The organism is Egibacteraceae bacterium, assembly GCA_035540635.1.
Classification (GTDB): Bacteria; Actinomycetota; Nitriliruptoria; order Euzebyales; family Egibacteraceae; genus DATLGH01.
In genome coordinates, this window is the sequence record DATLGH010000068.1 from 1 (window position 1) to 54391 (window position 54391).

Here is a 54391-nt window from a genome sequence, read left to right on the forward strand (position 1 = left end):
CCACGACATCCGCGGCCTGCTCGGCCTCGACACACCCCTGTTCAGCCGATGACCGCGTCCATCACACACCGTCACCACCCACGCCCTCCCAACGACACCGAACCTGACCACACCAAGGTCAACGAGCGTGGCTGACAACACCAGCGGAGCTGCGCAAGGTCGAGCATGCCCGTGGCCGCGGCGACGGAGTGGTCGACGACGCCGCTGCGCAGCATCCGCAGCAGGACGTACTCCTTGATCGACACCCAGCGCGCGGCGTCCCGCCACACCTGCGGTTCGTGCGCGCGGAACCACCGGAGCTTCGCCAGAGGAGCCATCGGCTGGACCGGTGTGCCCGTGCGCCGGTAGACCTCGGCGCCGACGCCGGCCCGCAGGGCTCGCGCCTCCTCGGCCGCCCGGTTGTCGGCGTACGTCACGACGGGGGTGAGCGGGGTCGTCGCCGCGTCGAGGGCGAGCAGGGTGTGCATGGCCGAGCTGAGCGCGACGCCGGCGACGGCGGCGCCGCCGGAACGGGCCGCGGCGACGACCTCGCCGAGCACCGCGGTCACGGCCGCGAGGACGCCGTCGGGGTCGAGCTCGGCCCGCCCGGGGGCCGGCGCGTGCAGCGGATACTCGCGGCCGGCCGCCGCGAGAAGGTTGCCGTCCCGGTCGTAAGCGGCGGCCTTCGCGGTCGTCGTGCCGATGTCGACCCCGATGACCGCCTCGCTGCCCGCCCGGGCGGTCACCGGCTCGCCCCCATTCGGGGCTCATCCCCGGCTCCGCCCGGCGACGCCGGTGTCACGCTGGTGCCTCCGAGGTGTTGGCCGGCTAGCCGGCACCTTAGGCCACCGAGGCCTGCCTGGGAAGCCACCCGGCCGCGTGCGGCCCCGGAAAGCCGCACCGACCCGGCCTCGAGGGAGGGCCGGGCCGGCGGGCGCCGTCGCGTGCCAGCCGGGGGCCCTCACCCCGTCGCCTTGACGCAACAATCCCGCGTACGGGCGAAGCCGTCGCGCCCGGCGAAGGACCCATGTTGACCGAATCCGCGCATACGCGTTACGCTCGGCCCGGCGGCGTGGAGGCGGGCTGGTTCTTGCCTGTGGGGTGGGTCATGGTCGAGGAGTCAGAGAGGTCGGCGGGCGGCGAGGGTCCCGACGTGCGCTTCGAGGCGACCGTCCTTGCGCCTGACGCCGGCGTGAGCGCGTTTGCGGTGGCCGAGCGGGTCGCGGAACTCGACCTCGACCGCATCCCCGATCCGGAGGGCGGCGTGCGCCTGCTGATCGACGTCGACGAGTGCGTCGCGCTGCTCGATCGGGGCTTCGAGGTTCGGCTGCGCCGGGCCGTCCCCGTGCGGCCGCTCGACCCGCAGCTGATCGCCGGCGACGACGAGGTCCAGGCGTGGTTCGACGAGCGTGTGGCCGGCACCGAGGAGGGGCAGGCGACCTGATGTACCGCACCGTCGCCCAGCTGAACAATCTCATGGGTCAGCTCGCCGGGTTCTTTCCGCAGATCGTCACGCGCCTGCGGATGCCCGAGCCGTCGGTGGAGGGCCGGACGGTCTACGCGTTGCGCCTGCGTGCGGGCGGCGGTGGCGCCCGGCGGGGAGTCCTCCTCGTCGGCGGCACCCACTCCCGCGAGCTGATGAACCCCGACCTCCTCGTCGAGCTGGCCGTCGACCTCGTCGTCAGCTGCGTGACAGGCAACGACGTGACGCTTGGCCGGCGTACGTGGCCGGCGGGGGACATCAAGGTCATCCTCGAGACCCTGGACCTCTACCTGCTGCCGTGCAGCAACCCCGACGGACGCATCTACGTCATGAACGTCGACGACATGTGGCGCAAGAGCAGACGCGACAACCCCGGCACGCCGTGCGACGGCGTCGACCTCAACCGCAACCTCGACTTCATGTGGGGCGTCACGCAGGGGCAGACTTCCTGCTCTCCATGCAGCGACGTCTACGCCGGACCGTCCGCCTTCTCCGAGCCGGAGACCCGCAACGTCAGGCATCTCCTCGACACGTACCGCATCGACTGCTTCGCGGACGTGCACTCCTACTCCGAGCTCATCCTCTACCCGTGGGGTCACGCGCCGACGCAGACGACCGATCCCTCGCAGCGGTTCACCTCACTGCCGACCGGCACCTGCCAGCCGATCGGCCGCCCCCATCAGGAATACATGCCCCCTCAGGACCTCCAGCGCTTCCAGACGGTCGCGCAGCGCATCGTCGACGCGATCGCCGCCGTGCGCGGTCGGGCCTACACGCCGCAGTCGAGCCTCGGGCTGTACGCCACCACGGGCACGCACAGCGACTACGCCTACAGCCGCCACATCGCGAACCCGGCGCTGCGCAAGGTGTACGGCTACACCTTCGAGACCGGCCCGTGGATGGGCAATGTCCCGGACTCCTTCCATCCCCCCGACCCGGCGCCGATCAAGGAGGAGGCCGAGTCGGGCCTCATCGCGCTCATCCAGCAGTGCATCTGTGCGATCGAGCTGATCGGAGCACGATTCCTCGGCCGCGAGGACGAGGTCGGGGTGCTGCGCCGGGTGCGCGACCAGGTGTTCGCGACGACACCCGCCGGCCGTGACTGGATCGCGCTGTACGAACGCGTCCAGACTCCGCTGACCGCCGTCGTCCTCGAGGATGAGGGATTGGCTCGCCGGGCGGCGGACGTGCTCGCACGCGCGGGCGACGTGTTCGCCGACGAGGAGGCTGCCGTCCCCCCCGACGTCGTCGACGAGGCCCTGACGATCCTGCGCCAGCTCGAGGACCGGGCGCCCACCGACGAGGTCCGCGCCGACCTCCGCTCCCTGCGCCCGGTGCTCGAGCAGGCCGCGGACCGGTCGACCTCGGACATCGTGGAAAGGCTCATGGCTCGCGGTCCGCAAACCGGCGGGCAGACAGCCGAGTAGCCGCACGACGAAGCCGACGCTCCGCGCGCTCGTCAGCATCTGCGCTCGGCTGAACCGCGACCTGGTCGAGCCGCGCCGGCCACCCGACCTCCCGCTCCCGCGGTTCGAGCGACCCTGTCGTGTCACCCGTGCGGTCGGGCTCAGGGGTGCGTCATGACCCGGCGAAGTTGCGCGATATAGCACTCGGCGAAGCAGCGTGCGGCGTCGGGGCCGAACTGCGGGTGGCGGTAGCGGAACGCGAGATGGAGCCGGTCGTTGAGCGTGACCGCCCCGATGGACAGACCCGCGGGCATCCTGGCCGGGGCGGAGAACCAGCACTCGACCGTCTCGCCGCCGTCGCCGAACGAGGGGGACTCCGTGATACGCCCGAGGTTGGAAAGGACGACCGTGTCGGTGAACCGCTGGTCGAGGCGGTCTATCAGGGCCTGCTTGACCCGTAGGGGCATGAGCCACGACCAGCTCAGGAGCTCCAGGAGGGACGTGCCCAGGCCACTGCGCTTCTTCCTTGTGGTCTGGGCGGTCACCGCGGCGAGGGTCGCCGCCGCGCTCGTCCGCCGGCGGGGGGTCGTGGTCACCCTCGCAGGCAGAGCGAAGTTGCCCACCATCTCGTTGCGCAGATCCTTCGGGCGCAGGTTTGACGGCACCAGCACGGTGATGCGGCGGCAGGCACGCCGGTGGCGGCTGTTCCAGGCCGCGACCGCGAGATGCAGGGCGGCCACCAGCCGGTCGTTGACGGTGCCGGCATGCTTGCAATCGGCGAGGCGCCGGGTCTCCTCCGCGCTCAGACCGACGTGATGGAAGCCGTACCCGGGGATCTCGCGACCCTGATGGCGGGCGAGACGGGCGGGAGGCGCGACCAGCTCGCGCAGCCTCTCCACCAGCGCCAGGTAGCGGTGCACTTTCATGGACGCATCGGCTGCGGCGTGGCCTCCCATGAGGTCGCGGGCCGCCAGCAGGTCCACCCTGGGAAGGGGGTCGGGGTCACCGGCGTAGGCGCGGGCGATCGACTGCAGCAGGCGCAGGGCGCCGAATCCGTCGGTGGCCGCGTGGTGCAGCGTCAGCATGAGGATGTCTCCCTCACGCTGCCGCAGCAGCAGAACGCGCAGGGGAGGCGACGTCGCAAGGGAGATCGGCGTGCTGTGCAGCCGCGCCCTGGCCGAGGCTGCGTCGTCGTCGTCCTGACTACCCTGAAGCGGATCGACGTCGACGCCGAGCGGGATTTCCCAGTAGTGGCGGTTCCATGCTCGCTGCGACGCCGCCTCGCGGGCTCGGGCCATGGGGTGGCGCCGTAGCGCCTCGTCCACGGCCTTCCGCAACCGGGGCTCGTCGAGGTGGCCGGTTACCCGCACCTCCAGCTGGACGCTCCACGGCTCCTCGGGGGTGTCGAGCAGGTGGACGACCTCGTCCACCAGGTTGAACGACAGGCGCTGGACGCCTTCCTCGGTGTCGGGCAGCAGCCTGGCGCGGAGGCGGTCGAGAGCCACGTCGGCCGCATCCGCCCCTTCGGGAAGTGCGTTGAGGAACTCATCGAGCAGGTCGGCGTCGACCTCGATGGTCTCGCCCGCAGTCGGGCAGCGCTCGCCGCTGTGCTGGCGGTGCGGCAGGCTGAGCACGTCGGTGACCGCTCCCGCGACGTTGTGCACGGCCACGCGCCAGAAGGCGTAGCGGGCCGTCCCGTCTTTGGTGAACCTCACCGGGGAGTACCGGTCGACGTGCGCGAGGAGGCGTCCGCGCTCCCAGACGAAGTGGACGCTGTTCTCGGCTACGGCCTGCCGGTAGGAGACCGCGCCCGGGTGGAAGATCCGCCCGACCGCGTTGTCGCGTTGAAAGCGCTCGCTGGCCTCGAGCTCGCGCAGGAACGCGGCCTGGTCAGGTCCCGCCGATGGACCCGACCCCTGCAGGTGTGTGGCCGCCGCCTCAGAACTCACGGTCGCATTCTAACGAGCACCGGCGGTCAGCCTGCGCGCTGCTCGAGGACCGCGGTGGTCAGGGTGATGGTTCGCCCGCAGGAGGAGGCGAAACGAGCCGGACGTCGGCGATCGGCCCCCCAGCCCGGGCGTCACCTTCATGGGGAATGCCGCTGGGCCGTCCTGCGCGAGGAGGTCAGCGGAGGCGGACGGGAATCGAACCCGCCAGAGCGACCGAGTCACTCTCATCGGTTTTGAAGACCGTGGGGCCCACCAGGAACCCAGACACCTCCGCGCACCACGATAGCGGGCTCAGCAACGGCCCCCGGGCTTGGGCCGGTTGGGGATCGAGGGGTCGACGACCTCGATGTGGACGTGGGGCCAGCTCGGCTCGGCGGTGTGGTCGTCGACCTGCGACGGCAACGGCAGCGGCGTCGGCCCCCCGGCGATGACGGTGACGCCCGCCTCCACCCGCTCGCCGGCGGTGACCCGCACGCCGTTGATGTGGAGCACCTTGACCTCCCAGCCGGGATGCGCGTCGGGCTCGATGACGGCGTAGTCGTCGCTGTACTTGCAGTACAGCACGTAGGTCCCCGCGCGGCGGACCGTGCCGGTGACCGGGGCGCGGATCTCGACGTGGGGGTCCGACACGATGTCGGCCGCCGTCTGCGCGCCCGTGCCGCGGTCGCGGGTCTCGAGCACGACCGGGTTGACCGCGCTCGCGGTGATGTCCATGTGCCGGGCGCCGTCGTGGTTGGACTCGTGGAAGCCCACCCGCTCGACGCGCGCCGAAGGGTGCCGCAGCACCACGCCGCCGACGGTGGCGAACGGCGACCAGGCCGTCTCCACCACGACCCGCGGCCTCGGGGGCGGGGGCGGCGGCGGAGGCGGTGGCGGCGGGTCCGTCGCAGGCGGGGCCGGTGGCGGCGGTAGCGGGTCCGTCGCAGGCGGGGCCGGGACCTCGGGTGGAAGGGTCGCGGGCGGTGACTCCACGGACGGGACCTGAGCCGGCACCTCCGGGACCTCCGCCACAACGGCGGGCCCGGGCGCCGCCGCGCCGGCCGACGCGGCGAGCTCGCCAAGGTCGTCGCCGGAGTCCGTGCCGGCCGCCGGCACGCAGGTGCCGAGCAGCAACAGCAGGCTCACCGTTGCTGCGGCGCGAAAGACCGCAGTGCGCGTCACAGCGGCCAGGGTAGGGGCTCGCTTCGCCGGCGCCTACCCCCCGCCCGGCTCACGCTGTCGGGACTGCGTAATCCCAGCGGTGACGCAGTCCCGACACCCGCGCGGCCGCGGACCCCGATGAGGTGTACCCGCCTCGCGACACGAGCGCGTGACCGTGTGCCAAGATGGCCTCGGTCGCCGTGCACCTCGCGTTTGTGGGAGCGAGCCGCGGGCAGGAGGTGGGATATGGAGTACTGGCAGGGCCCGGCGCGTTGGATCAACACCTTGCTGCTCGTCATCGTCGGGTTCGTGGGTTTCGCGACCCTCTTCGACCTCCTCGGGGCGCGCGAGGAGAACATGATCGTGCGGTTCGTCGGCACCGTGGCGGGCTTCTTCCTCGCACCCTTCGAGGGCATGTTCGAAGACCAGGAGTTCCTCCTCACCGCGATCATCGCCGTGCTCGGTTACAGCCTGCTTGCCGGCATCGCCCTCGCGCTCACCAGGAGCGTGCAGGCGACCCGCCGTGAGAAGGTCGCGCGCCGGGGGCGCGATGTCTACCCACCGGCCGACCTTCCCGGCGAGATCTACCGCGAGGACGACATCACCCGTCGCCTGTAGTCACCGGGGCGGGGCCGCTAGCCTGGCGGTATGGGACCTCTCGTGCACTGGGTCGCCGACCCGCCCGCGTTGCGCAGGCCGGTGCTCATCGTGTCCATGGAGGGATTCGTGGACGCCGGAGCGGTGGCTGCCGCGGCGTCGCTGTTCCTGCGCCATCGCTGGCAGTCCACGCTCGTCGCGCGCTTCGACCGCGACGCGCTGCTCGACTACCGCGCGCGCCGGCCGACCGCGGTCGTCGACAGCGGGGAGGTTCGCCGCGTCGAGTGGCCCGAGCTCGAGCTCTACGCCGCCACGGTCGACGGTGCGCGCGACGCCCTGCTCCTCGTCGGCCCCGAGCCCGACATGGCCTGGCAGGCCTTCTTCGACGCCGTCGCCGACGCGTGCGCGCGCCTCGGCGTGGAGCTCGTCGTCGGCCTGGGCGCCTATCCGGCGGCGGTACCGCACACCCGCCCCGTGCGGATCCTGCAGGCAGGCAACAGCGTGGCCGGCGCGACGCTGCCCGACATCGGCAAGATCACGAGCTACACCGGACCGGTCGGAGCCGGCACCGCGCTGCAGGCGCGGCTGGGCGAGCGCGGGATCGCCGCCGCCGGTCTCTGGGCCGAGGTCCCCCACTACGTCGCCGGGTCCCCGAACCCGACGGTGGTTCTCGCGCTCGTCCGGGCGGTCCTCGGCGTCCTCGGCACGGCGGTCGACACCACCGAGCTCGAGGCGGCGACCAAGCTCCACCGAGAGCAGATCGACGAGGCGGTCACCGCCCACCCCGAGGCCGCGGGGATGGTGGCGGCACTCGAGCGCCACGTGGACGCCGGCGAGGAGGAGGCCGAGCTAGCGAGCGGCGAGGACATCGCCGCGGAGATCGAGCGCTTCCTGCGCCAGCAGGACTAGCCGGCGCGTCACGCGGCCTCGACGGGCAGGTTGGCGAGCTTCACCGTCCCGTGCGCGACGAGGCGCTCGTCGGCGTCGGTCACGAGGACCTGCCACAGCTGCAGGCGCCGGCCCCGCTGCAGCGGGGTCGCGACCGCGGTGAGCTCACCGGCCCGCACGGCGTGGAGGAAGTCGGTGTGGTTGGCGACCCCCACCGCGACGGCGCGCCCGTCGAGCCACAGGTTCGCCCCGATGCTCGCGGTGTGCTCGACCAGCGTGGCGTACACCCCGCCGTGCACGACCCCTCCGGGCTGGAAGAGGTGCTCCCCGACGGTCAGGCGCGATGCCGCCCGGTCGGCGGACCCCTCCGCCATCTCGATGCCGATGAGCTTGTCGAAGGGGCTGTCGAACCGCGCCCGTTGCTCGGCGGTCATCTCCACTGATGGGGTCCTTTTGTTCGGGCCGGGTGCAGCCTATGCGCCGGGGAACGTAGCCTGGCGGGCATGAGCGACACCACTGTGACGCGTGACGTGACCGAGGCCGGCTTCGCCGCCGAGGTGCTCGAGACGAGCCGCTCGCGCGGCGTCGTCGTGGACTTCTGGGCGCCCTGGTGCGGGCCGTGCCACCAGTTGGCCCCGGTCCTCGAGCGGGTGGCCGCGCGCTATACGGGTGACGTCGACCTCGTGAAGGTGAACGTCGACGAGGCCCCCGACCTCGCCCGCCGCTACCGCGTCCAGGGCATCCCGTCGGTGAAGGCGTTCCGGGACGGAGGGGTCGTCGCCGAGCTCACGGGTGTGCAGCCGGAGGCGGTCATCGAGCGCCTATTCGCGGGTGTGGCGCCGACGGCGGCGGACCGGCTCGTCGCCCAGGCCGGGCGCGCGTCCGGCGAGGAGCGGGAGCGGCTGCTGCGCGCGGCCCTCGACGAGGATCCCGGGCACGTCGCCGCGGTCACCGCGCTTGCCCGCCTGCTCGCCGACCGGGGCGAGCGGGAGAAGGCGCACGCGTTGCTCGACCGGGTCCCGGAGACCAGCGACGTCGCGCGCCTACGCGCCGAGCTGAGCGTCGCGGGTGCTGCCCGCGACACCGACACGCTCGACCGGCTGCGCGCGGCCGCGCAGAGCGGAGACGCCGGGGCAACGCTCGAGCTCGGGCGTGCGCTCGCGGCCGCCGGGGCGTACGAGGAAGCCATCGATGCGCTGCTCGCCGCGGTTCGCGCGCACGCCACGCGGGACGCGGCACGGGTCGCCCTCCTCGAGGTTTTCAACCTGCTCGGCGAGGACCACGAGCTCGTCGGGCGGTCGCGGCCGAAGCTCGCGTCCGCGTTGTTCTGAGTGGCCCGAGAGGGATGCCGCGGGTAGGGCGGGCTAGCATGCGTTGCGGCATCCGCGCCATGGGTAGGGAGTGAGTCATGAGCGAGATCAACGACACGGAAGCCCCCCTTGTGTCGGAGGACGTCGAGGTGGTGACCGAGGACTCCGAACCCCAGCGGGTGGTCAACGAACCGGGCAAGCTCATGCGCATCGGCCTCATGCTCCGGGAGATGCAGGAGGAGGTTCGGCGCGCCGATCCCGACGAGGCGGGGCGTGACCGGTTGCGCATCGTGCACAGCCGTGCCGTCCAGGAGCTCTGCCAGACGCTGAGCCCCGAGCTGCAGGAGGAGCTCTCGCAGCTGACCCTGCCGTTCACCGAGGAGGAGCCCCCGACCGGCTCGGAGATCCGCATCGCGCAGGCCCAGCTCATCGGGTGGCTGGAGGGGCTCTTCCAGGGCATCCAGGCGGCGATCTTCAGCCAGCAGATGGAGGCGCGGCAGCAGCTCGAGCAGATGCGCCAGCGTGGGCTGCCGCCCGGCATGCGCCCCCCCGACGGGCGGCCGGGGCCGTCCGAGCCGGGGCAGCGCGGGATGGGACAGTACCTCTGAGGGACTGAGGGCACGCGGCGGCGGGGACGGCCCGCGCCCGCGCGGTCGCGGGCTCGTGCGCCCCCCGCGCGGGCCCGGTTCCCACTTTCGTCGCGAGCGGCCGGAACGCTATCGTTTGCCGGCAGGTCGGTGGCGACGGAGGTGTCATGGGGCGGGCACGGGAGTTCTGGGAACAGCTCGGCGCGGCGCTCGAGAAGCAGGACACAGACGCGCTGGGTGAGCTGTACGCTCCGGAGTCGGTCTACCTCGAGCCGCAGAACCCCCCGCACGAGGGCAACCTGCTCATCCAGGCGTACCTCAACTCCTGGCTGCAGGCGCGCTCGGACGTGAGCGCGGCGACGAAGCGCCTCCTCGAGTCGGCCGACGGCCTGACCGTCGCGGTCGAGTGGACGCTCAGCTACTCGGCGGGGGGGCGGCGGTGGAACGACCTGCCCCGAGCGAGCTGGATCGAGGTGGACGACGAGGGGATACGCTACCACCGCGATTATTACTAATGGGGCAGAACGGAACTGGGGAACTTGAGGAACACCAGCCTCAGGGGTTGCCTGACGCAACGCTAACTTACTAGGCTGCTGTTCCGCCACGCCAGCCATCGCCGTGAGGCGCCGGCTGGCGCCTTCCCCGGAGGTCTCCCCATGGCACCTTCCCCCTGGCATGCCCGTGTGCGGGCGGCCACGCCACTCGCCGTGGTGCTCGCCATCCTCGTTGCCGGCTCGGCCGGCTACGTCATCCGCCCGGGCGACACCTTGACCGGCATATCGCGGCAGACGGGAGTCGCGGTCGCCGACCTGCGCTCCGCCAACGGCATCACCAACCCCGACCGCATCTACGCCGGCCGCACCCTGCTGCTCGCGGGCGGAGCCGCCAAGCCCGCAGGCGAAGGCGTCGTGCACCGGGTGGCCAAAGGCGAGACCCTGATCGGCTTGGCGGTGCGCTACCGCACCAACGCCGACGCGATCGTGCGCGCGAACGGCCTGTCGAACCCCCACGTCATCCGCACCGGTCAGCGTCTCGTGATCCCCGGCGGCGCATCCGCTGTGCCTGCGGCCGCCGCAGGGTCGCGCGACGAGGTCGGTGCCCTGCTCGACGCCACCGCGCGCCGCTACGGGATGAGCCCCCGGTTCGTGAAGGCGGTCGCGTGGCAGGAGTCCGGCTGGAACCCCCACGTCGTCTCGACGGCCAACGCCGTCGGGGTCATGCAGGTGCTGCCGTCGACCGGCCGGTTCGTGTCGGAGAACCTCGTCGGGCGGAACCTCGACCTGCACAAACCGGCCGACAACGTCGAGGCCGGCGTCGCGTTCCTGCGCCATGTCTACCGGCTCGCCGGCGGCGACGTGGACCTCACGCTCGCCGGCTACTACCAGGGCTTGCGCTCCGTCCGGGAGAACGGCATGTACGCCGACACGAAGCGCTACATCGCCAACGTCAAGGCCCTGCGCGGGCGCTTCTGACCCGCTCCACGACGCCCGAGGGCCGGCCCCGGGGCGGACCGACGTCCAACAGGGCGCCGGTCGCCGGGCGACGCCGGTTGATCCAGTCGCCCGGCCGGGCGCGGTGCAGCGTCGAGCCCGGGCGTGTCGGCGGTGGGCGCCGGGCAACCGCGCGGGCGGCCTCACCGACGCGGGCGCCCAGGCCGCTCGCGCCGCGCCGCTGGTAGACGACCCACCCGGCGAGTGCGATCGCCGAGAGCGCACCGGCCCCCGCGACCACCTCCGCGGGCGGCCGCGGCACGTGGGACAGCCGGCTGCGCAGCGCCACCGGTCGCGCGAAGTCGACGATCTGCCAGCCGCGCTCGGCGGCGACGGCACGCAGCTCCCGGTCGGCGTTGACCGCCACGGGGTGGCCGACGGCGGACAGCATCGGCACGTCGGTGACCGAATCGGAGTACGCGTAGCTCGCGGCGAGGTCGATGCCCCGGGCGGCGGCCTCCTCGCGCAGCGCCGTCGCCTTGTGCTCACCGAAGCAGTAGAACTCGAGCGTGCCGTCGTAGCGGCCTTCCGCGTCGATTCCCGCCGTCGTCGCAAGGACGTGGGGCACCCCGAGGTACTCCGCGAGCGGGCGCACGACCTCGATGCCGGACGACGACACGAGGTAGAGGTCCCGGCCGGCCCGGCGGTGCTCCTCGAACAGCTCGAGCGCCTCCTCGTAGATGAGCGGGTCGATGACCTCCTGGAGGGTCTCGCGCACGAGCCGCTGCAACCGCTCGGCCTCCCACCCCTTCGTGAGCTCGAGCAGCGCGATCCGCGCGCGCTCCATGCGCTCGTCGTTGGCGCCGAGCAGCGAGTACGCGAGCTGCGCGTACGCACCCTTGATCACGACCGCCGGGGTGATCATCCGCTCCCGATAGAGCTCCCGGCCGAACGCGAGCGTGGAGGAGCGCGCGACGACGGTCTTGTCGAGGTCGAAGAAGGCGGCCTGACGCCCAGGGCGGGCGGCCGCGGACGCACCTGACGCAGCGTCCCTCGAGTCGCCCATCCATCGCAGCCTAGTCGGGGGCGCTACCGCTTCGCTACATGAGCGCCTTGTCGGGGGCGCTACCACTTCGCTACATGAGCGCCTTGTCGGGGGCGCTACCGCTTCGCTACATGAGCGGGGCTTCGGCTGTCCACAGCCGTGCCGGGCGGCCCGCGCGCACCGCCCCTAGCGTGCGCGGGACTCCAGGAAGGAGGGACCGACATGCGCCCGCTGCAGGACCTTCCGGTCAGCGTGGACCTCCGCGGGGCTCTCGCCGAGGAGGTGACCGCCTACGTCGAGGGGGAGGCCGGCTGGCAGGTGGTGGCCGACGGCGGCCCGCCGCGGCCCGTGCTGACGCTCACCAGCCGGGCGCGGCCCGGCGAGCCGTGCGTCGTCGTCGTCGCGGGCACCCCCGGCCACGACGAGACCCGCGCGGCCCTGCTCGCCGGCGCGCTCGACGTCGTCGGCTGGCCGGCTGACCGCGCGCGGCTCCTCGACGCGCCGCTGCGCACGAGCGAGCTGCGGCCCACCGGCCGGCGTGCGCGGATCCTCCGGGTGGGCGGCGCGTCCGGCGGCTCGGGGACGTCGACGGTCGCCCTGGCGCTCGCCGGCCTGCTGGCCTGGAGCGGTCGGCGGGTCGTGGTCGTCGGCGAGGATGACCTGCTCCGCCTCGCAGGACTCGCGCCGTGGGGCGGGCCGGGCGCGGCCGACGTGGCCGTCCTGCACCCCGACGAGGCGGGGGAGGAGGTGGCCGTCCTGGCCCGGCCCGTCCCCGGAGTGCCGGGGCTGGCCGCCCTCGGTGGGCCCGGGGCCGCGGTCGCCGACGCCGCCGGTTGGCCCGCTGAGGCCGTCGTCGTCGACCTGCGCGCGCACGGGCGGGACGGCGCCGACCTGCTCGTCGCCCGTCCCGACGCGGGATTGCGGGCAGCCGCCGGTGCCCGCGCCGTCGTCGTTGTCGGCGACGGCCCGCTGGACGGGCGCGCGGTCCGCCGCGTCTTGTCCGCCCCTCCCGTGGCCTGGCTTCCGGCGTCGGCACGGGTTGCCCGCGCGGGCGTGGCAGGGCGGATCCCCTCCGCCCTGCCGGGCCGCTGGCTCGCGGGCCTGCGTGATGCGCTCGTGCGGCTGTAGTCCACAGCCGCACGACAAACCCTCCGACTGACGGCAACGCGTGTGCGATGGTCGTCACGGCAGGACAAGAACTGGCGAGGAGCGACACGATATGGAGAGGACGGTCACGGCGGCGGCGCCGCTCGAGCTGCTCCGCCGTCGCGTCGCCGACGACCCGGTCCTCGCCGCAGTCCCCGAGGGCCCGGCGCGCCGGGGGGCGGTGCGCTCCGCGGTCGCGCGGGCCGTGCGGGACGAGGGACTGCTCCTGCCGCCCGGCGCCCTGGCCACGCTCGTGCGGGAGCTCAGTGACGCCCTCGCAGGACTCGGTCCGGTCGAGTCGCTGCTCCGCGACCCGGCGGTCACCGACGTCATGATCAACGGCCCCGACGAGGTGTGGGTCGAGCGCGCCGGCCGGCTCGCGCGCACGGCACTCACCTATCCCGACGCGCAGGCGCTGCACGCCGCGGTCCTGCGGGTGGTCGGACCGCTCGGGCTGCGCCTCGACCGGGCCCGCCCCTACGTCGACGCCCGCCTGGCCGACGGCAGCCGGCTGCACGCGCTGCTCCCGCCGCTCGCGCCGGGAGGCCCGATCGTGACCATCCGGAGGTTCGCCGCCGTCCGCCACGGCTGGGAGGACCTCGCCGCCTCCGGGGCGGTGCCCGCGCCGGCCGGCGTGCTGCTGCGCGACTGCGTCGCGCGGCGCCGCGCCGTCGTGTGCTGCGGGCGCACCGGCACCGGCAAGACGACGCTGCTCAACCTCCTGCTCGCCGAGGTCGGCGACGACGAGCGGGTCGTCGTCATCGAGGACGCCCCGGAGCTGCGGCCCGGGTGCCCCCACGTCGTGCGTCTCGAGACCCGCCCGCCCAACGCCGAGGCGGCAGGAGAGGTCACCATCCGCGACCTCGTGCGGCAGGCGCTGCGCATGCGCCCCGACCGCATCGTGGTCGGCGAGGTCCGCGGCGTCGAGCTCGTCGACGTGCTCGCGGCGCTGGCGACGGGCCACGAGGGGTGCATGACGACCGTGCACGCCCGCGCCGCCGACGAGGCGCTCGTGCGCCTGGAGGGCATGGCCCTGCTGGCCGGCCTGCCGCTGCCCGCGGCGCGTGCGCAGCTGGGTGTCGGCCTGGACGTGTTCGCGGTGCTGTCACGCGGTCCCGGCGGGCAGCGGGGGCTCGTCGAGATCGCCGAGGTGAGGCGGCGCGGCGCGACCCTCGGGGTGCGCGAGCTCTGGCGACGGGAGACGTGGTCGTGACCGCTGCGGCGGCGGACCCCGCTACCCGCACCCGGCCCCGCGGCCGGCGGGGCGCCGCGTCCGCGGGACGCGAGGAAGGCGGGGTGGTCGACGCGGTCGCGCTCGCCGAGGTGCGCGCGGCGCTCGCCGCCGGCGCGTCCCCGGCGGCCGCCCTCACCGCGGCCCTCAGCCGCGGGGAGCGCGGCGCCGCCGGCGGGCTCCCGGCCCGGCTGCGCGCCGGCCATTCGCTGGCTGACCTCGCCGAGCGCGTCGAGACCGGTGACCCCGCCGCTGACCTCCTCGTGCGCGCGCTGGGCGTCGCCGAGCGCACCGGCACGGGCGGCGCCGCCGCGGTCGAGCAGGCCCTCGCGGCCGCCCGCGACGAGGCTGACCTCGCCCGGCTGCTGCGCAGCCGCACCGTGCAGGCGCGGGGCACGGCCGTGGTCCTCTCCGCCGTCCCGGTCCTCGCCTGGGTCGCGCTCGTGGCCGCCGACGGGGCCGCGCTCGCCTTCTACGCCACTCCCCTCGGCGCGCTCACCGGCGGGTTGGCGCTCACCCTCGCCGGCCTCGGACAGTGGTGCTCGCGACGCCTGGTCGCCGCCGCCGGGCGTGCGGGGGCCGTCGCCGACCCGCTCACGCCCCGCCCGGTTCCGCGCGACGCCAACCGGATGGCCGTCCTCGGCCTGCCTGCGTTCGTCATCGCCGGCGTCGCCTGGGGGCTGACCACGGGCCTCGTCGTCGCCGCCGTCGCCGTCGCGGTCGGCGCCCGCCGCCCGCAATCGGGCACGGGGGCGTCCGGCGGCGGCGGCGCGGCCGAGACCGTGGAGCTCGTCGCCGTCGCGCTCACCGCCGGGTTGCCCGCCCCGGCGGCGGTGTCCGCCGTCGTGCCGCTCGCGCCGCCGGCGGCGCGCGGGCCGCTCGGCGACGCCGCCCGGCGGCTGCGCAGCGGCTGGGACCCCGAGGCGGCGTTCGCCGACACCGGCCTCGGGGCGCTCGGGGCGACCCTCGGGGTCACAGAGCGCTGGGGCGCCCCGGCCGCTCCGGCGCTCCGCCGCCTGGCCGAGGACCTGCGCGCCGATCGCCGCGCGGCGGTCGAGGAGGCCGCCGAGCGCACCCAGCTCACCCTGATCTTCCCCACCACCCTGCTGACGCTGCCCGCCTTCGTGCTCGGCGTCGTCCCACCGCTGTTGTGGACGGCGTTCGCCGGATGAGGACCGCGTCGGCCCGATCCTCCAAGGAGGAACCATGCACCGCATGAGCAACGCCGTCACCGCCACCGCCGTCCGCACGCGCATGACCGCGTCCGCGCTCGGCGACCGCCTCGCCGCGGGCGCCCAACGCCGGCTCGACCGCCTGCGAGGGGAACCGGAGGCCGGGGCCCAGGCCGCCGAGTACGCCATGCTCGGCGGCGTCGGCGCCGCCACCTGCGGCACCCTCGTCATCCTCATGAAGGACAAGGGCACCCTGGAGACGCTCGTCAAGGGCCTCTTCAAGGGTCTCGCCGAGCTCGTCACGAAGTGGTTCTGAGCCGCCGGGCGCGTGCGCGCAGCGGCAGGGGAGGTGCCGGGCGCTCCGGCGCCTCCCCGCACGCCGGCGCCGAGCGGGGCAGTCAGACGCTCGAGTTCGCGCTCACCATCCCCTTCGTCGTGCTTCTGCTCGTGCTCGTGCTCCACGCGGGCCTGCTCGCCGTAGACCTCGTGGCAGCCCACCACCTCGCGCGCGAGGCGGCACGCGTGGCGGCCGTCGGCGACGACGAGGCTGTGCGGGAGCGGGCACGCGCCGCCGCCGGCAGCCGTCCCGTCGAGGTCACGCTGTCCCCCCCCGCGGGCAGGCGCGAGCCCGGCGATGTCGTCACCGCGCACCTGCGCCTGCGCAGCCGCGGGTTCGCGCCGTTCGGCGTCGAGATGTGGCTGCCGGCCGAGGCGAGCATGCGCGTGGAGGACCGGTGATATCCCGCGCCGGCCGCTGCGAGCGAGGTGGCGTCGCGCTGCTGACCCTGCTCGCCGCGATGGTCTGCACCGCCGTCGCGCTCGCGCTCGTGGCGGCGGCTGTCGACGTGGCGCACACGGCGGCGCGGGGGCGCGCTGCGGCCGACGCAGCCGCCCTCGCGGCGGCCGGCGCGTCCCCGCTCGCCGGCGGCGACGGCGACGCCCTCGCCGCCGGGCGCCGCCTGGCCGTCGCGAACGGCGCCAGGCTCGTCGCCTGCTGCACGGCCACGGATGTGCCGGGCGTCGCCCGGTCCGACCCCGACCGGCGGGCGTCGCCCTGGCCGGCCGGCCGGCGACCCACCGGCGGGCCCCCGGGGCGCGACCGCGCCTGGCAACCGTCCCCCGTCAGCGTGGTGGAGGTCGCCGTGACGCCGCGGCTGCGGGCGCTGCGGGGACTCGAGCTGCGGGCTCGCGCCGCTGCGGGCCTTCGCCCCGCGGACGGCCCGGCCCCGCTGCCCCCGCTGGTCTCGCGGCGCGAGGCCCTGTCGGCGCGAGTCCCGCGCCCGCCGCCGGAAGGACGCGATGGCCGGCGGGCCGCGACGATCACCCGCATCCCCTGAGGCGACGTGTGCGAAAGCCGCCCGAAAGCGCATCCGCGACCGCGTCGCAATCGTTGTTCCTCCTGTAGAGGCGGTGTCCGACTGGTCCAGTCCCCTTTTCCGGGGGGCGCGCTAGAGTTGGTCGGGGTTCCGCCACCCACGGCTCCTGCTATGGAAAGCGCTGCTCGATGAACTACGCCGCACCGCCTCCTCCCGCCGGCGGGGGGCTCAACACGTCGCCGCCGCTCGGGAACGACCGACCGTCCGAGGGCGGCCGGGTCGCCTCCGTGATCGACGCGTTGCGCACGCGCCCCGCCGCTCGCCGCGCGCTCTCGACGCTGTCGATCGTCCTGTTCCTCGCCGGCGCGGGGATGTTCGCCTTTCCGTTCGCCACCGACATCTACGCCGACCGCTGGCTGCAGCGCCCGCTGGAGGACAAGTTCGGCACCGACGAGCTGCGCGACCAGTACGCGAACCGCGCCGTGCGGACCGGCGATCCGCTCACCCGGATCATCATCCCGAGGCTCGGCGTCGACGCCATGGTCGTCGAGGGCACGTCGCAGGCGGCCCTGCGGGCCGGTGCGGGGCACTACCCGAACACGCCGCTGCCCGGCGAGGCGGGCAACGTCGCCATCGCCGGGCACCGCGTCACCTACGGCAGGCCCTTCAACCGCATGGACGAGCTGCGGGTCGGCGACGAGATCAAGCTCGAGACGCCGCTGGCGATGCACACCTACAAGGTCATCGCGCATCCTCCCGGCGCGTCCGCCCCGTGCCCGAACGGCGCGTGCTGGGTTACCCACCCACACGACTGGAGCGTCGTCGACCAGGCGCCCGGGTCGATCCTCACCCTCACCACCTGCCACCCGAAGGGCTCGGCCGAACAGCGGTTGATCCTGCGGGCCGAGCTCGTCGAAAGCGTCGACCGGGGACCGTCCGCCGCGATGGGCGGCTGACACCTCGATGACGGAGGCAACCGGCCTTCCCCGCCCGGCGCTGCGGGTCTGCTACGCCCTCCTCGCGCTCGCGCTGTCCGCCGGTTGGCTCGTCGCCGCCGCCCTGCCCGCGAGGGCGGCGGTGAGCTGGGGGGTGGAGAGTCCGGTGCCGGGCGAGAACGTGCAGGGCTCGTTCTCCGTCACCGCCTTCGTCGAGTCCTTCCAGACCGACCGCCCCCAGGCGGTGCGCGTGCGGCTCCGCCACCGGGACCAGTCCGAAGGCGACGTCCGCAACCTCCAGATGCAGGGCGAGTCCGACACCGGGCGGCCCGGTGTCCGGCGCAGCACCTGGACCGGCCCGGCGTTCAACGTCGAGTCCTACCGCAACGGCACGTACGTCGTCGAGGCGTCGGTCGTGAGCAGCCTCTACCCCGACGGGTCGCCGTGGCAGGGCCACGACGTCGTCGTCGACTCGCCGCCCACGGCGAAGATCGAGACCGTCCGGGTGTCCGACGCCGCACGCCGCAAGGTCGAGGTGCGCTGGCTGCGCTCGTCCGGTCCCGCCGAGGACCACGTGCGCTACGTGGTCCAGCGCGCCACGGGCGGCGGCGAGTTCGCCGATGTCCACAGCGCCGTGCCGGTGGGGGCGCTCTCCCACATCGACACGGTCCCCGCGTACGGCGATTTCCGCTACCGCGTGAAGTCGGTGCGCACCGCCGCGGACGGCAGCGAGCGGGAGGTCGTGTCCGAGCCGCGCGGCGTGACGGTGAAGGAGGACGCCTCGGGGCGCCCCGAGAACGAGGGCGGCACGATCGACGGTCCCCTCGGGGGCAGCGGCGAGAACCCGGAGGGGACCGCTCCGCCGCCGTCGCCGTCCGGGAACACCAGCGCGCCGCGACTGTCGCTGTCACCAGGCAGCGGCGGAGGGGCAAGCGGAGGTGGTCGCACGAGCGGTCGTGCGCAGGTGCCCACGGTGTCCCCGCCCAACGCGAACAGCACCTTCGAGGAGACCCTCGACTACGGGGTGCCCGTCCCGCAGTGGGAGGAGGAGCAGATCGCCGACGGCGGAGGATTCGACGACGAGGGGACACTCACCGTCTTCGGCGGTCGCGAGCTCTCGAGCGAGCAGGTGCTGCCGCCGATCGCCGCCGGCCTCGTGCTCACCCTCGGTGGCCTCCACATCCGCCGGTTCCTCAACGCCTGACTGTCACGTGCGGTCGTGCGGGGCATGACCGCCCCGCATGAGCGCATGGGCGTCAGCTCGCCCGCCGGTGTGCCAGGGCGCGCTCGGTGAGCACCGCCTCGAGGAGGGCCACGGCCCCGCGCTTGTCGAGTGGGGAGTTGCCGTTGCCGCACTTCGGTGACTGCACGCACGACGGGCAGCCGTCCGCGCAGGCGCAGGCGGCCACGGCGGCGAGCGTTGCGCGCAGGTGCGCGTCGTCGCTGCGAAAGCCTCGCTCGGTGATGCCCGCCCCGCCGGGATAGCCGTCGTAGATGAAGACCGTCGCCTCGTTCGTGTCGGGGTGCCAGGCCGTCGACACCCCGCCGATGTCCCAGCGGTCGCACATCGCGAACAGCGGCAGCAGCCCGATCGCGGCGTGCTCGGCGGCGTGGGCGGCGCCCGCGACCCGTTCGGCGGTGACCCCCGCGTCGGCGAGGACGCCGTCGGGGATCGTAAGCCACAGTCCCTGCGTCACGAGGTGGAGGCGGGGCAGGTCGAGGTCGACGACCCCGAGCGACGCGTTCGTGAAGATGCGCCGGCGCTCGTATGCGAGCACCTGGCTCGACACCTCGACGCGGCCGCGGTGCATGCGGCAACGCCCCCAGTCGGCGACCTCGTCGACGGCCAGGACGGCGATGTCGGTGTCGGTGCGCGGCTGGGTGTAGGTGTCGCCGTTGTCGGGTTCCGCGACGGCGACACGGGCGCGAAGGTCGAGGTCGCGGATCCGGTAGCTCTGTCCCTGGTGGAGGTACACCGCCCCGGTGTGCACGGTGCGGTAGGCGCGGGCCTCGTCGACGTCGCCGATCAGCGCGCCGGTGTCGCCGTCGACGATCGCGAACGGCGGTCCGCCGGCGCTGCGGATCGAGACGTCGGCGGCCGGTGACGCGCGCCCGGACGCGTAGAGGCGCCCGCCGCGCTCGCGCAGGCGACCGCATGCGACCTCCTCGGCGAGCAGCGCTGGAAGGTCGGCCGGCGCGAACACCGCTTCGTCGGGTGACAGCGGCAGCTCCCCTGCCGCGCAGCGCAGGTGGGGCAGGAGCACGTAGGGGTTGGTGACGTCGACGACGGCTGCCTCCAGGGGCCGCGTCCAGAGCTGGTCGGGGTTGGCGAGCAGGTAGTGGTCGAGCGGGTTGTCCTCGGCCACGAACACGACCGTCGCCTCGCGGCCGCGCCGGCCCGCGCGGCCCGCCTGCTGCCACAGCGACGCAACCGTGCCCGGCCAGCCCGCGATGACCACCGCGTCGAGGGAGCCCACGTCGACGCCGAGCTCGAGCGCGTCGGTCGCGGCCACGCCGCGGATGCTGCCGTCGAGCAGCCCCCGCTCGACCGCTCGGCGCTCCTCGGGCAGGTAGCCCGCCCGGTAGGCGAGCACCGCCTTGTCGGCGGGTGGGGGGAGCATCCTGCGGGCGGTCGCCGCCACGATCTCCGCGGCCTTGCGCGACTTCACGAAGGCCAGCGTGGCCGGCCCCTCGTCGACGAGTCCTGCGAGCAGGTCGGCGGACTCGGCGAGGGTCGAACGCCGTGCGCCCGAGGCCACGTCGGTGAGGGGCGGTTCCCACAGGCCCAACGTGACCGGGGGGCGCGGCGACCCGTCGCGCACCACCTCGGCGACCTGCAGGCCGGTGAGGTTGGCGGCGTGCTCGGCGGGGTTGCCGATGGTCGCGCTCGCGAGCACGAACACCGGCCCGCGCCCCGACCGGCCGGGACCCGACGAGTAGTGCTCGGCGAGACGGCGCAGGCGGCGCAGGATCGCCGCAACGTGGGAGCCGAAGACGCCGCGCGCGACGTGGCACTCGTCGACGATGACGAGCGCGAGCCGGCGGAGGAAGTCGGCCCAGCGCCGGTGTGCGGGCAGGATGCCGACGTGGAGCATGTCGGGGTTCGTCAGCACGACGTTGGCGGTGCGCCGCACCGCCTCGCGGTCGCCCCGCGGCGTGTCACCGTCGTAGGTAGCCGCACGGACGTGGGGAACGCGGAAGGCCCGCAACGCCCGCAGCTGGTCGTGGCCGAGGGCCTTCGTCGGCGCGAGGTAGAGCGCGGTCGCACGGTCGTCGCGCACGAGGGTTTCGAGCAGCGGGAGCTGGTAGCACAGGCTCTTGCCGCTCGCGGTGCCCGTCGCGACGATCACCGACCGCCCCGAGCGCACGTGTTCGAGCGCCTCCGCCTGATGAGTGTAGAGTGACCCCACTCCGGCCAGTGACAACCGCCCCGGCAGCGGCTCGGGCAGGTCCCCGGGCAGTGGTGCCGTACGGGCGGCACGGGCCGGCAGATGGTGCACCGAGGCCAGCCGTGGCCGGCCGTCGGCAGCTGGGGAGGCGTCAGCCAACGCCGCGTCGAGATGACGCAGCAGCGTTTCGGCGTCCACAGCCTGCAGACTAGTCCGCGCAACAGGGTTTCGCCCCCCGCGGCGCCGGGCAGGCTCGCGGCACGTGTCCGCCTTGGCGGCGCCATCCCATGGTGCCATCATGAAGTCGAGCCGAGGAGCCTCCGTGGAGCTGTCGCTTGATCATCGCAAGGAAGGGGAGCGCACCGTACTCGAGGTGGGCGGTGAGGTGGACGTCTACACGGCCCCGAAGCTGCGGGAGAAGCTCGTCGAGCTCGTCGGCGAGGGGCACCATCAGATCATCGTCGACATGACCAAGGTCGAGTTCCTCGACTCCACAGGCCTCGGCGTGCTCGTCGGCGGCCTGAAGCGGGTCCGCTCGCACGACGGAAGCCTCTCCCTCGTCTGCAACCAGGAGCGGATCCTCAAGATCTTCCGCATCACCGGGCTGACGAAGGTCTTCCCGATCCACGACTCCCTTGACGAGGCGCTCCAGGAATCGTGAAGGCGGAGCATACGGAGGTCGAGCTGCACCTGCCCCCCAACGTGCAGTACGTCGGGCTCGCCCGGCTGGTCGTCACGGTCGCCGCGCGGCAGGCGGGCATGGCGGACGAGCGCGTCGAGGATCTCAAGATCGCGGTCAGCGAGGCGACGACGAACGCCATCATGGCGCACCGTCGCAGCGCCCAGCCGCGCCAGGTCGTGCTCGCGTTCGGTCCGACCGAGAACGACACGTTCGGGGTGACGATCATCGACACCGGCCCCGGCTTCGACCCCCTGCCACCCGATGCCCACGACGGGCGGGACTGGCAGGAGGAGAGCGGTCTCGGGGTCACGCTCATCCGGGGACTGGCCGACGACGTCGAGTTCGTGCGCGGTGAGGGCATGCGGGTGAACATGCACTTCGCCGTCGGGCTTTCCGCGAACGGCCACGACGCCGGCTGAGGTGGACGGCTGGCAGGCAGAAGGCGGCCCCGCCACCGCCGACGGTGCCGGAGACGAGGAGCGGGCGCGCAGTGGACGAGCGCATCGCGAGCACCGTGGCCGCCTACGACGAGGCGGCCGAGGCCTACCAGGAGCAGATGAGCGAGCGGCGGCCGCTCGACGCGGTGCGCAAGTTCGCCGGCATGGCGGGACGGGGCGCGCGCGTGCTCGACGTCGCCTGCGGGCCCGTGCTGGACGTGCGGGCGCTGCGTGACGCCGGCCTGAAGGTCGTCGCCGGCGACCGCTCGCACGAGTCGATGCGGATCGGCAAGATCCTGTTCCCCAAGGGCGCGCTGGCCCGCTGGGACTTCCGCCGCCTGCCGTTCGCCGACGACACCTTCGGGGGCGTGTGGGCGCACGCCGCCCTCCAGCACCTGCCGCGGGCACAGATGCGCGCCGGGCTCGCGGAGCTGCGGCGCGTGCAGGCCAGCGGGCCCATCTTCGTGGGCTTCCGCGAGGGCTCCGACGACCTCGAACCCGTCGAGGATCCGCCCGCCGGGACGGTGTATGTGACGACCGTGTCCGCCGACGAGCTCCGTGCGCTGCTCCTCGACGCCGGCTACGTCGAGGTCGAGGTCGACGTCCGCCCCGACCTCAACGGCCGCCCGGCGTCGTGGCTGTACGGCTTCGGCCGCCTCCGGACCTAGCGCTCAGGCGGCGAGGCGGCAGCGCGAGGCCGGCGCTGCGGGGGCTCCAAGCGGCGAAGCGGCAGCGTGATCAGGCGACGTCGGTGTCGGGGTGCACCTCGCTGCGGTCCTTCCAGACCGCCCGGCCCACCATGTGGCTGCCGGCGGGCGTCGTGACGAGCTGGAGGCCCGCGACGAGGGTGAGCTTCATCGCCGCGTCGATGCTTCCGAGCGCGAGCGCCGCCGCGACCAGCGCACACACGACGCCGAGCATCGACGGCTTGCTCGCGGCGTGCATGCGGGTGAGGACGTCGGGGAAGCGGCGCAGGCCGACCGCGGCGGCCACGTTCATGCCGACCCCGCTCAGGAGCAGGAACGCGATGAGCGCCTCCAGCGCGCGCTGGGTCATCGGAGCGCACCGCTTCGCTGCCTGATGGCCTGGTTCGGGGCCATACCGCTTCGCTGCCTGATGGCCATCTACATCCCCCGGGTCTCGATGAACCTGGCGGCGGTGGTGGTGCCCACGAACCCGATCAGCGCGGTCACCACGGCCAGCGGCAGGAGCGTCGTGGTGCGCGTGGCGACCGCCGACAGCGCGAACCCCGTCACGATGATGGTGAGCAGCAGGTCGGTGGCGACAAGGCGGTCCGCGAACGAGCGGGCCTTGAGGATGTGCAGGACGCAGAGGACGGCGGCGACGGTGAGCCCGGCGGCTCCCAGGGCGGTGACGAAGGACATCATCGGGTTCCCTCCTCGACAGGGATGTGCGCCCCGGCGGGGAAGGCCGCCGCGGCGAGCGCGTAGAGGGCGAGCACGTCGGCGCGGACCCGGGCGGGGTCGTTGGCGTCGAGGTTGTGCACGGTGAGGGTGACGGCGTCGGGTGCGCGGGCGACGTCGAGCGTGAGCGTCCCCGGCGTGAGCGTCACCGCGTTCGCCACAACCGTCGCGACCGCGTCGCTGCAGGGCGGCAGGGCGACGTCCACGACGAGCGGGGTGATCGCCAGCCGCGGCGACATGACGCGGCGCAGGACCGACAGGTTCGCGGTGATGAGCATCCAGGCGAAGACGAGCCCCAGCCTGGCGAGCGCCAGCACGTTGACGCGGCCGGACGGGCGCGGCGCGAGCGTCGGGAACGCGAGCTGCGCACCGACGGCGACGATCCCGCCGGCGACGAACGTCGCGAGGCTCACATCGCCCCAGAGCGCCGCCCACATGAGCGCGAGGCCCGCCGTGCGCACGACCGCGCCGGCGAGGTCGGCGCGCGCCGGCAGCCGCGAGACGATGGCGCTCACCGCGCGCGCTCCGACACGGTCGTGACGGCGTCGACGTACACCGCGGGGTCGAGGAGGTCCTGCGCCGCCTCGACGCTGAACCGGTGGATGGCCTCGGCGTTGAACGCGATCGCCATGGACGCGGCGACGAGCAGCGACGTCGCGACGACCATCGGCTTCGGCACGCTGGGGCGGACGGTGCGCGTCGGGGCCGGCGCGGTGGCGACCGCGACGCCGCCGCTCTGCGGGCGCGTGCCGGGCGCGTCGGCCGGTGCGAGCGGCGACCCGTCCTCGGGCGGCTCGGGGGGCGTTCCCCAGAACGCGCCGGCCCAGATCTTCGCCATGGAGTACAGGGTGAGCACGGACACGACGAGGGCGGCGGTGACGACCGCGTAGTGGCCGCCCGCGAGCCCCGCCTCGAGCAGGGCGAGCTTTGCGACGAAGCCGGAGAACGGCGGCAACCCCGCAAGGGACAGGGCGGCCACGGCGAAGAACGCCGCGAGCAGGGGCGCCTGCCTGCCCACGCCGCCGAGCTCGTCGAGGCGGCTCGACCCCCACCCGTGCTCCACCGCCCCACCGACGCAGAACAGGGTGGTCTTCACGACGATGTGGTGGACGATGTAGATGATCGCCCCTGCGAGGCCGGCCACCGTGAACAGCCCCAGACCGAGGATCATGTAGCCGATCTGGCTCACGATGTGGAAGCTCAGGATGCGCTTGATGTCGTTCTGGGCGACGGCGCCGAGCACGCCGACGACCATCGTGGCGCCGGCGACGAACAGCAGGAGGGCGCTCGCCCGCCCGTCGGCGGGAGCGAACAGCAGCGTCTGCGTGCGGATGATGGCGTACACGCCGACCTTGGTGAGCAGGCCCGCGAACACCGCGGTGATGGGGCTCGGGGCCGTGGGGTAGGCGTCGGGCAGCCAGAAGAAGAGGGGGAACAGCCCCGCCTTGATCCCGAACGTGACGAGGAACAGCACGCCGACGCCGTTGCGGACCCCGGGCGGCAGGGTCGCGACCTTCTCGGCGAGGTCGGCGAACGCCACCGTCCCCGTCGACGCGTAGAGGAAGGCGACGCCCACGACGAACAGCGTCGAGGCGACGAGGTTGATGACGACGTAGGTCATGCCGGCGCGGATCTGGGCCTTCGTCGCGCCGAGCGTGAGCAGGACGTAGCTCGCGATGAGGAGGATCTCGAACGCGACGAACAGGTTGAACAGGTCGCCCGTGAGGAACGAGGCGGAGACCCCGGCCGCGAGGACGAGGTACACGGGGTGGAAGAACAGCCGCTCGACGTGCCCGGCGACGAGGCCGATCGAGTAGAGCAGCACGACGGCCACCATGACGGCGCTGACGGCGACCATCACCGCCGACAGGCGGTCGACGACGAAGGAGATGCCGTAGGGCGCCGGCCAGCCGCCGGCCTGCACGACGACGGTGCCCGAGACCGCGACGTGGCGCAGGACGGCGAGCGCGATCACCGCGCTCGTGGCCGTGACGCCGAGGGCCACGGCCCGCTGCACCTGCAGGCGGCCGTGGGCGAGAACCGTGACGGCCGCGCCGGCCAGCGGCAGGAGCATCGTCGCGAAGACGAGGATGCCCACGGGCGACGCCGGCACCCGCGTGGCCTCGCCGACGGCGGCGACCACGAGCGGGGTCACCTGACCGCCCTGTCGTCGACGGTGTCCCGGTCGTCGAACGCGGTCGCGTAGAGCATGCGCGCGACCCGCCGGTCCTCGACGTCGTCCTCGACCTCGTCGTCACCGGTCGTCGCGAAGCTGCGCCAGGCGAGTGCGAGCAGGAACGCCCCGACGCCGAAGGCGATGACGATGGCGGTGAGCGCGAGCGCCTGCGGCAGCGGGTCGGCGTAACGGGATAGGTCCCCGGGATCCTCGCCGACGATCGGCGGGCGACCGGCGCCCCCGCCGACCATGAGCAGCAGCAGGTTCGTGCCGTGACCGACGAGGCCCAGCCCGATGACGATGCGGGTCAGGGACCGTTGCAGCAGGAGGTAGGTCCCGAGGGCGAACAGGCCCCCGACGGCGATGGCGAGGACCCCGGTCACCGGCGCCGCCCCCCCGAGACGATCTCGCCGGAGACGGTCGGGGTCTCGTGCTCGGCGGTCGGGTCGGCGGCGCCCAGGGTGTCGAGCGCCTTGGCCACGAGCCCGATGACGATGAGCAGCACCCCGATGTCGAAGAACAGGGGAGTGGCGACCTTCACGTCGCCGAACAGCGGCGCGTGGAGGGTGACGGCGGCGGACTCGAGAACGTTGCGCCCGAGCAGCATCGGGATGACCGCGGTCGCCTGCGCGGTGAGCATGCCGACGCCGAGGAAGGTCAGCGGCCGCACGGGCAGGACGCCCCGCAGCGCCGGCGAGCCGCCGCTCGCATAGGTGAGCACGAGCGCCGCAGAGATCGTCAGCCCACCGACGAACCCCCCGCCCGGACGGTTGTGCCCGGCGGCGAGGAGCCACACCGCGAAGACCACGGCTGCGTGGAACACCGCGCGGGTGCACACGTCGAGGATGAGCGAGGGAGGGCTCTCGGTGCCCTCCCCGTCGAAGTCGCCCCGCGGGTCGCCCCACCGGTCGTCTCCCTGCGCCGTCATCGGGCGCCCGCCCGGGCCGACTCGTCGCTGCCATCCCCGCCCCGGCCGGGGCGCCCGGGTCGTCCGGGTGCGTCCCCGGCGGGAGCGCCGCGCCGGACGGCGCCGACGAGCGCGGCGATGCCGAGCCCGGCGACCGCGAGCACGGTGACCTCGCCGAGGGTGTCGAGACCGCGGAAGTCCACGAGTATCACGTTGACGACGTTGTGGCCGTTGGCCTCGGGCAGGCTCCGGGCGAGGTACTCGTGGGAGACCCCTTCCACCCGGCGCGCCGCCGCGGCAGTGAGCGCGAACACCGACACGAACGCCCCGACGGCGACGGACAGCCCGATGCGCAGAACCTGGCCCATCCGCCATCGGTAGGTGTGGAAACGCTCCGGCAGGTGCTTGAGCACGAGCACGAACACGAGCAGACCGAGGGTCTCGATCAGGAGCTGGGTGAAGGCGAGGTCGGGGGCGCCGTGGAGCGCGAACAGCGCGACGACCGCGTACCCGACGGCCCCGAGCGCGAGCACGGCGGCGAAGCGGCGGCGGGAGCGCACCGCGGCGACGCCGGCGGCCAGCGCGGCGGCGACGGCGACGACCTGCAGCGGGGAGTCGGCGAAGCGGGCGGTCGACAGCGCGGGGGGGCCTTCCATGAGGAAGGCCGTGGCCGGGGCGACGACGGCGACGAGCAGGATGACCCCGAGGTAGACCGGCAGCGAGCCCGACTGGGCGACGGCGGCGGTGCGGGCGGCGAGGATCCGCAATCCGGACAGCGTCGCGTTGTAGCCCTCGAGGGATCCCGGCGGGGACGGCAGCCGCTCCTGGAGCGCCTCGACCCGCCGGCGCGCGAGCACGAGGGCCAGGCCGCCGGCGACGGTCACCCCGGACAGCGCGAGTGGGAGGTTGAACCCGTGCCACAGCGCAAGGGGATGGGGGTGGGCGCCGGGGACGAGCGCCGCAGTCGCCGCCTCGACGAGCGGGCTGTCGAGGCGCGGCACGAGCCCGAAAGCCACGCTCAGCGCGGCGAGGACGCCGGCGGGGGCCCAGAAGGCGAGCGGCGCGGGGTGGGCCGGGGCCGGCTCACCCGCCAGGTCGGCGCGCGGCTTGTCGGCGAAGGCGCCCCAGCAGAAGCGGAAGCTGTAGGCGACGGTGAGCGCGCTGCCCGCGACGAGGCCCGCGAGCATCGCGACCGCCCCGGGGTCCCCGGCGTCGACGAGGGAGGAGAAGGCCGCCTCCTTGCCGACGAAGCCCGCAAGGGGCGGCAGCCCGGCCATCGACGCGGCAGCGACGCACCCGACGACCGCGACCGGGCGCAGCTCGCGGTGCAGACCGCTCAGGCGGCGGATGTCGCGCGTTCCCGCCTCGTGGTCGACGATGCCGGCGACGAGGAACAGGGTCGCCTTGAAAAGGGCGTGCGCCACTAGGACGGCCACCCCGGCGAACGTCGCGGTCTCGTTGCCGGTGCCGAACAGGGCGATGAGGAAGCCGAGCTGGCTGATGGTGCTGTAGGCGAGGATGAGCTTGAGGTCGTGCTGGCGCAGCGCCCGGTAGCCGCCGACGAGCATGGTCACGACCCCCACACCGATCACGACGGGCTGCCACAGCGGCGTGGCCACCGCGAACGCGGGGGCGAACCGCGCCGCGAGGTAGACCCCGGCCTTCACCATTGTGGCGGAGTGCAGGTAGGCCGAGACCGGCGTGGGCGCGGCCATGGCCCCAGGCAGCCACGAGTGGAACGGCACCTGCGCGGACTTCGTGAACACCCCGGCGAGCACGCAGAGCACCGCACCCGTGGCGAGGGCCCCCGTCGGAGGGTCCGCGAGGACCTCCGCCATCGACCACGTCCCCGCGAGCTGGGCGAGGACGATGAAGCCGCCGAGCATGGCGAGCGCGCCGGTGCTCGTGACGAGCAGCGCCTGGAGCGCGGCGGCCCGCGCGTGCTCGCTTGCGTGCTTGTGACCGATGAGGAGGTAGCTCGTGATGCTCGTGAGCTCCCAGAAGACGAACAGCGCGAGGAGGTTGTCGGAGACGACGAGCCCGAGCATCGCGCCGGCGAACGCCACGAGGGTGGCGGCGAACCGCCCGAGGCCGGCGACCGGGTCCTTCCCCGGCGCGTCTGCGGGGCCGCCGGCGAAGTAGGAGTGGGCGTAGAGGAAGACGAGGAGGCCCACGCCGGAGACGAGCAGCGCCATGAGCGCCCCGAACGCGTCGAGGCGCAGGCCCATGGTGAGCCCGAGGCTCGGCACCCACGCGACGGTCTCCTCGACGGTGCGGTGGCGGACGACGACGCCCGGCAGGACGGTGGCGAGCCACGCGAGCACGGCCGCGGGCGCCAGGGCGCACAGCAGGAGCGTCCGGCGGCCGTGACGGCGCAGGAGGAGGGCACCAGCCGCGGCGGCGAGGTGCGCGCCGAGCAGGGCTGTGAGCAAGCATGTGCTCCCGGGTCGGGGCTGGGACCTGCGGGTCCCCAGCGGCGGGTGCGGGCCGGGAACCGGCTACCGCGTCAAGGCGCCCAGTATGCCTTCGCCCGCGACGCGGCTGACTCAGCAGCCCGCCCCGCCGGCCCGGGTCAGAACAGCCCGTACTGCACGAACGCCGGGGCGAAGATGAGCGCCACGACGGTCATCACCTTGATGAGGATGTTCATAGCAGGCCCGGAGGTGTCCTTGAACGGGTCGCCGACCGTGTCGCCGACGACGGCGGCCTTGTGCGGGTCGGAGCCCTTGCCGCCGTGGTGGCCGGCCTCGATGTACTTCTTCGCGTTGTCCCACGCGCCCCCGGCGTTGGCCATGTAGATCGCGATCGCGAAGCCGGTGACGAGCACGCCGGCGAGCAGCCCCCCGAGGGCGTCGACGGACAGGAAGCCGACGGCGAGGGGCACGACGACGGCGAGCGAGCCGGGGACCACCATCTCCCTCAGCGCCGCACCGGTGGAGATGTCGACGCACTTGGCGTACTCCGGCACGACGCCCACCCTGCCCTCGCGCAGACCGGGGATGTCGCGGAACTGCCGGCGCACCTCCTCGATCATCTGGTTGGCCGCCCGGCCGACGGCGTTCATGGTGAGCGCGGCGAACAGGAACGGCAGCATCGCCCCGATGAACAGCCCGACGAAGACGTCGACGTCGCCGATCGACAGGTTGATCTCGCCGCCGGCGGCCCGCACCGACTCCTGGAACGACACGAACAGGGCGAGGGCGGTGAGCACCGCGGAGCCGATCGCGAACCCCTTCGCGACGGCCGCCGTCGTGTTGCCGAGGGCGTCGAGCTCGTCGGTGACCTCGCGGACCCTCGGGTCGAGGTGGGCCATCTCGGCGATGCCGCCGGCGTTGTCGGCGATCGGCCCGTAGGCGTCGGTGGCCACGACGACGCCGAGGGTCGCGAGCATGCCGATGCCGGAGATCGCCACCCCGTAGATGCCGCTGTTCGTGAGCTCCGGCAGGGCGAACTCCGCACCGGCGTAGGCGGCGCTGATGGCGATGACGACGAGGACCACCGAGCCCATGACCGAGATCTTGCCAGTGGAGATCCCCGCGAGGATCGTGGTCGCCGAGCCCGTCTCGCTCGAGGCGGCGATGTTCTTCACCGGGGAGAAGTGGTCGGAGGTGTAGTACTCGCAGAGCTTGCCGATCGCCAGGCCGGCGAGCAGGCCGGCGACGACCGCGAGCCCGAAGCCCCACCAGCGGGCCGTGATGTCCCCGAACAGCCAGAAGGCGAGGAGGAACGCGAGCACGACGGTCGCGGCGGCGGCGACGTTCGTCCCGCGGTGCAGGGCGCGCGACAGGTCACGTCCGCTCGCGTCGGGACCGGTGTTCACGGTGAACGCCCCGACTATGGCGGCGAGCATGCCGAAGGCGGCGATGGCGAGTGGGTAGAGCAGGGCGGCGTTCTGGAACCCCGCGGGCACGCCCGCGACCCCGTCGGCGAACGCGAACCCCGCGAGCGCGATCGGCGCGATGAGCGAGCCGGCGTAGGACTCGAACAGGTCGGCGCCCATGCCGGCAACGTCGCCGACGTTGTCACCGACGTTGTCGGCGATGGTAGCCGGGTTGCGCGGGTCGTCCTCGGGGATGCCCGCCTCGACCTTGCCGACGAGGTCGGCCCCGACGTCGGCCGCCTTCGTGTAGATCCCGCCGCCGATGCGGGCGAACAGCGCGATGGACGACGCGCCGAGCGAGTAGGTCGTCACCACCTGGATCGGGTTCTCGATGGTGAGGACGTCGACGAAGACGATGTAGGCGCCCGCCACGCCGAGCAGGGAAAGGCCCGCGACCGCGAACCCCATGACCGCTCCGCCGCGGAAGGCGAGCGGCAGGGCGAGCTGGGGGCCGGTCTTGGCCGCCTCCGCCGTCCGGGCGTTCGCCATGGTCGCCACGGTCATGCCGACGAAGCCGGCGAGCGCGCTGAACGCCGCGCCGACGAGGTAGGCCACGGCGGCGAGCGGCCCGTTGTCGAGCAGGAGCGCGATGAGGACCGCGAGGACCACCACGAAGATTGCCACGGCCCTGTACTCACGGCGCAGGAAGGCCCGGGAGCCCTCCTGGATGGCGTCCATCAGCGCGACCATGCGCTCGTCGCCGGGGCTGGCTTTCTTGACCACGCCGAAGAAGAAGAACCCCAGGCCGAGGCCGGCGAGGGCGGTGACGACGCTGATCAGCGGTATTGCGTCGAGGGCATCCATGGGCGGGTCGGTTGCTCCGAGCTCGGGGTACGGGCGTGTGGCACGCGACGGGGCCGGGCAGGCGTAACCCGGCCGCCCGACCAGCCGGGGCGCGGGCACAGGCGGCCTCGCCTCGGGGCGGGGGGTTCACCGGCGAGTGTATTCAGCGGGCGGGCGCCGCCACAAAACCCGCGGGAGGGGTGCGCTGCGGTGTCGCAGGCGGTTGCTACCGTCATTGTCATGTCCGCCTTCCTGCACCGCACCCGGGAGCTGCGCGAGGCCGCCGAGGCCGCCCTCGCCCCGGCCGCCACCCGCTCGCGCGACTCACGGGGGCGCCGCCGTCCGGAGGACCCCGACCCCCACCGCACGTGCTTCGAGCGCGACCGGGACCGGATCCTGCACTCGAAGGCCTTCCGCCGGCTCAAGCGGAAGACCCAGGTCTTCGTCGAGCCGACGGGGGACCACTACGTCACCCGGCTCACCCACACGCTGCAGGTGACGCAGATCGCCCGGGCGCTCGCCGCGGGGCTCGGCCTGAACGAGCCGCTCGCCGAGGCGATCGCCCTGGGTCACGACGTCGGCCATCCTCCGTTCGGCCACACCGGCGAGGAGGCGCTGTCGCCCTACGTCGAGGGGGGCTGGCACCACGCGGCGCAGAGCGTGCGCATCTACGAGGTGCTCGAGGACGCCAACCTCACGTGGGAGGTCCGCGACGGCATCCGCGCGCACTCGTGGAAGGTCACCCCGCCGCCGGCCACCGCCGAGGGCGCCTGCGTGCGTTTCGCCGACCGCATCGCCTACCTGTCCCACGACGCGCTCGACGCCGTGCGCGCCGGCGTGCTGGCGGAGCGTGACCTCCCCGCGGCGGCCCGCGCGCACCTCGGCCGGCCCGGCAGCGAGTGGGTCGGCACGATGGTCCGGTCGGTGATCGCCCACAGCGTGGAGGCCGGCCGGCTCGCCATGGACCCGCGCACCGCCGGAACAATGGACGAGCTGCGGGAGTTCATGTTCGTGCGCGTCTACCACGCGCCGCGCACCAGGGAGCAGCGCGAGGCCGTGAGCACGGTTGTCCGCGACCTCGTCGAGCACCATCTCGCCCGGCCGGACGCGATCCCCGCCAGCTACCGCGACGCCGCCTCCGACCCGCTCACGCAGACCGTCGACTACGTAGCCGGCATGACCGACCGCTACGCCCTCGCCCTGCACGCCCGCCTCGTCAACCGCTAGGGTCGGCGGCCAGGGCCGTCGCCGTCTCCGGCGTCCGTTGACGCCGGCCGGCGGCGCGAGCGGGTACGGTGGGCGCGGCCACCAGCCACCGTCCGGAGGGACGCAGAGCACCAATGGCCAAGAACCTCGTCATCGTCGAGTCGCCGACCAAGGCGAAGACCATTGAGAAGTACCTGGGCAGCGACTACCAGGTGCTCGCCTCCTATGGTCACGTCCGCGACCTCCCGCGCAGCGACTTCGCCGTCGAGGTCGACGACGGCGACGTCCGGCTCGTCTACGAGGTTCCCGCCGGTTCCACGAAGCACGTGAGCGCGATCAAGAAGGCCGCCCGGTCCGCCGAGCACGTCTTCCTCGCCACCGACCTCGACCGCGAGGGCGAGGCCATCGCCTGGCACGTCGCCGAGGTGGCCGGCATCAACACCGACGAGGCGAACCGGGTGGTGTTCGCCGAGATCACCCCCGACGCGATCGTCTCGTCGTTCGCGCAGCCGCGCCGCATCGACGGTCACCTCGTCGACGCGCAGCAGGCCCGGCGCGCGGTGGACCGGATCGTCGGCTACCGGCTGTCCCCGACATTGTGGCGCAACGTCGCGAGCGGCATCTCCGCGGGGCGCGTGCAGTCGGTGGCCCTGCGGATGATCTGCGATCGCGAGGACGCGATCCGCGCGTTCGTGCCGGTCGAGTACTGGTCGGTCCACGGCGACTTCAGCCGGGAGCGGCAGCGGTTCGCGACGACCCTCCACCGGGTCGACGGCCAGCGGGTCACCACGCCGAAGCACATGGCGGAGCGGGAGGAGAAGGGCACCGACGACCGCTACCTGCTCATCGGCGACGAGCAGGCGGCGGAGGGGCTGCTCGCCCGCGCCCGCGAGTCGGCCACCTGGACCGTCGCCGACACCACCCGCAAGGAGGTCAGGCGCAACCCGGCGCCGCCCTTCACCACCTCGACGCTCCAGCAGGAGGCGGCGCGCAAGCTCGGGTTCGGCGCGGCGAAGACGATGCGCGTCGCCCAGCAGCTCTACGAGGGTGTGAACATCGGCCGGGAGACGGTGGGCCTCATCACCTACCACCGGACCGACTCGCTGAACCTGTCGAACACCGCGCTCGGCGAGATCGCCGCCCACGTGCGGTCGGCCTACGGCGAGCGCTACGCCATCCCCGAGCCCCGCCGCTACAAGGGCAGGAGCAAGGGCGCGCAGGAGGCGCACGAGGCCATCCGCCCAACCTCGGTGAAGCGCCTGCCGGCCCAGCTCGCCGGCCGCCTCGACCGCGACCAGCTCGCGCTGTACGAGCTCGTGTGGAAGCGCACCGTCGCCACGCAGATGGCTCCCGCGGTGTTCGACTCGCTGCGTGCGGACCTCGTGAGCGCCGACGGCACCCTGCGGTTCCGCGCCACCGGGCAGGTGCTGAAGTTCGACGGCTTCATCACCCTCTACCAGGAGGGTCGCGACGACGACGCGCCCGAGGACGAGCAGGCCCCGACCGACCGGCTGCCCGACCTCGCCGACGGCCAGACCCTGACGCTCGCGGACGTGCGCGGGGAGCAGCACTTCACCGAGCCGCCCCCCCGCTACACCGAGGCGAGCCTCGTGAAGACCCTCGAGGCGGAGGGGATCGGCCGCCCGTCGACGTACGCCTCGATCATCGGCGTGCTGCTCGCACGGGAGTACGTGCGCCTCGACTCGCGCCGGTTCTTCCCCACGCCGCTCGGCGAGGTCGTGGTCGCCTACTTGAAGCAGCACTTCTCCGAGGTCGTCGACACCGGCTTCACCGCGCGGATGGAGGAGGAGCTCGACGAGATCGCCCGTGGCGAGGAGCGCTGGGAGCCGATGGTCTCCGAGTTCCTCACCGAGGTCGACGACTGGATCGCCGAGCGCAAGCCCGAGCGCCCCCGGATCCCCATCGAGGGGGCGCAGTGCCCGGAGTGCGGCGAGTCGATGGAGAAGGTGTTCAGCGGCAAGTCCCGCCAGTGGTTCGCCTCTTGTCACCGCTGGCCGGACTGCAAGGGGACCCTGCCGCTGGACGCCTACGGCAACATCACCACCGTCGAGGAGCTCAAGCCGGATCCCGACGTGCCGTGCCCGGAGTGCGGCAAGGGAACGATCCGCCGGGAGGGGCGCTTCGGGCCCTTCTACGGCTGCCAGGACTACCCGAACTGCAAGGGCATCGTGAACGTCCAGCAGCGCATCGGCTTCCCCTGCCCGAAGTGCGGCAAGGGCCACCTCGTCGAGCGCAAGTCCCGGTACGGCAAGCCGTTCTACGGCTGCAACCGCTATCCCGACTGCGAGTTCGCCCTCTGGACCACTCCGCTCGCGCAGCCGTGCCCGCAGTGCGGCGGGCCGATGAAGCCGCCGCGCAAGAACGCGAAGAACCCGACCGCCATCTGCGCGAACTGCGACGCGCGGGTCGAGGTCGACGCCGACCCGCCGCGGGTCGTCACGGAGGAGTTCGTCCCGGGGCGCCGCCCCGCGGCCGTGCCCGGCTGACGGGCCCTACCCGCCCGATCGTCCCGGCGCCCGCACGACGCCGAGCAGGCCGGTGCCCTCTCCGCCGTCCGGGGCGACCGCGCGGATTTCGGGCACCGGCGCGTCGGCGCGGGTCCGCGAGGCGCCCGCGACCTTCGCCGCTCCGCCGCCGAGCCGCACGGCGAGCTCCGGCACGTGCGTGCTGACCCAGCCCCAGACCCTGTTCACGACCGGCTCGCCGATGCGGCGCACGGCGTTCAGCGCGAACGGGTCCCCCTCGAGCCGCCACACGGTCGCGGGCTGGCCGGTCGCGTCGGTGAGCAGGCGCCGCAGCGCGGGCGCGTCGACGCATCCGACGTGGGGGGCGTAACCGGACCACCCGCCGAGGTAGCCGGTCTCGTCGGGGGTGGAGACGACGAGCAGCCCGCCCGGCGCCACCCGTGCGTACACCGCGGCGAGGAAGCCGGGCTGGTCGACCGGGCGGAGGTGCTCGATGACCTCCATCGCGGTGACGAGCCCGAACGCCCCGACAGCGACGTCGTCGAGGTCGGCGTACACCGCCGCGTCGGGAAAGGCCGTGGCGGCCACCTCTCGGACCCGGGCGTCGTGGTCGGTGAGGTGCAGCCCCGCCCCGAGGAAGTCGGCCATCCAGGCCGCCAGGGCCCCCACCCCGCTGCCGACGTCGAGGACGGGCCCGTCCACCCCGGCGGCGAGGGCCAGCTCGGCCGCGGCGAGGTAGTGCGCGACGTGGCGGACGACCGAGCGATGGCTGCCGTGCATGCCGACGTCGCCGCCCTCGGCGTTCACGTATGCCGCACCGCGGGTGCGGGCGGCCCGGTCGAGGAACAGACACGCCCCCCGCACCGCGGCGTCGAGGTCGCGGAGCGGCGGGCGCAGCTCGGGGGGAGGCGACGTCGTCACGGCCGGGCACCTTATACGAGACACCTGGCGTTACGCTGCTGCCGCACCCTCCCGGTGCGTCGGCGCGCGAAGGGGTAGGACGATCAGCGAGGAGCCGCAGGGGCAGGACGCAGCGGCGAGCGAGGACCTCGTGCTCGGCCGGGAGCAGCTCTCGGCCTACCGAGCCCTGATGCGCAACCGCAACTACCGCCTGTGGTTCCTGTCGTCGCTGGGGTCGAGCCTCGGCGACTGGGTCGGCCTGTTCTCCCTTCAGGTCCTCGTCATCTCGCTCGCCGAGCCGGGGTCGCGCATCGCGCTGTTCGGGCTCGGCGGCGTCATGATGGCCCGGCTGCTGCCGAGCGTGCTGTTCGGCCCCGTCGCCGGGGTGCTCGCCGACCGCTACGACCGGCGCCGGCTCATGGTCGCCGCCGACGCGCTGCGCGGCGCCCTCTACCTCGGGATCGCCTTCTCGGGCGAGCTGCTCACGTTGTTCGCGCTCGCCTTCCTCGTCGAGTGCCTGTCGCTCGTCTACATCTCCTCGAAGATGGCGGTGCTGCCGGGCATCGTCAAGCGCCGGGAGCTCACCCAGGCGAATCAGCTCGCCCTGTTCGTCACCTACGGGCCGCTGCCGCTCGGCGCGCTCCTGCCGACGCTCACCGTCGGGCTGGCGGCGCTCGTGCAGCGCGTCGGCGGCCCCACCATGGCGCCGCCGCGGCTGGCGCTGCTGCTCACGGTGGTCGGTTTCTGGGCGGCGGGAACGCTCATCTTCCGGATGCGCCTGCCGGCGCCGGGGCGGCCCGCGGGCACGCGCGACGACGACGCCAAGGGCATCGTCGCCGAGCTGCGGGCGGGGCTCGAATTCATCCGCGACCTGCCCCTCATCCGCTCGCTCATCACGGGGGTCGTGGGGGTGTTCTTCGGGGCCGGCGTCGTCGTCACGCTGGGTCCCGAGTTCGTCCGCAGCACGCTGGGCCGCTCGGAGACGGACTGGTTCACGCTGATGACGTTCGTGGGCACCGGGCTCCTCGTCGGCATCGCCGCCGTCCCGGCGCTCACCGGCCGCTTCCGCGAGGAGCGGCTGTTCCCCGTCTTCCTCGCCGCCACGGCGGGAATGGCGATCATCGTCGCGCTGCTCGACAACTTCGGCCGGACCCTGGCCGCCGGGGCCGTGCTCGGTGCGTCGGCGGGACTCGCCGTCGTCGTCGGCTACACGCTCCTGCTGCGTCACACCCCCGACGAGGTGCGGGGCAAGACGTTCGCCACGTTCTTCACCGCCAGCCGCATCGCGATGTTCGCCGCGCTCGGCCTTGCACCCTTCCTCGCCGGCGCGATCGGGGTGTTCACCGTCGGCGCCGGCGGCCGGTTCATCAGCGTGTCCGGGGTGCGGGTGACGATCCTCGCCGGGGGCATCGTCGCGCTCTACGCGGCGTTGCGCGGGGGCAGCGGCATGTACCGGGCGCTGCGCATGCAGGACGCCGCCGACGCCGGGACGCCGATGCGACTCCACCTCCAGTCGCGCGAGCAGTCACCGAGGACCGGGCTGTTCATCTCCCTCGAGGGCGGGGAGGGATCGGGCAAGTCGACGCAGCTGCGCGCCCTCGTGGCGGCGCTCGAGCAGGAGGGGCACGACGTGGTCGCCACACGCGAGCCCGGCGGGCCGCCGGTGTCCGAGCGCATCCGCGAGGTGCTGCTCGATCCCGCCACGGGCACCATGGACGCGCGCACGGAGGCGCTGCTCTACGCGGCGGCCCGCGCCGAGCACGTCCGGCGCGTCATCCGCCCGGCGCTTGCCGCCGGTAAGACGGTGGTGTGCGACCGCTTCCTGGACTCGTCGGTCGCCTACCAGGGGGTTGCCCGGGGCCTCGGTGAGGACGTCGTCTACGAGATCAACAAGTGGGCGACCGACGGGGTCGAACCCGACGTCGTCGTGCTGCTCGACATCGACGCCGAGGAGGGGCTGCGGCGTGTCGGCGCGCGCGCCGGACGCGACGGCCGCGACGGCCGCGATGACGGGGCGGACCGCATCGAGCGGGAGGACGCCCGCTTCCACGCCCGGGTGGCCGACGGCTTCCGCACGCTCGCGCAGCGCCATCCGGACCGGATCATCGTCGTCGACGCGCGCGGCGACGCCGACACGGTGACCCGGCGCGTGCGTGAGGCGCTGCGACCGTGGCTGTCCTCGCCCGACAGCGGCCGCGCGGCACGCGCGGCCGACGTGGTCGACCGCCAGTCCGGCGGCGCGGGCCGGTGACGGTGCCCCCGCGGCGCTAGGGTCGCGGTGTCGGACGAGGGAGGTGTGCGGTGGAGGCCGCTGCGGCGACTGATCTGTGGGCGGCGACCGGTCAGACTCGTGCCGCCGAGGCGCTGCGCGCCGCCGTGGCCGGCGGCGAGATGGCGCACGCCTGGGCGTTCACCGGCCCTGCCGGCGTCGGTCAGGAGCAGGCCGGCCGGGCGCTCGCCGCGGCACTCAACTGCCCGCGGACCACGTCCGGGCGGCCCTGCGGCGCGTGCGACGTGTGCAGCCGCTGCGCGCGCGGCGCGTACCCGGCCCTGTGGGAGTTCGCGCCGGCGGGGCGCGAGCACCGCGTCGACGACGTGCGCGGGCAGTGGCTTCGTGCGGCCTCGCGCTCGGCGGTCGAGGGGGACTGGAAGGTGCTCCGCATCGCAGAGGCGGACCGGATGAACGAGGCTGCGGCCAACGCCTTCCTCAAGGGGCTCGAGGAGCCCCCCGCGCGCACGGTGTGGGTGCTCGACGTCGCGGACCCCGACGAGCTGCCCGACACGATCCTGTCGCGCTGCCGCCCGGTGCGGTTCGTCCCGTGGGGGCCGGACGAGCTCGACGTCCAGGCCCGGCGTCTCGGCCTCGCCGACGACCGCGATCGCGCCCTCGCGGTGCGTGCCGCGCTCGGGCTGCCCGCGCGCCTGACCCGCTTCGCCGCCGAGGGCGGCCTCGACGACCTCCGCACGCACCGCGAGATCCTGGGCGGTCTGCGGGAACGGGGCCCCGGCTACGCCCTCCTCGCCGCGCGGGCGATCGACGAGGAGGTCAAGCGGCGCACCACCGCACTGAAGACGGAGTCGAAGGCTGAGCGCGCCGCGCTCGCCGAGCTCTACGGCGAGCAGCTGCCCCGCGGGGTGGTCAGGCAGCTCGACGAGCGTGTGGCCCGCCAGGAACGCGAGGCGCGCACCGCGGTGGTGCAGGCGGCCCTCGACGACCTCCTCGCTCGGCTGCGCGACGCGGTCCTCGTCGCCGCCGGTTGGGATCCCGCTACCGCCGTCCACGCGGACGCACCCGACGGCCTGCGCGCGGACGCCGATGCGCTCGGGCTCCCCGGGCTGCTGCGGGCGTGCGACCTCGTCGCGGCGACGCGTGAGCACCTCGAGCTCAACGTCCAGCAAGGCCTCGCCCTCGAGGCGCTGTTCCTCGACCTGTCCGCGATCGTGCTGGAGAACGCGCGGGGCTGAGGCGTGCCGCCGTAGGGCGCACGAAGCGGTGCCGCACCCCCCGCACGACGATGCGCTCTATGCGGTGGCCGCCGCAGTCGCTAGGCTATTGCAAGACGTTTGCAGTTGATAGGAGATCGCGGTGAACCCTCCTGCAGTACGGCTCGAGGGCGTGACGGCCGGGTACGCGGGCACCCGCGTGCTCCGGGAGCTGTCGTTCACCGTGGAGCCCGGCGAGCTGCTCGGCGCGGTCGGCCCGAGCGGGTCGGGCAAGACGACGCTGCTGCGACTGCTCACCGGGCAGGCGGAGACCTACGCCGGGACGGTCCGGGTGTTCGGTGAGCCGGTGCGCCGCGGCCGGCCGGTGCGCCGCGTCGGGTACGTGCCCCAGCTCGACGGCGTGGACTGGGACTTCCCGCTGACGGTCGAGCAGGTCGTGCTCCTCGGGCTCGCGGCTGACAGCCGGCGCGTGCCGTGGTTCAGCCGGGCGGAACGCCGGCGGGTCGGCGCGACGCTCGACCGGCTCGGCCTGGGCGGCCTCGGGGCCCGCCACATCCGCGAGCTGTCCGGCGGCCAGCAGCAGCGCATGTTCCTCGCCCGGGCGATGGCCCGCCGCGCCGAGCTCATCCTCCTCGACGAGCCGACGAGCGGCGTGGACCTCGCCACCCGCCACGACGTGCTCCACCTGCTCGGGGAGCTGAACGCCGAGGGCGTGACGATCCTGCTCACCACGCACGACCTCAACTGGGTGGCGGCGCACCTGCCGCGGGTGCTGTGCCTGAACGGCACGGTCGTCGGCGACGGTCACCCCGTCGAGGTGTTCACCCCCGACGTGCTGCGGACCACCTACGGCGCCGAGGTCCGGGTGATCCACCAGGGCGACCTCGTGTTCGTCGCCGACCAGACCCACGTCCTCGGACCCGTCCACGAGCCGCCGCGGCGGGCCGCTGCGCCGAGCCGGCGCGAGCGGTGACCTGGCTGGCCGAACCCCTGTCGTACGCCTTCTTCGTCCGGGCGCTGGCGGCGGGCGTCCTGATCGGCGCGATGTGCGGGGCGGTCAGCGTCTTTGTCGTGCTCCGGCGCATGAGCTACATCGGCCACGGCCTCGCGCACAGCGTCCTCGGCGGCGTCGCCGTGGGCGCGGCCCTCGGGTACCACCACTACGTCGGCGCGGTCGTCGCCACCCTCGTCGCCGCGCTGCTCATCGACCGTGTCGCCCGCCAGCGGGGCCTGCACGCCGACGCCGCGATCGGCATCGTGACCACGGCGATGTTCGCCGCCGGGATCGCCATCGTGTCGATGGTGCCCCGCGCGGGCGGCAGCACCGAGGCGCTGCTGTTCGGCTCCATCCTCGCGGTGACCCGCGCGGACCTCATGATGGCGGCGGGCGTGGCCGCAGCTTTTGCCGCGGTGCTGTTCTTCCTCGCCAAGCCGCTCGTGTTCGTGACCTTCGACCCCGAGGTGGCGGCCGTCCAGGGGGTACGGGCGGGGGTCATGGAAGCGGTGTTCCACCTCCTTACGGCCGGCGTCATCATCGCCTCCGTGCGGGTGCTCGGGGTCCTGCTCGTCGCCGCCGTCGTCGTCATCCCCGCGGCGCTCGCCCGGCTCGTGACGCGCTCGATCGCGGGCATGCTCGCCGTGGCCACCGCGGTCGGCGTCGTGTCGAGCGTCGCCGGCCTCTACCTGTCGTTCCACGCCGGTGTCCCGAGCGGCCCGGCGATCGTGCTCGTCGGCGCGGGCCTCTTCGCCGCCACAACCCTCGCCGCGTGGGCCGGCGCCCGTCTCGTTGGCGTACGCGCCCGCCGGGAGGCGGCCTTCGACGCGCCGCACCCACCGCCCGGGGCGCTCAGCCGGTTGGACTGAGCCGCCCCCCGTCCGCCAGTCAACCTGTCACCCGTCGCTCCTGGGCCCTGCGGAGCGGCGCGTGCGCGCCTCGGCCTACCCGGGCATCACGGCGGCGTGGCGTGATCGGGCTGCCGGATCGGGCGAGTCGCGGGGTGGGTCCTGCGGGGGGCCCTTGCGTGCCCGGCGTCGCCCCTTTCGCGGCAGGCGCCTGCCTGGGGGCCAGCCCTCCGGAGAGCGGCGCCGGGGCGCCGACGGCGCGCCGCGGCGAGCAGGCGGGCGGGGGCCGACGACGCCGACCGCTACCGCCCGAACCGCCGCAGTCGCAGGGAGTTCGTCACCACGCTCACGCTCGAGAACGCCATCGCGGCCCCGGCGATCATCGGGTTGAGGAGCCCGGCCGCAGCCAGGGGGATGGCGGCGACGTTGTAGCCGAACGCCCAGAAGAGGTTCTGCAGGATCGTCCGGTAGGTGCGCCGGGACAGCTCCATGGCGGTGACCACACCAGCGAGGTCGCCGCGGAGCAGGGTGAGGTCACTCGACTCGATCGCCACGTCGGTTCCCGTGCCGATGGCGATGCCCAGGTCGGCCTGGACGAGCGCGGGTGCGTCGTTCACGCCGTCGCCGACCATGGCGACATTCTCGCCTTGAGCCTGCAGCCGCTCGATCTCGCTCTTCTTGTCCGCGGGCAGGACGTCGGCGAGGACCCGGTCGCCCCGCTCGAAGTCGAACCCCGCCGCGCCGGCCATGGCGTCGGCCGTGCGGGCGTTGTCGCCGGTGATCATCGCCACGCCGAGACCCATGGCGTGCAGGCGGGCGACGACATCGACGGCACCCTCCTTGAGGGTGTCGGCGACGGCGAGCACACCGCGCACCTCGCCGTCCCAACCCGCGAAGACGGCGGTCTTCGCCTCGTTCTCGAGCCGCTCGGCCGCCGCGTCGAGCTCTCCGGGCAGGAGCAGTCCCGCCTCGGCGAGGAGCTTGCGTCGCCCTACCCACACGGTCGTGCCATCGACATCGGCGTGCACGCCGCGCCCCGGGACCGCGGCGAAGCTGCGCGCGGGGGGCAGCGTGCCGAACCGCGCGCGGGCGCTGTCAGCGACGGCCTGCCCGATGGGATGCTCGCTGTCGGCTTCGACCGCACCGGTGCGGCGCAGCAGCTCGTCCTCGGCGGTGCCGGGAGCGGTGACGATGTCGGTCAGCGCCATCTCGCCGGCGGTGAGGGTTCCCGTCTTGTCGAACACGACGGTGGTGATCCTGCGGGTGCGCTCGAGCACGTCGACGCTCTTGATGAGGATGCCGAGGTCGGCGCCGCGTCCCGTGCCGACCATGATCGCCGTGGGGGTGGCAAGACCGAGCGCGCAGGGGCAGGCGATGATGAGCACCGCCACGCCGGCGACGAGGCCACGCAGCGGCTGCCCTGCCAGAAGCGCCCAGCCGGCGGCGGAGAGGAGCGCCACCACGATCACCGTCGGCACGAACACCGAGGCGATCCGGTCCGCGAGCCGCTGTACGGGCGCCTTGCCGCTCTGTGCCTCCTGGACGAGGCGCACGATCTGCGCGAGCGCGGTGTCGGCCCCGACGGCGGTTGCCCGCACGGTGAGCACGCCGGAGGTGTTGACGGTCGCTCCGGCGACGCGGTCGCCGACCGCCTTCTCGACCGGCACCGACTCGCCGGTGAGCATCGACTCGTCGACGGCCGACGCCCCGTCCACGACATCGCCGTCCGTGGGGACCTTCTCGCCGGGACGCACGCGCAGGAGGTCGCCGACGGCCACCTCCTCGACGGGGACGAGAACCTCCTCGTCGCCGCGGAGCAGGCGGGCCTGCTTCGCTCCCAGCTCGAGCAGCGCGCGGATCGCCTGCCCGGCCCGACCCTTTGCGCGGGCCTCGAAGTACCGCCCGAGGACGAGGAACGTGATGATCATCGCGGCGGCTTCGAAGTAGAGGAAGCCGCCGGTGAAGAGCGCCACGACCGAGTAGCCGTAGGCGGCGAGCGTGCCCATCCCGATGAGCGTGTCCATGTTGGCGGTCAGCCGGCGGGCCCGGCGCACCATCTCGGCGAGGAACGGCCAGCCGACGACGAACTGCACCGGTGTCGCGAGCACGAACTGCGTCCAGCGGGCCCACTCCGCATGCATGAGCTCCATCGGCGCGATGCCGAGATCCGGCCCCATCGCGAGGTAGAGGACGACAAGGCTCGGGGGCCAGGCGAACACGACCCGCCGCAGCCACATCCGTTGGGCGCGGTCCTCTGGGCTGTCCTCACCGGCCTCCGGCTCGGGCGTGTCCCCGACGGGTGCGAGGTTGTAACCGATCCGGTCGACGGCGGCCCGCAGCTCCTCGACGCTCGTCTCGTCAGGCGAGACCTCGACGTGCGCCCGACCCGTGGCGAAGTTCACCTCGGCTAGCTCGACGCCGCGCTGGCGGGACAGGATGCGCTGCACGCGGGCAGCGCAGGACCCGCAGGTCATCCCCTCGACGGCGAAGTCGAGCGCCTGCGTGTCCGAGCCGGTCAGGGAGGTTTCGGCCACGGTCAGGCCGGTACCTCGTAGCCCTGCTCCTCGATGACGGCGACGAGGTCGGTGCGGCTCACGGTGTCGGGGTCATAGGACACCGACACGGTGGCATCCGCGACGTCGACCGTGGCGGTCTCCACGCCGTCGAGCGGCTGGAGCGCGCCCTCGATAGCCGCCTTGCAGTGCCCGCAGTGGATCTCGGGGACGCTGATGACTTCCTGCTTCATGTTCCCTCTCCTTCGGTGGGGGTGGGTCGCAGGACCCGCCGGTCGTACTTCAGGGTCTCCATAAGCTCGTCAACGATCTCCTCGGTGCGGCCCGCACGGATGGCGTCCGCCACGCACGTCTCGAGGTGGTTGCGGAATACCGTGCGGCTGGCTGCCTCGAGGGTGCCCTGCACGGCTGCGAGCTGCTTCATGACGTCGGGGCAGTAGGCGCCGGCCTCAACCATCCGCACAACGCCGTCAAGGTGACCCCGGGCGGTCTTCAGGCGGTTGAGAACCTGATCGTGGTACTGCGCCATGGCCCAAGCCTACCCCACCCCAGGTGGGGTGCAAGTGCGGGCGGCTAGCGCCCGAAGGCGATGCCGTACGCCGTCGCCTAGACCGGCGAGCATCTACCGCGAGCGTCACCGGGGCGAGCCTCGGCCCCTTGACGGCCCGGCCGCCCATGCCATGACGATCCGGCTGCTCATCGTCGACGACCAGGATCTCGTGCGCACCGGCGTGCGGATGATCGTCGAAGCGGACGACGATCTCGTGGTCGTCGGCGAAACCCGCGACGGGGGAGAGGCGGTCGCCAATGCCCGCCGGTTGCGCCCGGCCGTCGTGCTCATGGACGTGCGCATGCCCGGCACCGACGGGTGGAGGCGACCCGCCAGCTCCCGGCGCGCGAGCGCGACGTGTTCGAGGTACTCGTCCGGGGACGCTCGAACGCCGACATCGCGGCGGAGCTCTACGTCGAGGCCTCCACGGTGAAGACCCACGTCGCGCACGCCTTGGCCAAGCTCGGCCTGCCCGACCGCGTCTCGGCGGTGATCTACGCCTACGAAACGGGCCTCCTCGTGCCGGGCAGGAGCTGATCCGGAGGCCCCCGCGAGTCGCATTCGCGCGGCCGGCGGGCTACCCTTGCGCTCGCGCCGGGATAGCTCAGTCGGCAGAGCGATTCACTCGTAATGAATAGGTCCGGGGTTCGATTCCCCGTCCCGGCTCAAAGCCTGTAGCAGCGGGGGTTTCCGCCCCTCGACGGCAAGGGAGCTTGTAGCAGCGCTTCAGTTCATACGCCCTCCGGTCGTCGGGTCACCCAGGGAGTTGCACCCCGAGCGGCCGGAATGTGACATCGGCCTCGCCCCAGGTTCTCGTGGCCCAGGAACTTCACGCCGAGGGCCGGAGTGGCAATCGTCGCTCACCCAGCGCTTCGGCCGGGGGTGCTGGTTGCCCCGGCGCAGCCGCGTGCCGGCTGGCCACACCACGGTGCGCAGGCCGCGACCGGGTGTGGGCCGACACCGGACAGTCCGGCTGGCCGCACGGGACGCGCCGGTCACTCCTGGAACATGCCGGCCACGGCGCGGCGGATACCATCGACGTCGCCGGCCCGCAGCCGCTGCGCGGGCGACGCACCGTCCAGCCAGGTGTCGGGCGTCTCCAGCCAGTGCCACACCGCCCAGCCGTCCATGCCGTGCGCCACCAGCCGACCGACGATCTCGGCGACCTGGTCGTCAAGGGCGAACCCCGTGGTCGAGTTGGAGCGCGGGGACGAGGAACAGCCCATCGTGGGTCACGGTCACCAGCCGCCCGGCGTTGCGGTGCCGGCGATCAGCGGCGGACGGTGACTGGATCCCTGCCGGTCGCGGCGGCGATCTGATCGACGGTCACCGCGGTGGCGGAGGTCAACAGCCCGGCGTGAGCTGCATTGACCAGCCGGGCGTTCTCGACCGCGGCATGGTCCAGGACGGGCACCACCACCTGGGGCTGCACGAACTCGACCGTGGCCACTCCGCCAGTGTCCCCAGCGTGTCAACGAGATCGGCCCATCCCCCTCGGCCAGGCAAGTGGTGGCTGCTGCGGTGGCCGTCGGCTCGGGCCATGGCGGCGATTCAGGAGAACCGGCTATGGGCCGACATCACGCTCGCTGGAGTCACCTGCACGGCCCTACCTCCTCGTAAGTTGGCGAGTGATCCACCCTGGATTCGGGCTCAGTTCGGAGGTGCGAAGAACTCGAGAGCGATGCCGTCGGGGTCTTTGAAGCTGAGGCCTGAGCCGTAGTCAGCATCGATGATGCCACCGTGGGGGATGTCGAGGTTGTCGAGATGGGTCTGCCATGAGGTGAGGGCTGTCCGGTCGGGGCATGCGAAGGCGATGTGGTCGAGGCCGGGGCGGAGTTCGGTGAACGTGGCGTCTGTGTCGGTTTTGGGGTGTTGGTGGAGGCCGAGGAGGGTGCCGCCCATCATGAACACGGTGTGGTGGAAACCGGCATCGGTGGGTTCGTCGAGCACGGGGTCGGCGCCGGTGAGGCGCTGGTACCAGGGGCGGCTCACGGCCAGATCCTTGACGGTCACGGCGACGTGTCCGATCGGGGGGAAGTCAGTCATCGTTGTCTCCTTTTGTGTGGACGGTGAGTGCGAGAATGTCGGGTCGGGCGTAGTGCCCGATGGGGTCGAAGGCTCGGCGCCCCGCGGCGATCCGTGTGAGGTCCAGGGCCGCCGTCAAGGTCTTCGTGGCGCCGGTTACTGGTCCTTCGAGGATCTCTCCGCCGGGGGCGACGATGGTGGTGTTGCCGCGGGACAGGAAGTCTTCTTCGCCGCCGTAGATGTCGTCGGCGCCAGGGAGGTCGCGGGGTATGTCGCAGCCACGGAGGTAGGCGGTGACGCCGACGACGAAGACCTGGCCTTCCTTGGCGACATGTCTCAGCGTTGGGACCCATACATCGGTGTTGTCCCAGGTGGGGGCCAGCACGATGTCGACGCCCTTCTGGTAGAGGGCGGCCCGGGCGAGGGGCATGTAGGCCTCCCAACAGATCAGGGATCCGACCTTTACCCCACCGATATCGACGACGGTCAGCAGGGGTCCATGCCCGTTCGCCCAGATAAGCCGTTCGGCGCCGGTCGGCACGAGCTTGCGATGGAGACCCGCGATCGTGCCGGCGCTGTCGATGTAGACGACGGCGTTGTAGAGGGTGCCTGAGGCGCTCCGCTCGGTGATGCCCAGTGCGACCCACACGCCGGCGGCTTCGGCTGCGGTGCGGGCCGTGTCGAGTGCGGGCCCGGAGACGTCGACGGCCTGGTGCAGGAACCGGGCGTACCAGTCCTTGTCGCACCATGGGTTCTGGCGCCAGACCCAGTCGGGGTACCCGGGGACGAAGGATTCGGCGAACACAACGAGATCGGCGCCGTCCGCGCCGGCTTGGGCGATGTGGTCGGCGACGATGTCCAAGGTGGCGTCGCGGTCGAGGTAGGCGGGGGTGGCCTGCACGGCAGCGACACGGAACTCTCTCCCGAGGTTCATCGGGTGGCCACCGTGTGCTGATCGGCACGGGAGATCATCTGGTCGCCTTTCCGGTTGCGAGGTGTCATCCTTGAGGCGCTAGTCGCGGCCGCTTTCCGCCAGATTCCATCTGGCGATTTCCGGCTCGGCAGGAGACGTGCAGTGGCGGACGCGGGACAGACCGGGATCGTCGGGCGGGTGGGACCGCTGCGACGCCTTGGCGAGGCGATGTCTGCGTCGGCGCAAGGTCGTCGCGCGGCGATCCTGGTGAGCGGCGAGGCCGGGATCGGCAAGACCTCCCTGGTACGAGCTGCGATCGACATGTCCGCAGGTGACGCGATCGTCGGCTGGGGCACGGGATGGCAGGGCGGCGGCGCACCCGGGTTCTGGCCCTGGATGCAGGCGTTCGGCGACCTCGTCCGGACCGTCGGGACAGATGCCGCCCGTGAGGCCGCCGGTTACGACCATGGCGCGCTCTCGGTGCTGGTCCGGGAGTTCGGCGCGGCGGAGGCAACCAACGATCTCGGCCAAGACCGGCTGCTGCTGCTCGATGCGGCTGTTCGTTGGCTCGAGGCTCTGGCGCAGGACCGCCACGTCGTCCTGGTGCTCGACGATCTGCAGTGGGCCGACACCTCCACGTTCGACCTACTCGACCATGTGGTCGCCGCACCCGTGACCGCCCGCCTGCTCCTGATCGGCGCCTACCGGCACGACGAACTCGGCCATCACGACCGGGCGAGGGTGGCCACGCTCGCCTCCCACGCCGAGCATGTCCACCTCGACGGCTTGACGCTCGGAGAGGTCGAGGAGCTCGTGGAAGCGATGGGCGACCCGGCGACGGCGAGCACGCGCGCGTCCGAGCTGCATCGACGGACCGGGGGCCATCCGCTGTTCGTGAGCGAGCTCGCCAGGTTGTCCAAGGGCAGTCGGGCATGCCCTCTGCCCACCGTGGTGACCGGTGCGGTCAGCCGGCGATTGGCGACCCTGCCTGATGAGACCCGTGAGCTGCTGGAGTCCGCCAGCGTCCTCGGGAACCGGCTCCTGCCGGACGTGCTAGCGGCGGCGGTCGAGGAGACTCCTGCTGTCGTGGTCGACCGCTTGACGCCCGCCGTCGCCGCAGGGCTGATCCGGACCACGCCGGAAGGTGAGTTCTGGTTCACCCATGACCTTTTCCGAGAGACCCTCTACGACCAGCTCCACGCCACTCGGCGGTCGTTGCTCCATGGTCTGACCGGTGATGCCCTCGAGGCCCGCAGCGAACGGGGCGCCCACGTACCACCCGGCGACCTTGCCCGGCACTTCGCCAAGGCGGCGAGCGCATGCGAGGCCCCGAAGGCGGTCCACTGGGCCCGTGAAGCCGCCGCTGACGAACGGCGACGTTCTGCGTTCACCGAGGCTGCAGGGCATCTGCGTCGCGTCCGTGACGCCGTCATTGACGCAGGACGGAGCATCGAACCTGAGGTGCTCGTCGGGCTCCTGGTCGAGGAGGCGGACGATCGGGCGCGATCTGGAGATCCTGACGTTGCCCGCAGCCTGCTTGAGGCGGCCGCGAGGTCCGCGCCTGATTCGGTGCACCAGGCTGACGTGGCGCTGGCCGTGCAGCGCCTCGGCGCCAAGTTCGCTGCACCTCGCGACGCGATCATCGGTCAGCTTGAGACGGCACTCGAAACTGTGACCGGTGTGGATCTGCCCAGGCAGGCCCAACTCACCGCAGCGCTCGCCCGGGAGCTCCTGCACTCGGTCTCCTCCGACCGGGCGAGGGCCGGTCCCCTCAGCGAACAGGCGATCGCCCTCGGTCGACAGGCGGACGACGACGAGACCCTCGGCGCCTGTCTCCTGGCGGGCCACGACGCGCTGTGGCGACCGGGAACGGGGTCCGAGCGCGCCCGGCTCGGCCACGAGATCGCTGCGGTCGGACGTCGGCTCGGTGACACCGGCCGACTCGCCGAGGGCTTGCTCCTGGAGGCCAACGGACTGCTCGAGTCCGGTTCGGCCGGCTTCCGACCGGTGCTCAACCGTTGGTTTGCACTGCTCGACGAGCGTGACGAGCCCCGCGATCGTTACCTGACCGCGACCAGACGCGCCGCGCTGGCGCTCCTTGAAGGTGACACCGATCGAGGCGCGTCACTGATGAGCGAGGCGGCACGGATCGGTGAACAGATCCACGAGCCGGATACCGGCAACGTGCTCATGTCCCAACGGGTCGCGCTCGCATGGGCGCGCGATGATCCTGATGAGCTCACCGACCTTGCCACCGACGCGGTCCGGTGGTGGACCGGGACCCCCGTGGTTGCCCACGCCGTGGCGGCCGGCGCCTCCGCCGCCGCTGGAGATCTGGCCGTTGCGGAACGTTCGGTCGCCATGGTGGCGGCGTTCGGAGGGTGGCGCAGCCAAGGTTTCTATCCTCGCTCGCTCCTGGTCGTCCGCCTCGCAGAGGCGGCCATCGCCCTGGGCGACACCGAGCTGTGCCGCGAGCTCCTCACCGAGATCGACCATCTCACCGACAGCTGTGGCGTTAATGGCGCAGTCGTGGCTTTCGTGGCTCCCTTCGCTCATACGGCCGGCATCCTCGCCGGCGAGCTCGGCGACCAGGACATCGCCGACGCGATGCTGTGTCGATCGATCGCCACCGCCCGACAGCTGGGAGCCGACGTCTGGGTCCGCCGCGGCGAGACTGCCCGGGACACCCTCGCCAGGAAGCGAACAGAGGCAGCCGCCCCGGCTCTCGACGCCGCGGCGGCCTCCCTCACGAGATCCGGTAACGTCTGGACCGTCTCCTGGCGCGGAGAGCGCGCACAACTTGCCCACGTGAAGGGGCTGGCTGACATTGCCATGCTCGTGCGCCATCGCGGGCAGGAGGTCTCGGCGCTCCTGCTCGCTGGCAGTACCCAAGCCGCCGGGAGTAGCGATCGTCTCATCGATCTCGGGGCGCTCGGCGCCTACCGCGATCGCCTTGCCGAGCTGGCAGGAGAGATCGACCAGGCCGACAGCGACGGCGACATCGGACGCTCGGAGCGCCTCGAGAACGAGCGCGAGCACCTTCTCGCCGAGGTCCGGCGCAGCACCGGGCTCGGCGGCCGACTTCGCACCGGCGCCAACGAACCTGCCGAACGGGCCCGCAAAGCCGTCACCGCCCGCCTACGTGACGCCGTACGCCGGCTCGATGCTGTCGCTCCGCTCCTTGCAGCACACCTCGACCGGTCCATCCAGACCGGTCTGCGATGCTCGTACACCCCCGAGGGCGACGACGCCTCAGTCAGGTGGTACGTGGAGACCTAAAGAGATGGCTTGTCTAGATGCACTGTCGCCTCATACCGACCGTCCTACACCAGCCGCGCGGCAAACGAGGCGACCTGGACGGCCCGCACCCGGCAGCAACGCGTCGAGGGGTGGTGCCAGGCAGTGTCGGCGGCGCTGGACGTCCCGACCTGACCGTTGCGCTGGAGCGGGTCACCACGCCCACGCCGGGGCGGCCGGGCTCTGGTCGGCACATCTGTTCGCTGGATGCTGGTAATGTCCGCTAAATCAGCTGTCGGCCAGCGTGGCGAAGGCGGCGGTTGGGACGATGCCGTCGCTGACCTTTGTGAGGTGCTGGCGTGCCCGGTCGACGGCCGGACCCACCGGCGGGGTGAGGGAGGAAACCAATCCGGCGTGCAGGACCGCCGCTCCGCCGCCGGCGGTCAGTCGGGCCCGTGCTGCCCGGTCGGCGTCGGCCGGGGTGGCGTGGGCTGTGACGGCCACGTCGCCGGCGACCGACCGGGTTGCGGCGACCGCTGCCAGGCGCTGGGGCCGTCCGTTGGCGAGCTTACCGCCGAGGAACGCGAGCGCGGCATCGACCCAGCCCTCGGGTTCCCCCAGGAACGGCAGGACGTCGGGGATGCCTGGCTGCACGACGTGATGGCCGTCGGGCAGCAGGGCGAGGACCTCCGCGGTGTGCAGTCCGTTGCCGGGCGCGTCCGGCCGGTCGATCACCAGGGTTGGCACCGCGGTGCGGGCCACGAGGTCGGTCAGGTCGGCGGCGAACAGCATGCGAAAGAACGCGCGAGCGACCGCGGGGCTGGCGCCGCGCTCGCCGCCGCGGTCCAGCCAGTCGGTGAACGCGGCATCGCCGGTGCGGGAAGGCGCGAGGTAGCTGACCGCATCGCTGGCGCCCGGACGCCCGTCGATGTTGTCGATGACCTCATCCAGTTGCTCCTCTCCCCAGGCCGACCGAAGTGGCACGCCGGCCAAGACCAGGCGTGGGACGAGGTCCGGCCGGCGTGCCGCGAGGTGCATGGCGACGGCTGTCGAGGGGCCGCAAGCGATGACGGGGCTGACATGGACCCTCAGGTGGTCGAGGACCGCCGCGGCGTCGTCGGCCCAGCCTTCAAAGCCCAGCTGCGGGGGCGGGACCGGGTCAGACAGGCCCAGGCCGCCCAGGTCCATCACGACGACGCGGTGCCGTGCCGCGAGCTGCTTCAAGAAGGCTGCGGCCGACGGCTCCTCGATCAGCATCTCGCTGGGCATGAACAGGCCGTGGAGGAACAGCAGCGGCGGCCCCGCGCGGCCGAGCACCGCATGGCACAAAGACCGGCCGTCGTGCTCGGCGTAGCGAACGGGCATGCGGCGGAGTGCCGTTGCTGACCCGGTCAGCACCTCAGCTCGGGCGCGCTGCAAGGCCTCGCCCGGGTCGATGCCGAGCTCCCTGGACAGGGCGCTGCGCACGTCGTCGAAGCGGGACATGGCCTCGTCGCGTCGACCGGCAGCGGCAAGCGCCCGGACCCACAGCGCCCAGAGCGTCTCGTCAAACGGGGCGTCGGCGCACGCGGGGGCCAGCACCTCCGCTGCTCGTACCGGGCGTCCGAGCCCCAGGAGCGCCTTCGCGAGGGCGGCCACGCCCTCAGACAGCAGCCCGGCCAACTGGGTGCGGGCGATGTCAGCGGAGACGGTCGACAGCTCGGCGTAGGGCGTACCCCGCCACAGGCTCAGCGCCGCCTGGGCGGCCGCCTGGGCGGTCTCGTGGTCGCCGACCTGCCCGGCCGCGACGGCGTGCGCCAGCAGTCCCTGTGCGCGGTTGACGTCTAGTGCAGCGGCCGGCACGTCCAGCCGGTAGCCGTCGGGGCCCGATACGAGGTGCTGCGGGCCCAGCACATGGCGCAGGCGGCTGACGTAGGACCGGACCGTCTGCACCGAGCCACCGCCAGCCTCACCCCAGAGGACCTCGACGAGCCAGTCGGCGGGGACCGCCGCCGGGTACGCCAACGCCAGGGCGGTCAGCACCGCGCGCTCCCGGGCGCGCGGCAGTTCGATGACGGTGCCGTCCATGGTGGCCACCACGCGTCCCAGCACGTCCACGGTCAGGGCCATGACGCACGCTAACCCGGCCGTCCCCTGCACGCCACCCATCCCCCGGCGGAAGGCGTTGCACGGCGTGTCACGGTCGCGCCACCGTCGTGCAACGACACGGGCGCACCGTGCTGGGCATGGACACCGCGACCCAACAACTGGTCACCTCGACGCCCGTCCTCCTCGGGGTGGGGGACCCCACGCCAGCTGCGTGGTGTGCGGCCAACGAGAACGCCCTCCCCGGCATGGCGCCGAGGAGCACAGCCCAGGGCGATGCCGGCCGCGGCCGCGGCCTGCACGTCGAGGTCCATACGACCACCGGCCGGCCCGACCGCCTCGTCGCCGGCATCGCTCGCACCATCAGCGGCCAGGTGATCGCATGACACCCACGCGCTACCTGGCCGCCCGGCTGTGGGACGGTCTCGGGTCCCTGGTGCACCGCGGCGCGGTCGATGTCGTCGACGGCACCATCACCGCCGTCGGTCGGGCCGACCGGCTGCCCCCGTCCCCGCCGGGCGCGGTCATCCGCGACCTGGGCGACGTCACGCTGCTTCCAGGGCTCATCGACACCCACGTCCACGTGACGTTCTCCACCGGCACGGACGTGGTCGCCGACTTCGAGCGCGACCGGTCCGTTGAGGGCGGCGGACCGCTCCTCGCCCACGCGCAACGCAACCTCGGCATCGCGCTGGACGTAGGCACGACCACCGTCCGCGACCTCGGCACACCCGCGCCGATCGCCACCGCCATCCGCGCTGCAGTGGCCGACGGCACGCTCCGCGGTCCGGACGTGATCACCTCTGCATCGCCGCTGACCACACCGGGCGGTCACTGCCACTTCCTGTCCCACGAGGTCGGGCCGGACGAGGACCCGGCCGCGGCCGTCGACCGGGCGGTCGAGGCCGGCGCCGACCTGATCAAGGTCTTCGCCTCAGGTGGGAACCTGACGCCCCACTCCTCGCCGCTGGCGCGTCAGTTCGACCGCGCGGCCCTGCAGGCCATCGTCGGCGCCGCGCACCGGCGAGGACTGATCGTCGCCGCGCACGCCTTCGGTCACGACAGCGTCGTCGACTGCGCCGCCGTCGGCGTGGACACGATCGAGCACTGCGCCTTCCTCACCCCCGCCGGTCCGGTGGTCGACGCCGAGACGCTGGTGCGCATGGCCGGCGACGGAATCATCGCCGTGCCCACGGTCGCATCGGGTCCACCACCCCCTGACTCCTTCGACCCGACCACCGTCCCGCTGGCCATCAGAGAGAAGATCGAGGCGCTGATGCGCCTGTTTCCGCTGGCCCGCGATGCCATCCGGGCGATGGTGGAGGCCGGCGTCGAGCTGACGGCCGGCACCGACGCCGGCATCCCGAAGCGACCGTTTGACTCCCTGACCGCCTCCGTTGCCTGGTTCGGCTCTGCCGAAGGGCTCGGCATGAGCACGGCCGAAGCGCTGGCAACGGCCACACCATCGCGGCGCGGGCCTGCGGCCTGGAGGACCGCGGCGCCCTGCGCCCTGGACTGCGGGCCGACCTGCTGGCCGTGGACGGCAACCCGCTCACCACGCTGGCCGACCTCACACGCACCCGCGTGGTCGTCCTCCAAGGAAAGGAGGTGGTGAACCGCGCTGCTGCCGTAGCTTAGCCTCGATGTTTCACGCGGCTGCTGATGGGGGCGCGAATGTCGCCGGTCCGAGCCGGGGGGTGACGGGCCGTTGGCAGTAGGCGGTGTAGTAGCGGGCGGGTGACCCGGGCGGCGCGTTGACGCCCCCTTTTTGGGCGCGGGTGGCTGCGGCCGTGGCCGAGGGAGGTTCGTGGTGGTGGGGGTTGTCAACGTCCAGCGGAGGCGGCCTGCCCGGTCAGGTTGCGGGCAGCGGCAATGCACGCAGCCGCCCGAACGCGGCG

General features: G+C 73.1%; 52 protein-coding genes and 2 tRNA genes. 30 read left to right on the forward strand and 24 right to left on the reverse strand.

Annotated elements, in window-relative coordinates:
• Nucleotides 1-71 precede the first annotated feature (71 nt).
• On the reverse strand, nucleotides 72-725 hold the full coding sequence (locus VM324_11530) for an FGGY family carbohydrate kinase (protein ID HVL99912.1): 654 nt from the start codon (nucleotides 723-725) through the stop codon (nucleotides 72-74).
• Between the two features lie 362 nt (nucleotides 726-1087).
• On the opposite strand from VM324_11530, the gene VM324_11535 reads away from it, so the two are divergent.
• The gene (locus VM324_11535) at nucleotides 1088-1423 is read left to right on the forward strand and encodes a hypothetical protein (GenBank protein HVL99913.1); all 336 of its coding nucleotides are present in this window, start codon (nucleotides 1088-1090) and stop codon (nucleotides 1421-1423) included.
• On the forward strand, nucleotides 1423-2889 hold the full coding sequence (locus tag VM324_11540; GenBank protein ID HVL99914.1) for a M14 family zinc carboxypeptidase: 1467 nt from the start codon (nucleotides 1423-1425) through the stop codon (nucleotides 2887-2889). Before VM324_11535 ends, VM324_11540 begins: the two co-directional genes overlap by 1 nt.
• A 140-nt stretch (nucleotides 2890-3029) precedes the next feature.
• On the opposite strand, the gene VM324_11545 is transcribed toward VM324_11540, so the two are convergent.
• The 3 genes from VM324_11545 to VM324_11555 form a co-directional block, all read right to left on the reverse strand.
• A complete protein-coding gene (locus VM324_11545) occupies nucleotides 3030-4817 on the reverse strand; it encodes a condensation domain-containing protein (protein ID HVL99915.1) in 1788 nt (595 codons plus the stop codon).
• A 178-nt stretch (nucleotides 4818-4995) separates the two neighbouring features.
• Nucleotides 4996-5089: transfer RNA gene (locus tag VM324_11550), tRNA-Sec, on the reverse strand.
• A gap of 19 nt (nucleotides 5090-5108) precedes the next feature.
• The gene (locus VM324_11555) at nucleotides 5109-5978 is read right to left on the reverse strand and encodes a hypothetical protein (protein HVL99916.1); all 870 of its coding nucleotides are present in this window, start codon (nucleotides 5976-5978) and stop codon (nucleotides 5109-5111) included.
• Between the two features lie 225 nt (nucleotides 5979-6203).
• Between VM324_11555 and VM324_11560 the strand changes: the two genes are divergently transcribed.
• Together VM324_11560 and VM324_11565 are read left to right on the forward strand one after the other, a co-directional pair.
• Nucleotides 6204-6575 (forward strand): hypothetical protein, encoded by a 372-nt coding sequence (locus VM324_11560; protein HVL99917.1) that lies wholly within the window; start codon nucleotides 6204-6206, stop codon nucleotides 6573-6575.
• A gap of 30 nt (nucleotides 6576-6605) precedes the next feature.
• The gene (locus tag VM324_11565; protein ID HVL99918.1) at nucleotides 6606-7463 is read left to right on the forward strand and encodes a PAC2 family protein; all 858 of its coding nucleotides are present in this window, start codon (nucleotides 6606-6608) and stop codon (nucleotides 7461-7463) included.
• An 8-nt stretch (nucleotides 7464-7471) separates the two neighbouring features.
• Here the strand turns inward: VM324_11565 and VM324_11570 are convergent, their stop codons facing one another.
• Nucleotides 7472-7876 (reverse strand): PaaI family thioesterase, encoded by a 405-nt coding sequence (locus VM324_11570; GenBank protein ID HVL99919.1) that lies wholly within the window; start codon nucleotides 7874-7876, stop codon nucleotides 7472-7474.
• A 69-nt stretch (nucleotides 7877-7945) separates the two neighbouring features.
• Here VM324_11570 and trxA point away from each other — a divergent pair, with 69 nt between their 5' ends.
• The 4 genes from trxA (at nucleotide 7946) to VM324_11590 (ending at nucleotide 10811) form a co-directional block, all read left to right on the forward strand.
• Nucleotides 7946-8773: a thioredoxin gene (gene trxA / locus VM324_11575; GenBank protein HVL99920.1), complete on the forward strand. Its 828-nt coding sequence runs from the start codon at nucleotides 7946-7948 to the stop codon at nucleotides 8771-8773.
• A 77-nt stretch (nucleotides 8774-8850) separates the two neighbouring features.
• Nucleotides 8851-9360 carry a proteasome activator gene (locus VM324_11580; protein HVL99921.1) on the forward strand — a complete coding sequence of 170 codons (510 nt, stop codon included), beginning with the start codon at nucleotides 8851-8853 and terminating at the stop codon, nucleotides 9358-9360.
• 146 nt (nucleotides 9361-9506) lie between these two features.
• Nucleotides 9507-9854: a nuclear transport factor 2 family protein gene (locus VM324_11585; protein ID HVL99922.1), complete on the forward strand. Its 348-nt coding sequence runs from the start codon at nucleotides 9507-9509 to the stop codon at nucleotides 9852-9854.
• Between the two features lie 141 nt (nucleotides 9855-9995).
• Nucleotides 9996-10811 carry a LysM peptidoglycan-binding domain-containing protein gene (locus VM324_11590; GenBank protein HVL99923.1) on the forward strand — a complete coding sequence of 272 codons (816 nt, stop codon included), beginning with the start codon at nucleotides 9996-9998 and terminating at the stop codon, nucleotides 10809-10811.
• Here the strand turns inward: VM324_11590 and VM324_11595 are convergent.
• Entirely contained in the window at nucleotides 10786-11835 is a 1050-nt protein-coding gene (locus tag VM324_11595; GenBank protein HVL99924.1) for an HAD family hydrolase, read from the reverse strand. The genes VM324_11590 and VM324_11595 overlap by 26 nt on opposite strands.
• A gap of 201 nt (nucleotides 11836-12036) precedes the next feature.
• Between VM324_11595 and VM324_11600 the strand changes: the two genes are divergently transcribed.
• From VM324_11600 to VM324_11635, 8 genes are all read left to right on the forward strand, one after another.
• Entirely contained in the window at nucleotides 12037-12942 is a 906-nt protein-coding gene (locus tag VM324_11600; GenBank protein HVL99925.1) for a hypothetical protein, read from the forward strand.
• 91 nt (nucleotides 12943-13033) lie between these two features.
• Nucleotides 13034-14173, forward strand: a complete 1140-nt coding sequence (locus VM324_11605; GenBank protein HVL99926.1) for an ATPase, T2SS/T4P/T4SS family — start codon at nucleotides 13034-13036, stop codon at nucleotides 14171-14173.
• Complete coding sequence (locus VM324_11610; protein ID HVL99927.1) at nucleotides 14170-15363, forward strand: type II secretion system F family protein; 1194 nt, start codon at nucleotides 14170-14172, stop codon at nucleotides 15361-15363. Before VM324_11605 ends, VM324_11610 begins: the two co-directional genes overlap by 4 nt.
• A gap of 43 nt (nucleotides 15364-15406) precedes the next feature.
• A complete protein-coding gene (locus VM324_11615) occupies nucleotides 15407-15679 on the forward strand; it encodes a hypothetical protein (protein HVL99928.1) in 273 nt (90 codons plus the stop codon).
• Nucleotides 15670-16101, forward strand: coding sequence for a TadE/TadG family type IV pilus assembly protein (locus tag VM324_11620; protein HVL99929.1), 432 nt, complete (start codon nucleotides 15670-15672; stop codon nucleotides 16099-16101). The genes VM324_11615 and VM324_11620 overlap by 10 nt, the downstream gene beginning before the upstream one ends.
• Nucleotides 16098-16700, forward strand: coding sequence for a hypothetical protein (locus VM324_11625; protein HVL99930.1), 603 nt, complete (start codon nucleotides 16098-16100; stop codon nucleotides 16698-16700). The genes VM324_11620 and VM324_11625 overlap by 4 nt, the downstream gene beginning before the upstream one ends.
• A 167-nt stretch (nucleotides 16701-16867) precedes the next feature.
• Complete coding sequence (locus VM324_11630) at nucleotides 16868-17635, forward strand: class E sortase (GenBank protein HVL99931.1); 768 nt, start codon at nucleotides 16868-16870, stop codon at nucleotides 17633-17635.
• 7 nt (nucleotides 17636-17642) lie between these two features.
• A complete protein-coding gene (locus VM324_11635) occupies nucleotides 17643-18818 on the forward strand; it encodes a hypothetical protein (protein HVL99932.1) in 1176 nt (391 codons plus the stop codon).
• 52 nt (nucleotides 18819-18870) lie between these two features.
• Here VM324_11635 and VM324_11640 read toward each other — a convergent pair whose 3' ends face one another.
• Nucleotides 18871-21201: a DEAD/DEAH box helicase gene (locus VM324_11640; protein ID HVL99933.1), complete on the reverse strand. Its 2331-nt coding sequence runs from the start codon at nucleotides 21199-21201 to the stop codon at nucleotides 18871-18873.
• A 124-nt stretch (nucleotides 21202-21325) separates the two neighbouring features.
• On the opposite strand from VM324_11640, the gene VM324_11645 reads away from it, so the two are divergent.
• The 3 genes from VM324_11645 (at nucleotide 21326) to VM324_11655 (ending at nucleotide 22790) form a co-directional block, all read left to right on the forward strand.
• The gene (locus VM324_11645) at nucleotides 21326-21664 is read left to right on the forward strand and encodes an STAS domain-containing protein (protein HVL99934.1); all 339 of its coding nucleotides are present in this window, start codon (nucleotides 21326-21328) and stop codon (nucleotides 21662-21664) included.
• Entirely contained in the window at nucleotides 21661-22104 is a 444-nt protein-coding gene (locus VM324_11650) for an ATP-binding protein (GenBank protein HVL99935.1), read from the forward strand. Before VM324_11645 ends, VM324_11650 begins: the two co-directional genes overlap by 4 nt.
• Before the next feature lie 71 nt (nucleotides 22105-22175).
• Entirely contained in the window at nucleotides 22176-22790 is a 615-nt protein-coding gene (locus VM324_11655) for a class I SAM-dependent methyltransferase (protein ID HVL99936.1), read from the forward strand.
• A 70-nt stretch (nucleotides 22791-22860) separates the two neighbouring features.
• Here VM324_11655 and mnhG read toward each other — a convergent pair whose 3' ends face one another.
• From mnhG to VM324_11695, 8 genes are all read right to left on the reverse strand, one after another.
• Nucleotides 22861-23178, reverse strand: coding sequence for a monovalent cation/H(+) antiporter subunit G (gene mnhG, locus VM324_11660; protein ID HVL99937.1), 318 nt, complete (start codon nucleotides 23176-23178; stop codon nucleotides 22861-22863).
• Between the two features lie 68 nt (nucleotides 23179-23246).
• Complete coding sequence (locus VM324_11665; GenBank protein HVL99938.1) at nucleotides 23247-23510, reverse strand: monovalent cation/H+ antiporter complex subunit F; 264 nt, start codon at nucleotides 23508-23510, stop codon at nucleotides 23247-23249.
• A complete protein-coding gene (locus tag VM324_11670) occupies nucleotides 23507-24061 on the reverse strand; it encodes a Na+/H+ antiporter subunit E (protein ID HVL99939.1) in 555 nt (184 codons plus the stop codon). The genes VM324_11665 and VM324_11670 overlap by 4 nt, the downstream gene beginning before the upstream one ends.
• Nucleotides 24058-25701: a Na+/H+ antiporter subunit D gene (locus tag VM324_11675; protein ID HVL99940.1), complete on the reverse strand. Its 1644-nt coding sequence runs from the start codon at nucleotides 25699-25701 to the stop codon at nucleotides 24058-24060. The genes VM324_11670 and VM324_11675 overlap by 4 nt, the downstream gene beginning before the upstream one ends.
• Nucleotides 25698-26105 (reverse strand): Na(+)/H(+) antiporter subunit C, encoded by a 408-nt coding sequence (locus tag VM324_11680; GenBank protein HVL99941.1) that lies wholly within the window; start codon nucleotides 26103-26105, stop codon nucleotides 25698-25700. The genes VM324_11675 and VM324_11680 overlap by 4 nt, the downstream gene beginning before the upstream one ends.
• Nucleotides 26102-26650, reverse strand: a complete 549-nt coding sequence (locus VM324_11685; protein ID HVL99942.1) for an MnhB domain-containing protein — start codon at nucleotides 26648-26650, stop codon at nucleotides 26102-26104. Before VM324_11685 ends, VM324_11680 begins: the two co-directional genes overlap by 4 nt.
• Nucleotides 26647-29061: a hydrogen gas-evolving membrane-bound hydrogenase subunit E gene (mbhE, locus tag VM324_11690; protein HVL99943.1), complete on the reverse strand. Its 2415-nt coding sequence runs from the start codon at nucleotides 29059-29061 to the stop codon at nucleotides 26647-26649. Before mbhE ends, VM324_11685 begins: the two co-directional genes overlap by 4 nt.
• Before the next feature lie 140 nt (nucleotides 29062-29201).
• Nucleotides 29202-31313, reverse strand: coding sequence for a sodium-translocating pyrophosphatase (locus VM324_11695; GenBank protein HVL99944.1), 2112 nt, complete (start codon nucleotides 31311-31313; stop codon nucleotides 29202-29204).
• Nucleotides 31314-31532: 219 nt separating this feature from the next.
• Here VM324_11695 and VM324_11700 point away from each other — a divergent pair, with 219 nt between their 5' ends.
• Complete coding sequence (locus VM324_11700; protein ID HVL99945.1) at nucleotides 31533-32519, forward strand: HD domain-containing protein; 987 nt, start codon at nucleotides 31533-31535, stop codon at nucleotides 32517-32519.
• A 113-nt stretch (nucleotides 32520-32632) separates the two neighbouring features.
• Nucleotides 32633-35005, forward strand: a complete 2373-nt coding sequence (gene topA, locus VM324_11705) for a type I DNA topoisomerase (protein HVL99946.1) — start codon at nucleotides 32633-32635, stop codon at nucleotides 35003-35005.
• A 6-nt stretch (nucleotides 35006-35011) separates the two neighbouring features.
• On the opposite strand, the gene VM324_11710 is transcribed toward topA, so the two are convergent.
• The gene (locus VM324_11710; GenBank protein ID HVL99947.1) at nucleotides 35012-35905 is read right to left on the reverse strand and encodes a class I SAM-dependent methyltransferase; all 894 of its coding nucleotides are present in this window, start codon (nucleotides 35903-35905) and stop codon (nucleotides 35012-35014) included.
• 130 nt (nucleotides 35906-36035) lie between these two features.
• On the opposite strand from VM324_11710, the gene tmk reads away from it, so the two are divergent.
• The 4 genes from tmk to VM324_11730 all read left to right on the forward strand — a co-directional run bounded on the left by tmk (nucleotide 36036) and on the right by VM324_11730 (nucleotide 41191).
• Nucleotides 36036-38135 carry a dTMP kinase gene (tmk, locus tag VM324_11715; protein HVL99948.1) on the forward strand — a complete coding sequence of 700 codons (2100 nt, stop codon included), beginning with the start codon at nucleotides 36036-36038 and terminating at the stop codon, nucleotides 38133-38135.
• A 50-nt stretch (nucleotides 38136-38185) separates the two neighbouring features.
• Nucleotides 38186-39349 (forward strand): hypothetical protein, encoded by a 1164-nt coding sequence (locus VM324_11720; protein HVL99949.1) that lies wholly within the window; start codon nucleotides 38186-38188, stop codon nucleotides 39347-39349.
• A gap of 121 nt (nucleotides 39350-39470) precedes the next feature.
• Nucleotides 39471-40301, forward strand: a complete 831-nt coding sequence (locus tag VM324_11725; protein HVL99950.1) for a metal ABC transporter ATP-binding protein — start codon at nucleotides 39471-39473, stop codon at nucleotides 40299-40301.
• Complete coding sequence (locus VM324_11730) at nucleotides 40298-41191, forward strand: metal ABC transporter permease (GenBank protein HVL99951.1); 894 nt, start codon at nucleotides 40298-40300, stop codon at nucleotides 41189-41191. The genes VM324_11725 and VM324_11730 overlap by 4 nt, the downstream gene beginning before the upstream one ends.
• Before the next feature lie 281 nt (nucleotides 41192-41472).
• Here VM324_11730 and VM324_11735 read toward each other — a convergent pair whose 3' ends face one another.
• Genes VM324_11735 through VM324_11745 form a run of 3 tightly spaced genes read right to left on the reverse strand, consistent with a single transcriptional unit; the run spans nucleotide 41473 to nucleotide 44212 of the window.
• Nucleotides 41473-43704, reverse strand: coding sequence for a heavy metal translocating P-type ATPase (locus VM324_11735; GenBank protein ID HVL99952.1), 2232 nt, complete (start codon nucleotides 43702-43704; stop codon nucleotides 41473-41475).
• A 2-nt stretch (nucleotides 43705-43706) separates the two neighbouring features.
• Nucleotides 43707-43916 carry a cation transporter gene (locus VM324_11740; protein ID HVL99953.1) on the reverse strand — a complete coding sequence of 70 codons (210 nt, stop codon included), beginning with the start codon at nucleotides 43914-43916 and terminating at the stop codon, nucleotides 43707-43709.
• On the reverse strand, nucleotides 43913-44212 hold the full coding sequence (locus VM324_11745) for a metal-sensitive transcriptional regulator (protein HVL99954.1): 300 nt from the start codon (nucleotides 44210-44212) through the stop codon (nucleotides 43913-43915). The genes VM324_11740 and VM324_11745 overlap by 4 nt, the downstream gene beginning before the upstream one ends.
• Before the next feature lie 339 nt (nucleotides 44213-44551).
• On the opposite strand from VM324_11745, the gene VM324_11750 reads away from it, so the two are divergent.
• Nucleotides 44552-44770: a LuxR C-terminal-related transcriptional regulator gene (locus tag VM324_11750; protein HVL99955.1), complete on the forward strand. Its 219-nt coding sequence runs from the start codon at nucleotides 44552-44554 to the stop codon at nucleotides 44768-44770.
• Between the two features lie 56 nt (nucleotides 44771-44826).
• Nucleotides 44827-44899 (forward strand) — tRNA-Thr (locus VM324_11755).
• A 329-nt stretch (nucleotides 44900-45228) separates the two neighbouring features.
• Here VM324_11755 and VM324_11760 read toward each other — a convergent pair.
• The 4 genes from VM324_11760 to VM324_11775 all read right to left on the reverse strand — a co-directional run bounded on the left by VM324_11760 (nucleotide 45229) and on the right by VM324_11775 (nucleotide 47192).
• Nucleotides 45229-45459 (reverse strand): hypothetical protein, encoded by a 231-nt coding sequence (locus tag VM324_11760; protein ID HVL99956.1) that lies wholly within the window; start codon nucleotides 45457-45459, stop codon nucleotides 45229-45231.
• A 44-nt stretch (nucleotides 45460-45503) separates the two neighbouring features.
• A complete protein-coding gene (locus tag VM324_11765) occupies nucleotides 45504-45683 on the reverse strand; it encodes a hypothetical protein (GenBank protein HVL99957.1) in 180 nt (59 codons plus the stop codon).
• Between the two features lie 200 nt (nucleotides 45684-45883).
• The gene (locus tag VM324_11770) at nucleotides 45884-46279 is read right to left on the reverse strand and encodes a VOC family protein (protein ID HVL99958.1); all 396 of its coding nucleotides are present in this window, start codon (nucleotides 46277-46279) and stop codon (nucleotides 45884-45886) included.
• A complete protein-coding gene (locus VM324_11775) occupies nucleotides 46272-47192 on the reverse strand; it encodes a carbon-nitrogen hydrolase family protein (protein ID HVL99959.1) in 921 nt (306 codons plus the stop codon). The genes VM324_11770 and VM324_11775 overlap by 8 nt, the downstream gene beginning before the upstream one ends.
• Before the next feature lie 141 nt (nucleotides 47193-47333).
• Between VM324_11775 and VM324_11780 the strand changes: the two genes are divergently transcribed.
• The gene (locus VM324_11780) at nucleotides 47334-50450 is read left to right on the forward strand and encodes an AAA family ATPase (GenBank protein HVL99960.1); all 3117 of its coding nucleotides are present in this window, start codon (nucleotides 47334-47336) and stop codon (nucleotides 50448-50450) included.
• Nucleotides 50451-50696: 246 nt separating this feature from the next.
• Here the strand turns inward: VM324_11780 and VM324_11785 are convergent, their stop codons facing one another.
• Complete coding sequence (locus VM324_11785; GenBank protein ID HVL99961.1) at nucleotides 50697-52517, reverse strand: alpha/beta fold hydrolase; 1821 nt, start codon at nucleotides 52515-52517, stop codon at nucleotides 50697-50699.
• Nucleotides 52518-52633: 116 nt separating this feature from the next.
• Here VM324_11785 and VM324_11790 point away from each other — a divergent pair, with 116 nt between their 5' ends.
• Together VM324_11790 and VM324_11795 are read left to right on the forward strand one after the other, a co-directional pair.
• Nucleotides 52634-52879, forward strand: a complete 246-nt coding sequence (locus VM324_11790) for a hypothetical protein (GenBank protein ID HVL99962.1) — start codon at nucleotides 52634-52636, stop codon at nucleotides 52877-52879.
• Entirely contained in the window at nucleotides 52876-54108 is a 1233-nt protein-coding gene (locus tag VM324_11795; GenBank protein HVL99963.1) for an amidohydrolase family protein, read from the forward strand. Before VM324_11790 ends, VM324_11795 begins: the two co-directional genes overlap by 4 nt.
• The last annotated feature ends 283 nt before the right edge of the window (nucleotides 54109-54391 follow it).

What these genes read in the sequence shown, in the direction of transcription:
- VM324_11535 (HVL99913.1), top strand. Translation starts at nt 1,088, where the DNA reads ATGGTCGAGGAGTCAGAGAGGTCGGCGGGCGGCGAGGGTCCCGACGTG.
- VM324_11540 (HVL99914.1), top strand. Translation starts at nt 1,423, where the DNA reads ATGTACCGCACCGTCGCCCAGCTGAACAATCTCATGGGTCAGCTCGCC.
- VM324_11560 (HVL99917.1), top strand. Translation starts at nt 6,204, where the DNA reads ATGGAGTACTGGCAGGGCCCGGCGCGTTGGATCAACACCTTGCTGCTC.
- VM324_11565 (HVL99918.1), top strand. Translation starts at nt 6,606, where the DNA reads ATGGGACCTCTCGTGCACTGGGTCGCCGACCCGCCCGCGTTGCGCAGG.
- VM324_11570 (HVL99919.1), bottom strand. Translation starts at nt 7,876, where the DNA reads ATGACCGCCGAGCAACGGGCGCGGTTCGACAGCCCCTTCGACAAGCTC.
- trxA (HVL99920.1), top strand. Translation starts at nt 7,946, where the DNA reads ATGAGCGACACCACTGTGACGCGTGACGTGACCGAGGCCGGCTTCGCC.
- VM324_11580 (HVL99921.1), top strand. Translation starts at nt 8,851, where the DNA reads ATGAGCGAGATCAACGACACGGAAGCCCCCCTTGTGTCGGAGGACGTC.
- VM324_11585 (HVL99922.1), top strand. Translation starts at nt 9,507, where the DNA reads ATGGGGCGGGCACGGGAGTTCTGGGAACAGCTCGGCGCGGCGCTCGAG.
- VM324_11590 (HVL99923.1), top strand. Translation starts at nt 9,996, where the DNA reads ATGGCACCTTCCCCCTGGCATGCCCGTGTGCGGGCGGCCACGCCACTC.
- VM324_11595 (HVL99924.1), bottom strand. Translation starts at nt 11,835, where the DNA reads ATGGGCGACTCGAGGGACGCTGCGTCAGGTGCGTCCGCGGCCGCCCGC.
- VM324_11600 (HVL99925.1), top strand. Translation starts at nt 12,037, where the DNA reads ATGCGCCCGCTGCAGGACCTTCCGGTCAGCGTGGACCTCCGCGGGGCT.
- VM324_11605 (HVL99926.1), top strand. Translation starts at nt 13,034, where the DNA reads ATGGAGAGGACGGTCACGGCGGCGGCGCCGCTCGAGCTGCTCCGCCGT.
- VM324_11615 (HVL99928.1), top strand. Translation starts at nt 15,407, where the DNA reads ATGAGCAACGCCGTCACCGCCACCGCCGTCCGCACGCGCATGACCGCG.
- VM324_11630 (HVL99931.1), top strand. Translation starts at nt 16,868, where the DNA reads ATGAACTACGCCGCACCGCCTCCTCCCGCCGGCGGGGGGCTCAACACG.
- VM324_11635 (HVL99932.1), top strand. Translation starts at nt 17,643, where the DNA reads ATGACGGAGGCAACCGGCCTTCCCCGCCCGGCGCTGCGGGTCTGCTAC.
- mnhG (HVL99937.1), bottom strand. Translation starts at nt 23,178, where the DNA reads ATGACCCAGCGCGCGCTGGAGGCGCTCATCGCGTTCCTGCTCCTGAGC.
- VM324_11665 (HVL99938.1), bottom strand. Translation starts at nt 23,510, where the DNA reads ATGATGTCCTTCGTCACCGCCCTGGGAGCCGCCGGGCTCACCGTCGCC.
- VM324_11685 (HVL99942.1), bottom strand. Translation starts at nt 26,650, where the DNA reads ATGACGGCGCAGGGAGACGACCGGTGGGGCGACCCGCGGGGCGACTTC.
- VM324_11695 (HVL99944.1), bottom strand. Translation starts at nt 31,313, where the DNA reads ATGGATGCCCTCGACGCAATACCGCTGATCAGCGTCGTCACCGCCCTC.
- VM324_11700 (HVL99945.1), top strand. Translation starts at nt 31,533, where the DNA reads ATGTCCGCCTTCCTGCACCGCACCCGGGAGCTGCGCGAGGCCGCCGAG.
- topA (HVL99946.1), top strand. Translation starts at nt 32,633, where the DNA reads ATGGCCAAGAACCTCGTCATCGTCGAGTCGCCGACCAAGGCGAAGACC.
- VM324_11740 (HVL99953.1), bottom strand. Translation starts at nt 43,916, where the DNA reads ATGAAGCAGGAAGTCATCAGCGTCCCCGAGATCCACTGCGGGCACTGC.
- VM324_11745 (HVL99954.1), bottom strand. Translation starts at nt 44,212, where the DNA reads ATGGCGCAGTACCACGATCAGGTTCTCAACCGCCTGAAGACCGCCCGG.
- VM324_11760 (HVL99956.1), bottom strand. Translation starts at nt 45,459, where the DNA reads ATGGGCTGTTCCTCGTCCCCGCGCTCCAACTCGACCACGGGGTTCGCC.
- VM324_11770 (HVL99958.1), bottom strand. Translation starts at nt 46,279, where the DNA reads ATGACTGACTTCCCCCCGATCGGACACGTCGCCGTGACCGTCAAGGAT.
- VM324_11775 (HVL99959.1), bottom strand. Translation starts at nt 47,192, where the DNA reads ATGAACCTCGGGAGAGAGTTCCGTGTCGCTGCCGTGCAGGCCACCCCC.
- VM324_11785 (HVL99961.1), bottom strand. Translation starts at nt 52,517, where the DNA reads ATGGCCCTGACCGTGGACGTGCTGGGACGCGTGGTGGCCACCATGGAC.
- VM324_11790 (HVL99962.1), top strand. Translation starts at nt 52,634, where the DNA reads ATGGACACCGCGACCCAACAACTGGTCACCTCGACGCCCGTCCTCCTC.
- VM324_11795 (HVL99963.1), top strand. Translation starts at nt 52,876, where the DNA reads ATGACACCCACGCGCTACCTGGCCGCCCGGCTGTGGGACGGTCTCGGG.